The sequence below is a fragment of the Mycolicibacterium palauense genome (assembly GCF_002592005.1).
GTDB lineage: Bacteria > Actinomycetota > Actinomycetes > Mycobacteriales > Mycobacteriaceae > Mycobacterium > Mycobacterium palauense.
Window position 1 is genome coordinate 1 of the sequence record NZ_NVQF01000051.1, and the last position, 42,952, is coordinate 42,952.

The window sequence follows — 42,952 nt, forward strand, 5'->3', positions numbered from 1 at the left end:
CAGCGTCAGAGGTGAATAAGGGAAAGCCGCTGGCCGCCGCCGAATACGACCCGACGAGCGGCACGTACGTTGGACCTGACGGGCAGGTCTACACCCAAACCAACCTGGCCCGCAGTGCCACAGAGGAGCAAACATGGCAGACGATGCTGCTGCCCCCGAAGGGGAACTGACCGAGTCGACCGGACAGGATTCGACTCACTCCCCCGAAGGGTCAACGGAATCGCCTAAGAAGACCGACACCACCGACACCACCGAAGGCGAAGAACAGGCCAGCGACAAGGTCACCGACGAGGTCACCGACGAGGTCACCGCTGACGCCGGCGAGTCCGGTGCGGAGTCGGCGTCGCCCGAGGCTGTCGAGGCGGCGTCTGCTGAGGCGGCGTCTGCTGAGGCGGAGTCCCCGGGCGAGGCCGCAGGCACCGCCGATGGCGAGGGGACCGGCCAGGAATCCTCGGGGGACGGTGACGAGGGCGAAGCATCCGCCGAGGCCACCGAAACCGCTGAGGCCACCGAGGCTGCCCCGCGTTCCCCGGTCCGGATGGCGCTGGCCGTCGGCCTGATCGTGGTGCTCGCGCTGGGCGGACTGGCCGGATGGGTGGGCTGGCGGGCGTATCAGTCCTACCAGGCCGAACAGCAGCGGGCACTGTTCCTTCAGGTGGGGCGCCAGGCCGCGATCAACCTGACGACCATCGACTTCGAGCACGCCGACGAGGACGTCAACCGCATCCTGGATTCGGCCACCGACGCCTTCTACGACGATTTCTCCAATCGCAAGGACCCTTTCATCGAGGTCGTCAAGCAGGCGCAGTCCAAGTCGACCGGTGAGGTGACCGCCGCGGGGCTGGTGGAGCCTCAGCAGGGCGACCAGGCCGAGGTGCTCATCGCTGTCACCGTGCACACCTCCAACGCGGGCGCTCCCGAGCAGCCGCCGCGCGCGTGGCGGATGCGGATCTCGGTGAAGCAGGTCGGCGATGACGTCAAGGTCTCCAACGTCGAGTTCGTGCCGTGATGAGCCCGAAACCGAACGAGGAATCCCAGCAGCCCGACACCGACAGCGAACAGGAAGTACCCGCAGTGCCGGCGGAGACCGACGAAACCAAGACCGACCAGACCGAGACCGATCAGACCGAGACCGATCAGACCACCGACGCCGAGGCGGCCGAGCAGAGCACGGACGCCGGCGCGGAAACCCCCAAAGCCGAAGGCGAGACCACCGAAGCCGAAGGCGAGACCACCGAAGCCGAAGGCGAGACCGCTGAGGCCGAAGGCGAGACCGCTGAGGCCGAAGGCGAGACCGCTGAGGCCGAAGGCGAGACCACCGAGGACGGCGAAGGCGGCGAGACCGCCGGGGAGGGCGCCGAGGAGAAGGCCAAGTCTGCGCGCCGCACCGGGCTGTTCGGCAAGGTGGTGGCCTTCGCGCTGCTGCCGGCGCTGGCCCTGCTACTCGGCGGAGCGGCGGCATACCTGAAATGGGAGGACGTCACGGCCCGCGGCGCACAGACGGCCCGCGAGGAGACCGTGCAGGTCGCCAAGGACAGCACCATCAAGATGCTGTCCTACAAGCCCGAAACCGTGGAGCAGGACCTCAACGCCGCCCGCGACCTCCTGACCGGGGACTTCCGCAACGACTACACGCAGCTGGTCCAGGACGTGGTGATCCCCGGCGCCAAGGAGCAGCAGATCTCGGCCGTCGCAACGGTACCCGCGGTGGCGTCGATGTCGGCCGACGCCGACCACGCCGAGGTGCTGGTGTTCGTCAACCAGACGGTCGTCATCGGCGGAGGGGCGCCCACCGCGACCGCATCCAGCGTCAAGGTCAGCCTCGACAAGGTGGGTGACCGCTGGCTGGTCTCGGGTTTCGACCCGATCTGAGCCGATGTTTGGCGAACCGCAATGGCTTGAGGTCGATGCCCCGGCCGCCAAGTTGCGCGCCCTGACCTGGGGACCCCCGGACGCGCCGATGGCGTTGTGCCTGCACGGTTTCCCGGACACCGCCTACGGGTGGCGCAAGCTGGCGCCATACCTCATCGAGGCCGGGTACCGGGTGGTCGCGCCGTTCATGCGTGGCTACGTGCCCTCGGCGCTGCCCGCCGACGGCAGCTACCACGTGGGCGCGTTGATGGACGACGCGCTGCGGGTGCGCGAGGCCGCCGGCCCGTCGGACCGTGACCTGCTGATCGGTCACGACTGGGGTGCGATCGCGGCCGCGGGCATCGCCGCGATGCCGGCCAACCCGTTCCGGTCGACGACGGTGATGTCGGTGCCGCTGTCGGCCGCTCTTCGGGTCGGGGGCAAGGACGCCGAACGGGGCCGGCTGATGGCGCGGATCCCGGCGCAGGTGCTCCGCAGCTGGTACATCCTCTACTTCCAGTTGCCCTACCTACCCGAGCGTTCCGCGCGCTGGATCGTGCCGCTGTTGTGGCGCCGATGGTCGCCGGGGTACCCGGCCGCCGAGGACATCCGCCACGTCGACGCGGCGATCGGCGCACCCGAACGATGGCGGGCCGCCCTGGGCCCCTACCGCGCCCTGGTGCGCCCCACCCGCACGCCCGAGCGCTACGCGGCGCTGCAGGAGTACTGGACCTCGGCGGCCCGGCCCGCCGGCCCGCTGCTCTACCTGCACGGCGAGGCCGACGGCTGCATGACCGCCGACTTCACCCACTGGGTCGAGAAGGTGCTACCGGACGGCAGTCGCACCGCGATCGTCGAACACGCCGGGCATTTCCTGCAGCTCGAGCAGCCGCAGAGGGTCGCCGAACTGGTCGTGGACTTCGCCGGCCGGGAGCGGTGATCGGGGCCGGCGCCAACAGATTGGCCGCCGTCGACGCCCAGACCTTCTGGATGTCGGCGAAGATCCCCAACGACCAGTTTCTGCTCTACGCGTTCGCCGGCCGGCCGGCCGATCCGAGCGAGCTGCTCGCGGGCCTGCGCAGCCGTGCCGAGCGCTGCCCGGAGCTGTGCCTGCGGATCGCCGACGACTGCGCGCTGCGCTACCCGGCGTGGGTCACGGCGCCGGTGCGCGCCGGGCAGTTCGTCTCCCACGTCGGGGCGGCCCGGGAGTGGACCGACTGCCTGGATGCCGTTGCGGCACTGGCCGACGACCAGGTCGACGCCCGCGCCGCGGCCTGGCGGCTGCACCTGTTCGCGCCGGTGACCGGGGCGCCCGGCGCCGACGGTCCGGTGACGGTGGCGGTGCTGCAGATCGCCCACGCGCTCGCCGACGGCACCCGCACCGCCGACCTGGCCGGCTGGTTGTTCGGCCGCGACGCGCCGGTGGCCGCGGTGCCCGGGGCCCGGCGGGGCAGCCTGCTGGTGCGCGGGATCGCCGCCGCACGCGCGCACCGGGCGCTGCAGCGCGATATCGGGGCCGGAGTGCTGCCGTCGCCCCCGCCGCCCAGGCCGGTGCTGGCCACCAACGCCCGCCCGGCCGGGACACGGCGGATCCGCACCCTGGTGCGTCAGCGCAGCGCCCTCGCCGCGACGGGCACCGTCACCGTGGCCGCCCTGGTTGCCATCGGCGCGGCACTCGGCCGTTACCTGCGCTCCCGCGGTGCGGACCCCACGTTGCTGGCGGCCGAGGTGCCGATGCGCAAGCCGGGAAACAGGCTGGCACACAACCACTTCGGCAACGTCGGTGTCGCTCTGCGCCCGGATCTGGCGGCGGCCGCGGCGGCCACGGCGATCACCGCCGAGCTGGCCGCCGCCCGAGCCCGCGCCGAGCACCCGGCCGCCGTCGCCGCCCGGCGTTCGTTCGCCGCCGTCCCGGCGCCACTGCTGCGCTGGGGGGTGCGCCAGTTCGACGCGTCGGCGCGCTCACCGGTGGTCACCGGACACACCGTGGTCTCCAGCGTGTTCCGTGGCGCGGCCGATCTGCGGCTCGACGGGATGCCGGTGCTGTTGACCGCCGGCTATCCGGCGCTCTCGCCGATGATGGGCCTGACCCACGGGGTGCACGGGATCGGCGACACCGTGGCGGTCAGCGTGCACGCCGCCGACTCCGCGATCGACATCGACGAGTACGTCGCCCTGCTCGACCGCGAGCTGCCGCGGTGACCGAATACCGCACACATTGGCCGCGCGTGACAGATGCCCTAAGTTCTGTTGCATGACTGCATACGACTCGGCGCTCGATTTCGGTCTGCTGCTGCTGCGCGTGGTCCTCGGATTGACGATGGCCGCGCACGGCTACAACAAGTTCTTCGGCGGGGGCCGCATCCCCGGCACCGCGGGCTGGTTCGACAGCATCGGCATGAAACCCGGGATGTTCCACGCCCGGGTCGCGGCCTCCACCGAGATGGCCGCGGGCCTCGGGCTGGCCGTCGGCCTGCTGACGCCCGTCCCGGCGGCCGGGTTCGTCGCGCTGATGCTCGTGGCCGCCTGGACCGTGCACCGCGCCAACGGGTTCTTCATCGTCAAGGAGGGCTGGGAGTACAACCTGGTGCTGGCGGCGGCCGCGGTCGCGCTGGCGGCCACCGGGGCCGGGCGCTACAGCCTGGACTACGCGTTGTTCAGCGGCACCGGCTTCTACGACCTGCTGCACGGCTGGTGGGGATTCGTCATCGCGGTGGCGCTGGGCCTGGCCGGTGGCGTCGGTCAGCTGGTGATCTTCTTCCGGCCGCCGGCCAAAGCCTGACGCACCGGCCCTGACGCACCGATCTGACGGGACGGGCCGAACCCGCCCGAACCTCCGCGCGGAACCGCAACCGCAGAACTAGAACACGTTCTAGTGTGTTCGCCATGGGGTTTCTCAAACAGCAGGTACCCGTGATCGACTTCGAGGAATGGAGTAAGGGCACCCGCGCCCAGAAGATCGTTCCGATGGCCCGGCACTGGGCCGAGGTCGGCTTCGGCACCCCGGTGGCGCTGCACCTGTTCTATGTCCTGAAGATCGGGCTCTACGTTCTGGGCGCCTGGCTGGTCGCGCTGAGCACCACCGGGATCGACGGCTTCACCGACGTGGGCTCCTGGTACGCCGAGCCCATCGTGTTCGAGAAGGTCGTGCTCTACACCATGCTGTTCGAGGTGGTCGGGTTCGGCTGCGGATTCGGCCCGCTGAACAACCGGTTCTTCCCGCCCATGGGGTCGATCCTGTACTGGCTGCGTCCGGGCACCATCCGGCTGCCGCCGTGGCCCGGCCGGATACCGCTGACCAGGGGAACCGTGCGCACCCCGGTGGACGCCGCGCTCTACGCCGCGCTGCTGGTGCTGCTGGTGGTCGCGTTGTCCTCCGACGGCACCGGGCCGATCCCGGCGTTGGGCACCGAGGTCGGGGTGCTGCCGGCCTGGCAGATCTGGGCGATCCTGGGTGTGCTGGCGGTGCTCGGTCTGCGCGACAAGGTGATCTTCCTGGCCGCCCGCGGGGAGGTCTACGCCTCGTTCGCCGTGGCCTTCCTGTTCACCGGCGCCGACATCGTCGTCGCCGCGAAGCTGGTGTGCCTGGCGATCTGGCTGGGTGCGGCCACCTCCAAGCTCAACAAGCACTTCCCGTTCGTCATCTCGACGATGATGAGCAACAACCCGATCCTGCGGCCGCGGTTCCTCAAGCGCCGGTTCTTCGAGCACTTCCCCGACGATCTGCGGCCCGGACGGTGGTCGCGGGTCCTGGCGCACTTCTCCACGGCGGTGGAGGGGCTGGTGCCGCTGGTGTTGTTCTTCACCCACGGCGGCTGGCCGACGGCGGTGGCGGCGGGAATCATGCTGATCTTCCACTTCGGCATCCTGTCGGCCATCCCGATGGGAGTGCCCCTGGAGTGGAACGTGTTCATGATGTTCTCGGTGCTGGCGCTGTTCGTCGGGCACGCCGGTGTCGGCCTGTCCGATCTGCAGACGCCGCTGCCGATCCTGCTGTTCGTCGTGCTGGCCGCCACCGTCGCCCTGGGAAACCTGTTCCCGCGCAAGGTGTCCTTCCTGCCCGGTATGCGCTACTACGCCGGCAACTGGGACACCTCGCTGTGGTGTGTCACGCCGTCGGCCGACCGGAAGATCGCCGAGGGTGTCGTTGCGATCGCCAGCATGCCCGCGGCCCAGCTGGAGCGCTTCTACGGCAGCGAGGAGGCCGCCCAGATCCCGCTCTACATGGGGTATGCGTTCCGCTCCTTCAACACCCACGGCCGGGCGCTGTTCACGCTGGCGCACCGGGCGATGGCGGGCCACGACGAGGACGACTACACCCTGACCGACGGGGAGCGCATCGTGTCCACCGCGATCGGCTGGAACTTCGGTGACGGTCACATGTCCAACGAGCAGCTCATCGAGGCACTTCAGCAGCGGTGCCACTTCGAGCCGGGCGAGGTGCGGGTGGTGATCCTCGATGCGCAGCCCATCCACCGGCAGCGGCAGCGCTACCGGCTCGTCGACGCGGCCACCGGCGAGTTCGAGAGCGGGTATGTCCTGGTGGCCGACATGGTCACCCGCCAGCCCTGGGACGACACCGTGCCCGTCCACGTCGAGCACAGTGCCGCAATGGATCCCGGCGCACGGCCGCGCCCCAACCCGTGAGGCCGGTGCGCACCGACGCGGGGCTCCCTCCTCCGGGGCGAGCGCTCACTGAGGTACGCCGACGGGCCCGCCGGCCGTACCTGGTTGCGCGCTCGCGCGGGGGTCAGCGGCCGGGAGAGGCTTTCAGCGCCTCGGCGACCGGGGTGTCGCCGTCGTTGAACTCGATGGTGCGCCCGATGGTGCCGTCGTCGGAGAGTGCCGCGGCGATCACCAGCGCCACGTTCTCCCGCGACACCTCGCCCTTGGCGCCCCCGGGGGAGCCCGCCGCGCCGGCGATGTCGATCCGACCGGTCGCCGGCTCCAGGGTCAGCCGGCTGGGGCCCAGCACCGTCCACTGCAGATCGCTGGCACGTAGGTGCTCGTCGGCGGCGGCCTTGGCCTCGGCGTAGTGGAAGAACGAGTCGGACGGGTCCACCCCGTGCCGTGGGCCGGCGCCGAAGTAGGACACCATGACGAACCGCGGCACCCGGGCCCGGCCGGCGGCGTCGATGACGCGGATCGCGGCGTCGCGGTCGACGGCGTAGGTGCGTGCCGGGTTGCCGCCGCCCGCGCCGGCGGAGAACACCACGGCGTCGTGACCCCCGACGATCTCGGCCAGCGCCGCGGTGTCGAGGGTCTCGATGTCGGCGACGACGGGGCATGCGCCGGTCGCGGCGACCTCGTCGGCGTGGTCGGGGTTGCGGAACACGGAGGTGACCGTCACGCCGCGGTCGGACAGAATGCGGGACAGGGACAGTGCGACCTTGCCGTGCCCGCCGATGAGGACGATCGTGGAGGGGGACATCGGTTCCAGGGTAGGCCTGCGGGGTGGGCCCGTCGGAGGCCGTGCTAAGAACAACTGATCAACCAACTGATTAGTTGAGAGGAGAGGTCGATGGCTGAAGCCGTGATTGTCGAGGCGGTGCGGTCACCCGTCGGAAAGCGCAACGGCGGACTGTCGGGGGTGCATCCGGCCGAGCTGTCGGCCCAGGTGCTCAACGCCCTGGTCGGACGGGCCGGGGTGGACCCCGGGCTGGTCGACGACGTCATCTGGGGATGCGTCATGCAGGCCGGTGAGCAGGCCCTCGACATCGCCCGCACCGCGCTGCTCACCGCCGACTGGCCCGAGACCGTGCCCGGGGTGACCGTGGACCGCCAGTGCGGCTCCAGCCAGCAGTCGGTGAACTTCGCCGCGGCCGGCGTGATCGCCGGGCACTACGACGTCGTGGTGGCCGGCGGTGTCGAGTCGATGTCGCGCACACCGATGGGCTCCTCGCTGGCCAACGGCGGCAACCCGTATCCGCCGGCGTTCAAGGCCCGCTACGACAGGACCCCCAACCAGGGCATCGGCGCGGAGATGATGGCCACCAAGTGGGAGCTGTCGCGCACCGCACTCGACGAGTTCTCCCTGGCCTCACACGAGAAGGCCGCCGCCGCACAGGATTCCGGCGCCTTCGAGGATCAGATCGCGGCCATCACCGACCAGGACGGCAACCCCGTGCTCAAGGACGAGGGCATCCGTCGCGGTGGCACGGTGGAGTCCATGGCCGGGCTCAAGCCGGCGTTCAAGGAGGACGGCGTGATCCACGCCGGCAACTCCTCGCAGATCTCCGACGGCTCGGCGGCGCTGCTGTTCATGTCGGCGGAGAAGGCGAACTCGTTGGGACTCAAGCCGATCGCCCGCGTGCACACCGCCACGCTGGCCGGTGCCGATCCGGTGATGATGCTTTCGGCCCCCATTCCGGCCACCCAGAAGGCCCTGGCCAAGTCCGGTCTGAGCCTCGACGACATCGGGGTGTTCGAGGTCAACGAGGCCTTCGCCCCCGTGCCGATGGCCTGGCTCAAGGAGATCGGCGCCGACGAGAAGAAGCTCAACCCCAACGGCGGGGCCATCGCGCTGGGTCACCCGCTCGGCGGTTCCGGGGCCCGGATCATGACCACGCTGCTTTATCACATGCGTGACAAGGGGATTCAGTACGGTCTGCAGACCATGTGCGAGGGCGGTGGCCAGGCCAACGCGACCATCCTCGAACTGCTGTGACGACGGCCGACCCGTCGGCCGGGCCCGCCGCTCTCACCGAGCGGCGGGCCAACGTCCTGATCATCACGATCAACCGGCCCGAGGCCCGCAACGCGGTCAACGCCGCGGTGTCCACGGCGCTGGGTGACGCGCTGCAGCAGGCGCAGGACGACCCCGAGGTGCGTGCCGTGGTACTCACCGGGGCCGGCGACCGGTCCTTTTGTGCCGGTGCCGATCTCAAGGCCATCGCCCGGCGCGAGAACCTCTTCCACCCGGAGCACCCGGAGTGGGGGTTCGCCGGCTATGTGCGCCACTTCATCGACAAGCCGACGATCGCGGCGGTCAACGGCACGGCGCTGGGCGGCGGCACCGAACTGGCACTGGCCAGCGATCTCGTCGTCGCCGAGGAACGTGCCCAGTTCGGGCTGCCGGAGGTCAAGCGCGGGCTGCTCGCCGCGGCCGGCGGGGTGTTCCGCATCGTCGACCAGCTGCCCCGCAAGGTCGGTCTGGAGCTGATGCTCACCGGCGAACCGATGACCGCGGCCGACGCGCTGCGTTGGGGGCTGATCAACCGGGTGGTCGCCGACGGCACGGTCCTCGGCGAGGCCCTGGAGCTGGCCGAGGTCATCACCGCCAACGCCCCGCTGGCGGTGCAGGCCAGCAAGCGGGTCGCCTACGGGGCCGACGGCGGCGTGGTGCCCGGCGACGATCCGGGCTGGGACCGCACCAACCGGGAGATCGTGGCGCTGCTGCGTTCCGAGGACGCCAAGGAGGGGCCGCGGGCCTTCGCCGAGAAGCGTCAGCCGGTCTGGCGGGCGCGGTAGGCGGGCACGGTAGGCCCCGTCTACCCGGTGGCCGCTTCGGTCGGGGTGGCCTGCGGGGCCTCGGCCTCGCCGGGGGTGGTCGCGGTGACCGGCGGCGTCGAGGTCTCCTCGGGAGCAGCCTCGGCGGGAGCGGTCTCGGTGGTCTCCGAGGTGGTCTCCGAGGTGGTCTCGGTCGGCGACGTGGTCGTCGTCGCGTCGCCCGGCAGCGCGTCGGCGGGGTTGAGCACCGTGTCGATCATGTAGATCTTGGCGCCGCGGGCGGTGATGCCGCCGCACACGACCTTGGCCACGTCGTCGACCTTGATGTCGCCGCCCTTGCCGGTGACGGTGAGCTGAGCGCCCTGCTGCGAGGTCAGCTTGCCGTGGATGTCGTCGGGGCCCAGATAGCCCAGCGCCATGTGGTAGTACAGCACGTCGGTCAGCTCGGCGGCGTTGCTCTTCAGTGCCGCCAGCTCGGCGGGCTCCAGCTTGGCGAACGCGGCGTCAGTGGGGGCGAACACGTTGTAGGGGCCGCCGTCGAGCACGCCGACCAGGTTCACCTCCGGGTTGAGCTGCCCGGACAGCGCGGCGCTGAAGGTGCTCAGATCGGGGTTGCTGGCGATGGCCGCCGACGCGGTCTGCTGGGCCATCCCCTTGAAGGAACCCGCCCCCGAGGGCACCTGCTCCTTGTAGGCGTCACAGCCGGGGCCCTGCGGATCGGGCACATCGGCCACCGGGACCGGCAGGGGGGTCGGATCGTCGGCGTAGGCGTTGATCGCCGTGGGAATGGAGAGGGCGATCGCGGCCACCGCCGCGGCGGCCCCTAGGGTCTTCGTGCGGATCGTCACATCGGCTCCTCTCGCCTCGTTCTCGTCGGGCCGTCGTCGGCCGTCACCCGCAAAATGCGTCATCCGGTCGGCGAGACGCCGCACGTCGAACGGGTCAAGCCATCGCAAATCGTACGGGGGAGCTGCTCCGGCTTTCAAAAACCCCTGATCAGGGCGTCCCCGTGCGCGACGATTCCGGGTGATTCGCGCGGTGCCGCGCCGCAACGTGCCCCGGCGGCTCTACGATGACGGCCATGCCTGAGCCACTGCTGCTATCCGTGCAGGGGCGCGGCCCCCAACTGCATCCCGACGCGTGGGTGGCGCCCAATGCCAGTCTCATCGGTCCCATCAGCCTCGGCGCCAAGGCCAGTGTGTGGTACTCGGCGACACTGCGGGCCGAGGCCGAGCCCATCGAGATCGGCGCCGGATCCAACATCCAGGACGGCTGCACCGTGCACTGCGACCCGGGCTTCCCCGTCGCCGTCGGGACCGACGTCACCGTCGGGCACAACGCGGTGCTGCACGGGTGCACCATCGGCGACGGCGTCCTCATCGGGATGGGCGCCGTGGTGCTCAACGGCGCACGCATCGGGGCGGGCTCGCTGGTCGCGGCCGGTGCGGTGGTGCCGCAGGGGATGGACGTGCCGCCGCGCTCCCTGGTCGCCGGGGTCCCGGGCCGGATCCGTCGCGAGCTCCTCGACGACGAGGTCACCGGGAACCGGCACAACGCCGTCGTGTACCAGCACCTCATCGACGTCCACCGCAACGCTGTGTCGTAGAGCACATTTGGCGACCGCACCCGAGCCAAATCCCGCCCCCGCGGGTAACCCCCTACGGTGAAACCGAAGCGCATCCTGGTCACCGGGGCCACCGGCTATGTCGGCTCGAGGCTGGTCACGGCCCTGCTGGCCCGCGGACACGACGTCGTCGTCACGAGCCGCAACCCGGAGAAACTCGCCCGATTCGGCTGGTTCGACGCGGTGCGTCCCGTCGCACTGGACGTCAACGACCCGGACTCGGCGCCCGCGGCGTTCGCCACGGCCGGCCGCATCGACGTCGTGTACTACCTGGTGCACGGGATCGGTGAGCCGGGCTTCCGGGACCGCGACAACGCCGCGGCGGCCGACCTGGCGGCCGCGGCCCGCGACGCCGGGGTGGCGCGCATCGTCTACCTCGGCGGATTCGTGCCCGCCGAGCCGGACCTCTCCGAGCACCTGGCCGGTCGGGCCGAGGTCGCCGGGGCGCTGCGCGTCGAGGGCGGCCCCGAGGTGGTCTGGCTGGGCGCGGCGATGATCATCGGCGCGGGCTCGACGTCGTTCGAGATGCTGCGCTACGTCGGGGACCGGTTTCCGCTGGTACCCAAGCCGCGCTGGGCCGCCAACGCGATGGACCCCATCTCCATCCGCGACGTCCTCTACTACCTGGTCGCCGCCGCGGACCCCGACGCCGTGCCGGCCGGCTCCTACGACATCACCGGGCCCGAAACCACCACCTACGGCGACCTGCTGACCCGCTACGCGCGCCTGGCGGGGCGGTGGCAGACCGGCCTGCCCGTCCGCGGCGTCGACACCTCGGTGTTCTCCCGGCTCAGCGCCGTGATGCTGCCCGTGCCCGGCGGGCTCGCCGCCGACCTGGTGTCCTCCCTGGACCACCCGATGCGGGCCTCCGACCGCCGGCTGCGCGATCTGGTGCCCGATCCGCCCGGCGGCCTCACCACCCTCGACGAGGCGATCACGGCCTCGTTGTGCGACGAGCGTCCGGCCCCGGTGCACCTGCTCACCGATGCGCACCACCTCGCCGACACCGATGCGACGTGGGCCGGCGGGGACGTGCTGCGGATCCAGCGGGTGGCCGACTCGCTGGTGCCCGCGGCGGCCGGCCCGGCGTTGCGGATGTTCTCCCTGCTGCCCAAGCCGGTCGCCGGGGTGGTGCGCACCGGCCTGGACGCCGCCGTGTCGCTGTTGCCGAGGGTGCACGGCCCGTGACCGAGCCGACCGGCCTGCGCGACGAGGTCGTCGCGGTGCTCACCAACGTCGCGGCCCATCGCCCGGAGCCGCGCCCGGTGGTGCGCCGCCGCCGGGTGACGGTGGCGGTCGTCCTGGTGCTGGGGGCGGTTCTGCTCGGGGTGTCGCTCACCCGCTCACCGGGCGATCCCAGCTTCTACTGGCTCACCTTCGCCCTGGCCGCGGTGTGGGCCCTCGGCGCGTTCGTCTCGGGCCCGCTGCACCTGGGCAGCATCGACTGGCGGGGCCGGCGCCTGCGGCCCGTGGTCTCCGGTGCCCTGATCGGACTGGCGCTGGGGCTGGTGTTCGTGGTGGGTGGGCTGATCGTGCGGGAGATCGACCCGCTGGTCGAGCCCGTCACCCGGGTCCTGGTGTTCGCCACCCAGGGCAGCCTGCCGTTGGTGGTGGTGATCACCCTGGTCAACGGTGTCGCCGAGGAGTTGTTCTTCCGTGGGGCCCTCTACAGCGCGCTGCAGGACCATCACCCGGCGCTGATCTCGACGCTGCTGTACGTCGTGACGACCACCGCCACCGGCAACCCGATGCTGGGGTTCGCCGCGATCATCCTCGGCACGGTGTGCGCCCTGGAGCGCCGGGCCACCGGCGGCGTGCTGGCACCGGTGCTGACCCACCTGGTGTGGGGGCTGATCATGGTGCTGGTGCTGCCGCCGGTGTTCGGCGTCTAGGGTGCCCCGACGCGTGCGGCTACCGCAGTGGATGGGCGATCTCGTCGCGCGGCATCCGCGCGGCCAGTACCGCGATCCCCGCCAGCGCCACCGGAACCACGCCGGCGACGGTGAAGATCGCCTGGATGGACACCACCTTGGACAACGGCCCGGCGATCGCCATCGACACCGGCAGGAACACCAGTGAGACAAAGAAATCCAGGCTGGAGATGCGCCCCAGCATGGCCGGCGGCACCCGGCGCTGCAGCAGCGTTCCCCAGATGACCGAAGCGGCGCCGTCGGTCACGCCGACGGCGAAGCCGGCGACGAGCATCAGCACGAACGAGTGCGTCCAGCCGATCACCACCAGGGGCAGCGCGCCGGCGCCCCACATCACCAGCATCACCGTCAGGTAGCGGCGCGGCAGCCGTCCCGACGACACCGCCAGTGCGCCGATCGCTCCGCCGAAACCGAAGGCCGCCAGCACGAACCCGAAGACCCGGGCGCCGTGGTCGAAGCGCGCCGCGGTGAGGAAGGACAACAGCACCTCCATCGGCCCCAGCAGCACCAGCACGAACAGGCTGGCGAACAGCAGCGTCCACAGCAGCCACGGCGTACGCACCATGAACAGGAAACCGTCGCGCAGGTCGGCCAACGGATGCGGCCGGTGCGGGGGTGCGTCGTCGGCGGGACCGCGGACTCCGCGGGTGGCCACCAGCAGGACCAGCGCCACGGCGAAGAGCCCGGCCACCGTCACCGTCCCCAGCGTCGGGATGGTGAGGCCGACGAGCATGCCGGCAGCGGCCGGGCCGGTGGCCCGTTGCAGCACCGGGCGCATCACACCCTCGACTCCGTTGGCGGCCAACAGATGTCCGGCGGGCAGGATACGCGGAAGGTAGGCGCTGTAGGCCGGGAAGAAGAACGCCGCGGCGATCCCCAGCACGGTCGCGGCCACCGCCACGTGCCAGACCTGCAGGCGGTCGGTCAGCCCCAGCAGGGCCACCGACGCGACGGCCGCGACGTTCACCGCCTCCACCGCCAGGATGATGCCCCGCTGCCCGAGCCGGTCGGCGGTGATGCCGCCCACCAGGACGAACGCCACCAGGCCGACACTCAGGCAGGTCGCCACCAGCGACAGCGCCGCGGGGTCGTTGTTCAGACTGATCACCTGCAGGGCCATCGTGACCGTCCACATGCCCTCGGCGAAGACGGAGACGGCCACCGCGGTGATCAGCAGCCGGTACTCGCGGAACCGGAACGGGGCGAGCACGCGCCAGCCGGCGGCGCGGTCGTCCTCCGCGTCCGGCTGCCCGTCGAGATGCGTGTGCATACCCACGATGGTCGCCGGGCTGGCACGTTGGCGTCCAACGATTTTCAGCCGCGTCGCCGGGCGGTGTGGGCGGGCGGGCTCAGGTGTCGCCGAAGGTGGGGGTGCGTCGCTCCTGGAACGCCCGAATGCCCTCGCGGAAGTCGTTGGCCGACAACAGGTCGGTCTGCCCCTCGGTCTCGCGCGCCAACGCGGCCTCGAACTCGGTGAGGGTGGCCGCGTTGACGGCACGCTTGGTGTTGGTCAGCGAGCGCACCGGTCCCGCGGTGAGGCCGCCGAGCACGGCGGCGACCTCGGCGTCGAAGCGCTCGGCCGGATACACCGCGCTCACCAGGCCCCAGTCCAGGGCCTCGGCGGCCGAGACACGTTCGGCCAGCAGTGCCATCCGCATGGCGCGGGCACGGCCGACCGCCGCGGCCACCAGGGCCGAGGCCCCGCCGTCGGGCATCAGGCCGATCTTGGTGAACGCCAACATGAAGAACGCCTTGTCCGAGGCCAGCACCAGATCGCAGGCCAGCGCCAGCGACACCCCGACGCCGGCGGCCGGGCCGTGCACGGCGGCCACCACCGGCCGCGGCAGGGCGACGATCGCCCGCACCGCGCGGTTGGCCGCGTGCAGGGTGTCGACCGGATCGGCGGCCCCGCCCGCGGCGCCGGCCCCGATGCCGGCCCCGGAACTGAAGCCGCGGCCGGCGCCGCCGAGTCGCACCACCCGCACCCGCGGATCCGTGGCCGCGCGCTCCAGCACGTCGGCCAGGCCCGTCAGCATCGGGGCGGTCAGCGAGTTCAGGCTCTCCGGTCGGTTCAGGGTCACCGTGAGCAGCCCGTCGGACAGGTCGACCAGCAGCCCGTCGGTCAGCCCTGCGGGCGAGGCATCGCCGCCGGTCGAGTCGGGGGTCTCCGATGTGCTCATGGCAGACACCATAGAAAAGCCCGCACCGCGCTAACCGACCCCACCCTCCGGTTGGTTGGCGCGAGTTGAGAGGATTTGATCACATCGCAGGCTCACAGGAGAGGTAGGCAACCATGCCCGGACCGCTGCAGGGACTACGCGTCGTCGAGTTGGCCGGTATCGGCCCGGGTCCGCACGCGGCGATGATCCTGGGTGACCTCGGCGCCGACGTCGTGCGCGTGGAGCGCCCGGCCAAGAGCGCCAACCCGGTCCGGGACGCGATGCTGCGCAACCGCCGTTCGGTGGCCGCCGACCTCAAGTCCGAGGAGGGCCGCGACCTGGTGCTCCGGCTGATCGCCAAGGCCGACGTGCTGATCGAGGGGTTCCGCCCCGGGGTGACCGAACGCCTGGGGCTGGGGCCCGAGGACTGCGCCAGGGTCAACGAGCGGCTCATCTACGGGCGCATGACCGGCTGGGGTCAGGACGGGCCGCGGGCGCTGCAGGCCGGCCACGACATCAACTACATCTCGCTGAACGGCGTGCTGCACGCGATCGGGCGCAAGGGGGAGCGGCCGGTACCCCCGCTGAACCTGGCCGGCGACTTCGGCGGCGGCTCGATGTTCCTCCTGGTGGGCATCCTCTCCGCGCTCTACGAGCGGCAGACCTCCGGGCGGGGTCAGGTCGTCGACGCGGCGATGGTCGACGGGTCCAGCGTGCTGATGCAGATGATGTGGGCGTTTCGGGCCAGCGGTATGTGGTCGGACGAGCGCGGGGTCAACATGCTCGACACCGGCGCCCCCTACTACGACACCTACGAGTGCGCCGACGGCCGCTACGTGGCGGTGGGCCCCATCGAGCCGCAGTTCTACGCCGCCATGCTGGACGGGCTCGGCCTGGATCCCGCCGAGCTGCCCGACCAGAACGACAGGGCCGCCTGGCCCGAACTCAAGCGGGTGTTCGCCGACGCGTTCGCCGAGCACGACCGGGACCACTGGGCGCGGGTGTTCGCCACCTCCGATGCCTGCGTGACGCCGGTGCTCGCGTTCGGCGAGGTGCTCGACGAGCCGCACATCGCCGAGCGCGACACCTTCTACGACGCGGGCACCGACGGCCTGCAGCCGCGCCCGGCGCCGCGGTTCTCCCGGAGCGCGCCCGACACCCCGACACCCCCGCGGGTGCCCGGTTCCGACACCGAGGCGGTCCTGCGGGACTGGGCATAGCCGGGGTACACCCCACCGGTATAGTTCCCGACCAACCAGTAGGTAGAGCGAGAGGATAATCGGCACGTGGAGATCAAGGACGCGGTAGCGGTCGTCACCGGCGGTGCATCGGGCCTGGGCCTGGCGACCACCAAACGGCTGCTCGACCGGGGCGCGTCGGTCGTGGTGATCGACCTCAAGGGCAAGGACGTCGTCGACGAACTGGGTGCTCGCGCCAAGTTCGCCGAGGCCAACGTCACCGATCCGGAGTCGGTCGCGGCCGCACTCGACCTCGCCGAGGAGATGGGGCCGCTGCGCATCAACGTCAACTGCGCCGGTATCGGCAACGCCATCAAGACGCTGTCGAAGAACGGCGCGTTCCCGCTCGACGAGTTCAACAAGGTGGTCCAGGTCAACCTGATCGGCACGTTCAACGTGTTGCGCCTGGCCGCCGAGCGGATCGCCAAGACCGACGCGCTCGACGACGGAAAGGGCTCCGCGGAGCGCGGCGTCATCGTCAACACCGCCTCGGTGGCCGCCTTCGACGGTCAGATCGGCCAGGCCGCCTACTCGGCCTCCAAGGGCGGCGTGGTGGGCATGACCCTGCCGATCGCCCGGGATCTGTCCCGGGACCTGATCCGTGTCTGCACCATCGCCCCGGGCCTGTTCAAGACCCCGCTGCTGGGCTCCCTGCCCGAGGAGGCGCAGAAGTCCCTGGGCCAGCAGGTGCCCCACCCCGCGCGCCTGGGCGATCCCGATGAGTACGGTGCACTTGCGGTGCACATCGTCGAGAACCCGATGCTCAACGGCGAAGTGATCCGCTTGGACGGCGCGATCCGGATGGCGCCCCGGTAGAGGCGGGCGAGAAAGGCTGTAACCAATGGCATTGAGCACCAAGTTCACCGAGGTCTTCGGGGTCGAGCATCCGATCGCCCAGGGCGGCATGCAGTGGGTCGGGCGCGCGGAGTTGGTGGCCGCGGTCGCCAACGCCGGCGGTCTGGGATTCATCACCGCGCTGACCCAGCCCACCCCGGCGGATCTGGCCAACGAGATCGCCAAGACCCGGGATCTGACCGACAAGCCGTTCGGGGTGAACCTGACCATCCTGCCGACGATCAACCCGCCGCCCTACGACGAGTACCGCCAGGTGATCGTCGACGCCGGCATCAAGATCGTCGAGACCGCCGGCTCCAACCCGGCACCGCACCTGCCGATGTTCCACGACAACGGCATCAAGGTGCTGCACAAGTGCACCTCGGTGCGCCATGCCGTGAAGGCCCAGAGCCTGGGGGTCGACGGCATCAGCATCGACGGCTTCGAGTGCGCCGGTCACCCCGGGGAGGACGACATCCCGGGCCTGGTGCTCATCCCGGCCGCCGCGACCAAGATCGAGATCCCGATGATCGCCTCCGGCGGGTTCGCCGACGGGCGGGGCCTGGCGGCGGCCCTGGCGCTGGGCGCCGACGGCATCAACATGGGCACGCGGTTCATGTGCACCGTCGAGTCCTGTATCCACCAGAACGTCAAGGAGGCGATCGTCGCCGGTGACGAGCGCGGCACCGAGCTGATCTTCCGCAGCCTGCACAACACCGCCCGGGTGGCCTCCAACGTGGTCTCGCGGGAGGTGGTCGACATTCTGGCCAAGGGCGGCCAGTTCGAGGATGTCAAGGATCTTGTCGCCGGGGTGCGTGGCCGCAAGGTGTTCGACGAGGGCGACATCGACGCCGGCATCTGGACCGTGGGTACCGCGATGGGGCTCATCGACGACATCCCCACCGTCGGCGATCTCATCTCCCGGATCGTCGGCGACGCCGAGGAGGTCATCACCGGCCGGCTCGCCGACATGGTCGTCGAGGCTGGGGTCGAGGGCGCCGAATCGGTGGCCTGACCGCCCGCGCGACGAACGGTCGGACAGCAAGAAGGCCCGCCGGATGGCGGGCCTTCTTCGTGCAGATGTGGCTTGTGCAGATGTGGCTAGTAGGTGGCCGCGCGATCAGGCGACCGGACAACGAACGACGGGGTAAGACGACGGGCGACGGCCGGCGAAACGCGGCGAACCCGATGGTGGGAACCCGACCGGCGCCAAGCCGGGGCATGGGCCCGAGAGCGGTCGGACCCGGGTTCCTCAGCGCACGTCGCGCACGCTTCTCGCCATGGGCGTCTCACCGTGGGCGCGCGACCCTCACGGGGTGCGCGCCCGGCCGGCGATACCGGCCGGCTCAGCTGGCGAGCAGGCCGTCTTCGAGCTGCTCCGAGGTGTCACCCTCCACGAGTACGTCCCCGTGGTAGAGCGCGTCGAAGTCAACCTTGATGACATCAGCGTTGGTGTCGTCGATCCACATGGGACTGAGCCTATGAGTCGCGATTAAGGATTCTTTGAGTCACGATTCGGAAAATGGTGGCAATATTACTGCCGGGTAGAGTTACCGGTGGGTCGGCACCATCCGCGGTGGTCAGCCACCCGGCGCGGTCAGATGAAACGGGTTCGTTCCGTTGAGGAAGACCCAGGTCGCGACCGCCGCCGCGATGGCGATGACGAACAACGTCACCGACACCGGTCGCGGCCAGTCGGCGCGGGCCCACAGCCTCTGGTCGAGCGAATGGGCGCCCGCACCGGTGAACATCAGCGCCACCGCGCCCAGCGCGAGCACGAACGGCAGGTTGAACGGGTCCGACCAGACCGCCGAGCCCGACACCATCACCGCCCAGGCGTCGAACATCGCGGCGGCCACCGCACAGGCGGCCAGCGGTGTGAGCAGGCCCAGCAGCAGGCCGATCCCACCCACCGTCTCGGTCACGGTCACCATCGCGGTCGCGACGGTCGGCAGTCGCCATCCGCCGGCCTCCATCGACGCGGCCGTGCTCTCGAAGGCCAGTGCCTTGCGCATCCCGGCCTGCAGAATGGTCGCCCCGACGCCGACGCGCAGGGCCAGCAGGCCGAAGCCGGCGCCGGAGGTGGTGTCACCCAACACGGGATTCCTCGTGGGTTGGGACCCGGGGTCCATGACGGACATCGCCTCAGCCTAGGGGTGGGCCCGCAGCGCTGCGCGGCAAGCGTCACGGCGGCAGGGGCGCGGCGGGGGCGACAGGGGTGCGGTGAGGTAGGCCTTGACCCCGCTAACTTAGCGCCGATAAGTTGGCGCCGGGTCGTGGGTTGAGGGGGTCGGATCACTCGTGCTGCACCGGATCGCGATGCTCGCCATCGGTGCGCCCCGGCGGGTGCTCGCGGCGGCCGCGCTGGTGGCCGTCGCCGCGGCGGTGTTCGGCATTCCCGTGGCCAAGAGCCTCTCGGCGGGCGGCTATCTGGACCCCACCGCCAGCTCCGCGCACGCCACCCGTCTGCTCACCGAGAAGTTCGGCCGCGCCGAGATGCAGCTGATCATCACCGTGACCGCGCCGGGCGGCGCCGGCGGACCCGCGGCCCGCAGCGCCGGCACCGACATCGTCACGGCGCTCGAAGACTCGCCGGAGGTCGTCGACGTGGCGTCGCCGTGGACCTCGCCGCCGCAGGCGGCGGCCGAGCTGCGCAGCGCCGACGGTCGGACCGCGATGATCGTCGCCGGTATCGCCGGCGGGGAGAACGACGCCCAGAAACACGCCGAGACCCTCCAGCACACCATCGACACCGAGGTGCTGCCCCGCCATCCCGACGCCCGGGTGCTGCTGGGCGGGTCGGCGATGGTGTACGCGCAGATCAACCAGCAGAACGAACGTGATCTGCTGCTGATGGAATCCATCGCCATCCCGCTGAGCTTCCTGGTGCTGGTGTGGGTGTTCGGCGGGCTGGTTGCCGCCGCGCTGCCGATCGTCGTCGGGGCGCTGGCCATCGTCGGCGCGATGTCGGTGCTGCGGTTCGTCACCCTGTTCACCGACGTCTCGATCTTCGCGTTGAACCTGTCGACGGCGATGGGGCTGGCCCTGGCGATCGACTACACGCTGCTGATCGTCAGCCGGTACCGCGACGAGGTCGCCGGTGGCGCCGAGCGCGGCGACGCCCTGGTCCGCACCATGACCACCGCGGGGCGCACCGTCATCTTCTCGGCCGTGACGGTGGCGCTGTCGATGTCGGCGATGGTGCTGTTCCCGATGTACTTCCTCAAATCGTTCGCCTACGCCGGGATCGCGACCGTCGCGTTCGCCGCCCTGGCCGCCATCATCGTGGCCCCCGCGGCGATCGCGCTCTTCGGTGCGCGCCTCGACGCCCTCGACCTGCGACGGCTGGGCCGCCGCGCGCTGCACCGTCCCGAGCCGACACCCAAGCCGGTCGAGCAGCTGTTCTGGTACCGCTCCACGCGGTGGGTGATGCGCCACGCGGTTCCGGTCGGTCTCGCCGGGGTGACGCTGCTGCTGGTGCTCGGTGCCCCGTTCCTCGGGGTCAAGTGGGGTTTCCCCGACGATCGGGTGCTCCCGGAGAGCGCCTCGTCGCGCCAGGTCGGCGACGAGTTGCGCACCGACTTCGCCTCCAATACCGACGCCGAGATCACCGCGGTGGTCCCGGACGCGACCGGGCTGTCCCCGGCCGATCTGGAGAGCTACGCCGCCGATGTCTCGCGGGTCGCCGATGTCGGCGCCGTCACCGCGCCGACGGGCACCTTCGTGGCGGGGCGGCGGGTCGGCCCGCCGGCGGCGGCCACCGGATTCCGGGACGGCAGCGCGTTTCTCACCGTCGAAAGCACCGCACCGTTGTTCTCCGACGCCTCGGACGAACAGCTGCGCGCCGTCCGGCAGGTACCGGGCCCGGGGGGCCGCGCCGTCGAGCTGACCGGCACCGCCGAGGCCAACCGGCAGAGCGTGGAGGCCATCACCTCGCGGCTGCCGCTGGTGCTGGGACTGATCGCCGGGATCACCTTCGTGCTGCTCTACCTGCTCACCGGCAGCGTGATCCTGCCGCTGAAGGCCCTGGTGCTCAACATGCTTTCGCTGTCCGCCGCCTTCGGTGCGCTGGTGTGGATCTTCCAGGACGGGCATCTGGGTGCGCTGGGAACCACACCGACGGGCACGCTGGTGGCCACCATCCCGGTGTTGTTGTTCTGTATCGCGTTCGGCCTGTCGATGGACTACGAGGTGTTCCTGCTGGCGCGGATCCGGGAGTTCTGGCTCGACAGCGACCGCACCCGGGCCGCCAACGACGAGAGCGTGGCCCTCGGCCTGGCCCGCACCGGCCGGGTGATCACCGCCGCCGCCCTGATCATGTCGATCTCGTTCGCCGCGCTGATCGCCGCGCAGGTCTCCTTCATGCGGATGTTCGGCCTCGGCCTGACTCTGGCCGTGCTCGTCGACGCGACGTTGGTGCGGATGATGCTGGTGCCGGCGTTCATGCGCCTGTTCGGCCGGTGGAACTGGTGGGCGCCCGCGCCGCTGGCCCGGCTGCACGACCGCATCGGCATCAGCGAGTCCGGCCCGCAGGTGACCGGGCCCGCGCCGCGCCACGCCGCGCCCGAACCGGTGCCCCCCGACCAGGTGCCCGGGGCGGGGCCGTGACCGCGGAGGGCGGTCCCCGCCGTCGCCGCGCCGCGCGGGGCCACGGTGACGAGCTGCGCGACGAGATCCTGCGCGCGGCCACCGATCTGCTGCTGGAGAGCGGCAACGCCACGGCGATGTCGATCAGGTCCGTGGCCGAGCGGGTCGGGGTGACCCCGCCGTCGATCTATCTGCACTTCGCGGACAAGGACGCACTGCTGGACGCGGTGTGTTCGAGTTACTTCGAGGCCCTGCACGAACACATCCGCGGCGCCGCCGTCGGCCAGCCGACCACGCTCGACGTCCTGCGCGCCCAGGGGCGGGCCTACGTCCGCTTCGCCCTGGACAATCCCGGGCTGTACCGGATCGCCGCGATGGGCGAGGGCCGGCCGGGCAGCGACGTCGACGAGGCGCTGGCCAACGCGGCGTTCGTGCACATGCGCCAGGCGGTGGCGACCCTGATGGACGAAGGGGTTTACGCCCCGGGAGACCCCACCGTGGTTACCCTGGAACTCTGGGCGGCGGCACACGGGGTGGCCGCGCTGTTGATCTCGAAGCCCTACCTGCCCTTCGGCGACGTCGAGTCGTTCACCGACCGGGTGCTGCGCGCGGCGTGCGTGGGCCAGATCGTGACCGGCTCGGCGGCCTCCGATGCGACGCCGTCGCAGCTGCTGGGTTGGTTGTCCGACCGGAAAGGAATGCCGTCTTGACCGCACCCGCCATGGATCATCCGTTCTTCGCCCGCCTGTGGATCACGATGTCCGCGCACGAGACCGAGGCCATGACCCGGCTGCGCCGGGAGAACCTCGCCGGGCTGACCGGCCGCGTGCTGGAGGTGGGCGCCGGGACCGGAACCAATTTCGCCTTCTACCCCGACACGGTGACCGAGGTGGTCGCCGTGGAGCCGGAACGCCGCCTCGCCGAGCACGCCCGGACCGCGGCCTCCACCGCCCCGGTCGCGGTCGAGGTGCACGAGCACCCCGCCGAGGCGATGGAGGAGGCGGGACCGTTCGACGCGGTGGTGTGCTCACTGGTGCTGTGCTCGATCGACGACGCCGAAACCGTTCTGCGCCAGCTCTATTCCATGCTGCGTCCGGGCGGGGAGCTGCGCTTCCTGGAACATGTGGCCAGCTCCGGGTTCCGGGGCCGGCTGCAGCAGACCGCCGATGCGACGTTCTGGCCCCGGCTGTTCGGCAACTGCCACACCCACCGCGACACCGAGCACGCGATCAAGAATGCGGGTTTCGAGATGGTCACCGACCGCCACCAGTGGACGCTGCCGCGGTGGGCGCCGCTGCCGGTCTCGGAGTTCGCGCTGGGGCGCGCGGTCAGGCCCGTTTAGCCCTGGCCTGCCTGAGCAGTTCGGGCAGCTGCGGCAGTAGCGCCGGCAGCGCGCTGCTGGCGCTCTGCCGCACGCACAGGGTCACCCGGTCGGACAGCGGGGTGGGTTCGGGATTGACCTCGACCACCGGGACGCCGCGGGACAGCGCCAGCTCCGGCAGCCCGGCCGCCGGGTAGACGATCGCCGAGGTGCCCACCACGATCATCAGGTCGGCCGACACCACCGCCTCGACCGAGGCGTCCCAGGGCCCGTCGGGCAGCTGCTCACCGAACCACACGATGTCCGGGCGGATCAGCCCCCCGCAACCGCACTGCGGCGGGTCGACCTCCAGGCTGGGTTCGGGCATGGCGGCCAGCGGTCCGGTGTAGCCGGAATCGCAGGCGTCGCAGCGGAACTCGAACAGGCTGCCGTGCAGGTGGTGAACCTTGGTGCTGCCGGCGCGCTCGTGCAGGTCATCGACGTTCTGGGTGACGACGGTGACGTCGGCGTAGTCCTGCCAGGCGGCCACCGCCCGGTGCCCGTCGTTGGGCGCGACCTCACGCACCAGATGGTGGCGCCACAGATACCAGGCCCAGACCCGTTCGGGGTTGCTGTGCCAGCCCTGCGTGGAGGACAGCTCGTAGGGGTCGAAGCGGGCCCACAGCCCGTTCTTGTCGTCCCGGAACGTGGGCACGCCGCTCTCCGCGGAGATGCCCGCCCCACTGAGTACAGCGATACGCATCACACCAAAATAGCTGCCCTGGGGGATACTGGATCGTGTGGAACTGGGGGAGTGGGTAAGTCTTGACGCGCGAGCAGCAAGGCCGCTGTTCGAGCAACTGAGGACACAGATCATCACCGGGGTGCGGGAGGGCCGGCTGCCCCCGGGAGCGCGACTGCCGACGGTGCGGGAACTGGCCGCTCAACTGGGGCTGGCCGTCAACACCGTCGCGCGGGCCTACCGGGAATTGGAGACGGCCGGGATCCTGGAGACCCGGGGGCGGTTCGGCAGCTTCGTGGCGCGCGCCGACCCGGCCGACGCGGCGATGGCCGCCGCCGCCAATGCGTTCGCCGAGTCGGCCCGCGCCCTGGGGATCGAGAAGTCCGAGGCGCTGCGCTATCTCGACGTCGCGTTCGGCTGACCGTTCCGGATCATTGCCGGGGAGCCCGCCGGCCCGGCTGACCGGCCGGGACGCCCGGGGAGCGCTCGCCCCACCAGGTGAGAACGTCCAGCGCGACGGCCACCTCCACGCTGGAGTGGGCCAGCGGGCGCGGGAGCAGTTCGTCGGCGCGGGCCAGCCGGCGCAGCAGGGTGTTGCGGTGGGTATAGAGCCGCGCCGCCGCGCGCGAGGCATTGCACTGTTCGGCGATGAAAGTTCTTACGCTGTCCCGCAGTTCGGTCCCGGCGGACTCGAACTCGCCCAGCGTGTACTTCACGAAGGCGGTCGCCCGGTCGGCGTCGGCGGTGACCAGGGCGACCAGTTGCACGTCGGTGAAGTAGGCCAGATGCTGCGGCGACTGCAGCCGCGCCATCATCTGCTGGGTGGTCACGGCGTCGAAATGGCTGCGTCGGAAACCCTCGACCCCGGCGGCCGCCGGCCCGACGGCGACCCGGACGTCGGGGGTCTCGCGCAGCGCCGAGCTCAGGGCGGCGCCGTCGATGGTGCCGCCGGAGACCCACACCCACCGGGTGGCGGTGCTGGCCAGGATGCTCAGCAGCGCCGCATTGCCGGCGGCCGCGCGCAGTGCGGCCACGGCACGGTCCAGGTGCGCCAGGCCCGCCTGGGGGTCGTCGCTCCAGATCGCCGCGGCGGTGTGGCTGCCGGTCAAGGCGTAACCGAGATGGGTCTCGGCGCGCTGCCGCGGAATCGGCTCCCCTTCGAGCAGCAGCGCCACCGTCGCGCGCCGCTCGGCGTGGGTGCCGCGGGTCAGCTCGTCGCGTTCCTGATCGATCTGGGCCGCGATGGCCGCCAGGGTGGCGTCGATGAACGCGCTGATCGACTGGGAGCACACGTCGAGCATGACCCGCAGGTCCTCGGCGTCGGAGGTGAGGTCGAAGGCGATCTCCATCAGCCGCCGCCACGCCACCCCCTCGCCGACGCGGTAGGCGTCCAACGCGGCCGCGTCGAGCCCGCGCCGCACCAGCTCGCGGGCCACGTTCATCGGGTCCGCGCCCGTGTTCGGCGGCACCGGCGCGCCGGGATCGCGGACGTTGGCCGTCGCCCAGAAGATCAGGTTCGCGGCGTTGCTGCGGCTGACCGCGGCGGCCAGTTCCGGATCCGCGGCGATTCCCGGGTTGGCCGCCAGCACCGCGCGGTCCAGTTCGGCCAGCCATTCCGGGCGAGCGTGGATCGCGACCTCGGCGCAGCGCCGGATCAGGTCCCGGATCCGGTCGGGAGGGCGATTCCACGACATCCGATCACGCTAGCCCGATGGTGCAGATTGCACTACGACACCCGTCGAAACGGGTCGTTTCGACCTTGGGGCGTGGTCGGTCGGACGCGACGATGGGGAGACATTCTCATCGTCAGGAGTCAACTCATGGTCACCACCCCCGAGTACGTCACCCCCGAGCACGTCGATGTGCTCATCGTCGGCGCCGGCATCTCGGGCATCGGGGCCGCCTACTATCTGCAGACCCGGCGGCCGGGCACGTCGCTGGCGATCCTGGAGGCGCGCGGCGCCATCGGCGGGACGTGGGACCTGTTCCGCTACCCGGGGATCCGGTCGGATTCGGATCTGCACACGTTCGGCTACGAGTTCAAGCCGTGGCGCGACGAGGACGCCATCGCCTCGGCAGACAAGATCCTGGACTACCTGAACGAGACCGTCCGGGAGAACCGCATCGACCGCCACATCCGGTTCCAGCACAAGGTCCGCAGTGCCTCGTGGTCGTCGGAGCAGGCCCGCTGGACCGTGGAGGTCGAGCGTACCGACACCGGTGAGCTTCTCCAGATCAGCGCCGGCTGGATCTTCTGCGGCGGCGGGTACTACCGCTACGACCGCGGCTACACCCCGCACTTCGAGGGGCGCGAGCGTTTCACCGGCCAGATCGTGCACCCGCAGCACTGGCCGGCCGATCTGGACTACGCGGGCAAGAAGGTGGTCATCATCGGCAGTGGCGCCACCGCGGTGACCCTGGTGCCCGCCATGGCCGAGACCGCGAGCCACGTCACGATGCTGCAGCGTTCACCCACCTATGTGATGCCGGTACCGCTGCAGGACTCGTTCGCCAACCTCGCCCAGAAGGTGCTCGGCCCCGAGCGCGGCTACGCGCTGGCCCGCCGGAAGAACATCGCCAAACAGCAACTGGTGTACCGGTTCTGCCAGCGCTACCCGCAGGCGGCGCGGCGGTTGATCCGCGGGATCAACGCCAGGCGGCTGCCGGCGGGCTACCCGGTGGACGAACACTTCAACCCGCACTACAACCCGTGGGACCAGCGGCTGTGCGCCGTCCCCGACGGTGATCTGTTCACCGCGATCAGCGACGGCCGTGCCTCGGTGGTCACCGACCGTATCGCCACCTTCACCGAGACCGGGATTGCGCTGGAGTCGGGCCGCGAGCTCGACGCCGACGTCATCGTCACGGCCACCGGCCTGAACATCCAGCTGTTCGGCGGGATGACGTTCAGCGTGGACGGGACGGTGATCAACCCGGCCGAGACCCTGGTCTACAAGGGCATGATGCTTTCGGGGGTGCCCAATTTCGTCTATGCGTTCGGGTACACCAACTCCTCGTGGACGCTGAAGATCGGGCTGCTGTGTGAGCACTTCTGCCGGCTCCTGGAGCACATGGAGGAACGCGGGGCCACGGTGGCGTGCCCCGAGCCCGGGAACCCGGACATGCCGACGAGGCCGTTCCTGGACTTCGGTGCCGGCTATGTGCAGCGGATGACCGACCAGCTGCCCCGCCAGGGCGCCGGCGCGCCCTGGCTGACGTCGATGGGGTACCACAACGACGTCCGGCTGTTGCGCAGCGATTCGGTGGCGGACCCCTGCCTGAAGCTGGGTACCGCCGAGCAGGCGGCCGCCGCGGTGGGCTGAGGCCCCCGAGCGGCCCGGCCGGTCAGCCGAATTCGACCAGCGTGTAGCAGCCGCGAACCCGGTCGAACAGCCGCGACCGGTACATCAGCGTGACCAGGGCGCCGAACACCGCGCCCCGCCCGGCGGGCAGCGGCAGGTCGTGCACCGCGCGGATCCCGGGCACTGTGTCGACCAGGGCGGCCATGTCGTCGACGGTCGCGCCGAACGGCATCGGGGGTACCCGGTAGCGCCGCGAGGAGCGCAGCCACCCGCGCTGCGCCAGACCGGTGAACCAGGGTGGGGCCACGTCGAAGAGCATCTGCCCGCCCGGGAAGCGTCGGGCGCACTCGGCGATCAGGCCGAGCGCCTGCTCGGGCTGCAGGTACATCAGCAGGCCCTCGGCGGTGATGAACACGCCCTTGGCGGTGTCCACCCGGTCCATCCAGCTGTAGTCTAGGGCCGACTGGGCGCACATCTCGATGCGCTCCGAGTCCGGCAGCAGCTGTGCACGAAGGTCGATCACGGGTGGCAGATCGACGGTGAACCAACGGAATCGGGGATCGGGCACCTGCGCCTCCAGCCGCCAGAAGCTGGTCTGCAGGCCCTCGGCGAGCGCCACCACGGTCCCATCGGGATGACCGTCGAGGAACCGCAGGGTCTGCCGGTCGAACGCCTTGGCCCGGATGGGCATGTCCTGGCGGGTCGCCCCGAACCGGGCGAAGTCGTAGTCGATCGCGTCGACGAGCCGCACGGCCATCGGGTCGTCGATGATCGAGTCGGCCCTGCGTGCCTCCACCGAGCGCGCGTGGAGCGTCAGCAGGGCCGTCTCGGAGACCCCGGTCAGCTGGGCCTTCTGTTTGGCGGCGGGTGTGGTGACGTGTGTGGCGGCGCTCTTCGCGGCGGCACCGTCGTCCGGGGAGGTCATCGCCACACAACACTACCGGTCAGGGGGTGTCGCGCCGCCGGCGTGCGGGCCCGCACGGTTCAGCCGGTGTGCGGGGCCCGCACGGTTCAGCCGGTGTGCGGGGCCCGCACGGTTCAGCCGGTGTGCGGGGCCCGCACGGTTCAGCCGGTGTGCGGGGCCCGCACGGTTCAGCCGAACTCCAGCAGCGTCATGCTCGGGCGGGCGCGGCGCAGCGGACCGACGCGGTCCAGCGGCCGCAACGCCAGCAGCCTGAAGACGCCCCGGCCGGGCAGGTGCGCGACATCGTGGGCGCGGCGTACTCCCGGGATCCGGTCGGGCAGACCCGCGGCATCGTCGGAGCTGATCCCGAACGGCATCGGCGGTGTCTGATACCGCTCGGTGAGCCGCCAACCCTTCAGGGTGCGGGCACTGAGCCAGGGCGGGATGGAATCGAACATCAGCCGTCCCCCGGGGAAGCGTTCGGCGCAGTCGGCGATCAGCGCGAGCACATCGGCGGGGTCGAGGTACATGAACAGGCCCTCGGCGGTGATGAACACCCCGTCGTCGGCGTCGACGGCATCCATCCACGTGCGGTCCAGCGCAGACTGGGGCAGGCGCACGATCCGGTCGTCGGCGGGGAGCAGGCGGTCGCGCAGAGCCATCACCGGCGGCAGATCCACCGAGTACCAGCGGAGCTCGTCGGCGACGCCGGCCGCCCGCAGGCGCCAGAAGCTGGTCTGCAGGCCCTCGGCCAGCGCGACCACGGCCGCGCGCGGTCGGGCGCGCAAGTACTCGGCGGTGGCCAAGTCGAATGCCCTGGCGCGCAGCGCATGCGACTGGTTGGGTTTGCCGAATTTGAGGTAGTCGTAGCTGATCGCGCGGTAGAGCTCGACCGCGTACGGGTCGTGCAGGCTGCCGTCGGGTCGCGCGGCCTCGGTCGCACGGTTGTGCAGCGTCCACAGTGTGGTGGCCGAAACGCCCTCGAGCGCGTTGCCGTCGATGACCGTCACCGCACCGATGGTAGAAGGTGCGGGTGCGAATCGGTGGGCTCGACCGGTGGGCCGGTTCTGCGCAGTAGGCTGCGAACATGACCCGCCAGGTTTTCGACGACAAGCTGTTGGCCCTCATCGGCGGCAACTCGCTGGGCGTGCTCGCCACCATCAAGAGTGACGGGCGTCCACAACTGTCGAACGTGTCGTACTACTTCGACCCGCGCGACCTGACGATCCAGGTGTCCATCACCGAGCCCCGCGCCAAGACCCGCAACCTGCGGCGCGACCCGCGGGCGTCGATCCTGGTGGGCTCCGACGACGGCTGGGCCTACGCGGTGGCCGAGGGCAACGCGGTGCTGACGCCGCCGGCGGCCGACCCGCAGGACGAGACGGTGGCGGCGCTGGTGGCGCTCTACCGCAACATCGCCGGCGAGCACCCGGACTGGGACGAGTACCGCCGCGCGATGGTGACCGACCGGCGGGTGGTGCTGACCCTGCCGATCACCCACGTCTACGGTCTGCCCCCGGGTATCCGCTGATCCGGTTCCTCAACCGGGGCAAGTGAATACGCGGGCCGAGCGCGCCGAGGCGGCGACGCCCGCCCCGAGACCCGCAGGGTAGAGTCCGCTGCGATGGACTTCGATGTCGTCCTGTCCTCCGGGCGGGTGCGTGCCAGGCGCTGGGGCGAGCCCGGTGCGCCGCTGTTGCTGTGTGTGCACGGTCTGTCGGCGAACCTGTCGGCCTTCGACTATCTGGCCGGCCGTTTGGCCGCCGAGCTGCCCGAACGCCAGGTGGTCGCCTTCGATCTGCGCGGCTGCGGCCGCAGCGAGGTGACACCCGCGGGGACGTACGGCCTGGACGCCCACGTCGCCGACGTGCTGGAGCTCGCCTCGGCGCTGGGTGCGGACACCTTCGATCTGGCCGGCTGGTCCCTGGGCGCGCTGATCTCCATGACGGTGGCGCTGCGTGCGGGCGACCGGGTGCGCAGCATCGCGCTGATCGATCACGCGGGACCCTCGCAGGCCTCGGCCCTGGAACCGATCCGGGCCGGGCTGGCGCGTCTGGACCTGCACGCCGAGACCCCCGAGGAATATCTGGACCACATGCGTGCCGCCGGGGTCGTCGACCGCTGGTCGCCGTTCTGGGACACCTTCTACACCTACGACCTCGAGGCGGCCCCGGGCGGCGGCTGGTGGCCGCGCACCTGCCGCGCCGCCGCCGAGGAGGACTTCCATCAGCGCTGGCCCCGGGACTGGAGTGAGCACTGGCGCGCCCTGACGATGCCGGCGGTGCTGGTGCGCGCCACCGCGGCCGACCACGACCAGCGGGTGGTGCCCGACCGTGCGGTGCGGGCGCTGCACGAGGTCAACCCCGGCGTGCGGGTGGTCGAGACGCCGGCCGGCAATCACTTCACCTGCATGACGGATCCGGTGACGGCCGCGGCGCTGCGTTCGGTGTTGTGACGCCGCCGCCCGGACCCCGGCACAGCAGCCGGGCACCGGCGAGTGCGGCCAGCATCACCGCGACGCAGTAGATCCCCGCGTCCTTGAGCCCCCACTTCACCGAGGCCAGCGTGGCCGCGGCGGCCAGGCACAGCAGTGCGCCGGTGACCACGCTGCGCGCTCCGGTCGGTGCGGTCGCACCGTCCCAGCCGGGCAGCGGACTGTTCTCCAGCGGCCGCAACCCCACGAACAGCAGCCCCACCGCCACCACCATGATGGCCAGCTGGAGCACGCTGATCCCCAGCAGATGAGGCGCACCGGGATACCGCGGCAGGCCCAGGTGGTCGAACGCCAGATGCATCATCAGCAGCGCCGGCATGTGCCACAGGTACAGCGTCATCGCCCCGGAGTTGCCGATCGCCGTGAGCCACCACACCCGCGGGCGGTGCGCCCACCGGTCGATCGCGGGAGCCGCGGCAATAGCGAACGCGCACATCATGATCGCGTGGCCGGCCAGCAGCAGCGAGGGTGGTGTCATGTTGGCCAGGCGTTGGCCCTCGATGCCGACCAGGCTGAGCTCGTAGGGTCCGAACGCCACCAGCGCGAGGTTGACCGCGAGCATCGCCACGCCGATCCGGACGGCGGCCGCACCGCAGAGCAGCCGCCGCCGGTAGGCCACCCCGAACATGCCCGGGATCAGCCACACCGTCGTGTTCAGATAGCCCAGCGCGCCGGCGTGGCCGATGTGCACGCGCACCGCGTCGACGATCAGCACGCCCAGGTACACGCCGGCCACCGCGGTGGTCAGGCGGGCCACCGTGTCGATGCGGTGGAGCAGCGGCATCGCGGCCAGCACCAGCACGTAGGCACCCAGGAACCACAGCAACTGAATCGACACCCCGGCCACCGGTTCGTAGACGTGCTCGGGGAGCACCCGGTGCAGTACGGCCAGCACCGCCGCCCAGAACGCCAGGTAGTAGAACACCGGCCGGAACAGCCGCGTGCACTTCTTCATCAGCCAGGCGCCCCAGTTGCCGCCGGGGCTCCAGGTGGCGACGCCGGCGGCCACACCGGCGAAGAAGAACAGCGGCATGATCTGGAAAACCCAGGTCAGTGCCTGGAACCAGACCGACGTGGTGAGCAGGTTCTCCCAGATGAACACGCCGTCTTCGATGATGCTGGTGGCCATCACGGTGTGTCCCAGCACCACCCCGAGCAGGGCGCCGATCCGGATGACGTCGATCGCGCGGTCCCGGTCCGGCGGTGTCTGCGCGGCGACCTCGGCCGGAGTGGGGAACGACGCCGACCGCAGGGGGACGCTCGGGGTGGATGTCATGGCGCCGAATCTATGCCCCGGGTGGCCCGCCGCGAATGAGTAGAACTAACCAATCCGCGCGGAGGAACCGACCATGCCTTCGCGGCGCTCCTGCACCAGTACCGCGGCCAGGCACAGGGCGGCCAGCACGCCGATGGCCACCGCGAAGGCCTCGCCGGCGGTCTGCAGGCCCCACAGCCGCGCCGCCACGCCCTCGCCGATCACCGGCACCGAGATCGCCACATACGCGACGACGAAGTAGGTCGAGCTGACCTCGGCGCGCCGTTCGGGTGGGGTGCGTTCGGACACCGCGGCCAGCCCGCGCCCGAAGGTGGCGCCCTGGCCGATGCCGGCCACCACGGCCGCCGCGATGAACCCGATCAGCGACCCGACGTGCAGCGACAGCGCTAGCATGAACATCCCGAGCACCAGGATCGCGCTGCCCAGCGCGATGGCCCGCGGCGGGGCCAGCCGCACGGCCAGCACCTGGGTGACCGCGGAGGCGGTGAAGATCGACGCGACGATGACCCCGGCGAGGGCGTGGTTGTCGATGCCGATGACCTCGGACAGGAACGACGGCGCGACCGCGGTGAACATCCCCATGACGGCGAACGCGGCGAACGCCGCGGTGGCGGCCACGGCGAACACCGAACGGGTCTGCGGCGGCAGCGACAACCGCTGCAGGCTGATGCCGCCCTGCCGCCGGGAGGTCTCCCCGCAGGCCAGCACCGCCGCGACCGCCAGCAGCACCAGCCCGATGTGTACGGCGAAGCTCAGCTGCAGCGGTGCCGGCGCGTACTGCACCAGCAGCCCCGCCAGCAGCGGGCCGAGCCCCAGGCCGCCGATGTTGGCCACGGTCGCCACCGCCGCGGCCCGGTCGCGCCAGCGGTCGGGGGCGGATTCGATGATCGCGGCCGTCGCGGTGCCGGTGAACACACCCGCCGACAGGCCGGACAGGATGCGTCCGAGCAGCAGCGCGCCCACCGAGTCGGCGAACAGGAAGACCACCGCGCTGGCGACCGCGGCGCCGGCACCGGCCACCAGCATCGGGCGCCGGCCGATCGCGTCGGACCAGCGGCCGAACAGCAGCAGTGCCGCCAGCACCCCGGCGGCATAGGTGGCGTAGATGACCGTCGTGGTCAGCACGGCGAACTGCATCCGCTCGGCGTACAGGGCGTACATCGGGGTCGGCAGGGTGGTGCCCAGCATGATCGCCGCGAAGGCGTAGGCCAGCAGCGCCGTGGCGTAGCGCCGGCGGCCTCCGGTCGCCGTTCCTGTCACCGTTTCAGTCGCCGTTCCTGTCGCCGTTCCTGTCGCCGTTTCAGTCGCCGTTCCTGTCGCCGTTCCTGTCGCCGTTTCAGTCACTCCGGCCTCAACGCCGGCACCCGCGAATGGCTTCCCGGCCCACGCGCGAACGCGCATCCCGGTACACCGCCGTCGGCGTGTCGCGTACCGGGATGCGCGCTCGCGCTCCGCGGGGGCCTGGAGCGCCGCCCTAGTGCGCGACCGCCTTCTCGGCGCCCACGCCGGTCAGCGACCGGACCTCCATCTCGGCGCTCTTCACCGGGTCGCCGCGGTCCGGCGAGGTGAGCGTGCCCACGATGCCGAGGGCGAAGGCCAGCGGGATCGACACGATGCCCGGGTTGGCCAGCGGGAACCAGGCGAAGTCCGCCCCGGGGATCATCGCCGTCTCATTGCCCGAGACGGCGGGGGAGAAGACGATCAGCACCAGGGTGGAGATCAGCCCGCCGTACATGCTCCACAGCGCCCCGCGGGTGTTGAACCGCCGCCAGTACAGCGAGAACAGGATGGTCGGCAGGTTGGCCGCCGCGGCGACGGCGAAGGCCAGCGCCACCAGGAAGGCGACGTTCTGCCCGTTGGCCAGGATGCCCAGCCCGATCGCGCAGATCCCGAGCACCACGGCGGTGATCCGGGAGACGCGCACCTGCTCGTCCTCGGTCACCTTGTGCCCCTTCATCACGCTGGCGTAGATGTCGTGGGCGAACGAGGCGGACGCGGTGATGGTCAGCCCGGCGACCACCGCGAGGATGGTCGCGAACGCCACCGCCGAGATGATGCCGAGCAGGACGACGCCGCCGAGCTGGAAGGCCAGCAGCGGTGCCGCGGAGTTCACCCCGCCGGCCGCACCCAGGATGCGGTCCGGGCCGACCAGCGCGGCCGCGCCGTAGCCGAGCACCAGCGTGAACAGGTAGAAGGCGCCGATCAGCGCGATCGCCCAGACCACCGAACGGCGGGCCTCCTTGGCGGTGGGCACCGTGTAGAAGCGCATCAGCACGTGCGGCAGGCCCGCGGTGCCGAGCACCAGGGCGACGGCCAGCGAGATGAAGTTGATCTGTGAGGTCAGCGAGCCGCCGTACTTCGCGCCGGGGGCCAGCACGTCGCGGTTGGCGACCGCCTCGTTGGCCGACCCGGAGATCGCCGACTGCGCCGAACCGAGGATCTCGGAGAAGTTCAGCCCGAACTTGCCCAGCACCATCACGGTCATGAACGCCGCGCCGGCGATCAGCAGGACGGCCTTGATGATCTGCACCCAGGTGGTGCCCTTCATGCCGCCCACCAGGACGTAGACGATCATCAGGATGCCGACGACGGCGATCACCAGCGACTGCCCACCGCGGGAGTTCACGTTGAGCAGCAGCGCGACCAGACCGCCCGCGCCGGCCATCTGCGCCAGCAGATAGAACAGCGACACCGTCAGCGTCGAGGTCGCCGCGGCCAGCCGCACCGGCTTCTGCTTGAGGCGGAAGCTCAGCACGTCGGCCATGGTGAATTTGCCGGTGTTGCGGAGCAATTCGGCGACCAACAGCAGTGCGACCAGCCAGGCGACCAGGAACCCGATCGAGTACAGGAAGCCGTCGTAGCCGTAGACCGCGATGGCGCCCGCGATGCCGAGGAAGCTGGCGGCCGAGAGGTAGTCGCCGGCGATCGCGATGCCGTTCTGCGGGCCGGAGAAGCCGCGACCGCCGGTGAAGAACTCCGCGGCGGTGTTGTTGTTGCGGCTGGCCCGGATCACCACGAACAGCGTGACGACGACGAACAGGGTGAAGATGCCGATGTTGGCGATCGGGTTGCCCACGCCGTCGGACGCGGCGAGCAGGTGGGTGGTCACTGGTCGGTTCCTTCCAGCTCGATACGGATCGCGGTCGCGCGCGGGTCGAGCACGCGGTTGGCGAACCGGACGTAGAGCCCGGTGATGACGAACGTCGACACGAACTGGCCGAGCCCGATCAACAGACCGACGTTGACGTTGCCGAACACCCGGGTGGCCATGAAGTCATGGGCGAAGGCGCCGAGCAGGACGTAGATGCCGTACCAGATCAGGAAGAAGGCCGTCATCGGGAACACGAAGCGGCGCAGCCGGTTCCGCAGATCCTGGAACTCCGGGCTGGCCTGGGTGGCGAGAAACTCCTCGGCCGTGGGGGCCGGTGGACTATCGGTGGTGGGCACCGCGGGACTCCTGACGTCGTGTGTGGTGGAGGTCGTGGCGTCAGAGTATTGAGATTCAGGTCACACACCTAGGGGTTGGCGGGGGCCCCGCGCCGAAACCGGCGACCTCTGCGGCGAGCGGTCCGTCGGCGGCGACGAGCGGTCAGCGCCGCCGGCCGCCCAGCGGGTCCGCCCCGCCCGGATCCACCGCCGGTTCGGCCGCAACTTCAGTGGCCAATTCACTGCCGGCGGGCAGCCGTTCGACACCCATCCCGAGTCGCTCCGGAACGTGCATCCGCGCGAAGATCCGGGCCACGTCCGGGGGCCGCTGGGCGGCGGTCAGCCGGCTGACGGCGATCATCGTCAGGAACGCCAGCGGGACGGTCACGGCGGCCGGGTAGCCGACCAGCGCCGAGGCCCAGCCGCCCAGCAGGTCCTCGTCGATGCCACCGGTCAGTGCCAGCGCCGTCGCCGCCCCGGACAGGCCGCCGCCGACCACCAGACCGCAGATGGCCCCGGCGCTGGTCAGGCCGCGCCACCAGATGCCCAGCACCAGCAGGGGACACAGCGTGGAGGCGGCTACGGCGAAGACCATGCCCACACTGCGGGACAGTTCCAGCGACGATGCGGCCAGCGCCAGCGGGATCGGGACCAGCCCGCCGATCAGCGCGGCCAGCCGGAAATCGCGGACCCGCCCGCGCAGCACGTCGGTGGACAGCGCGCCGGCGATGCTGACCAGCAGCCCCGACGAGGTGGCCAGGAACGCCGCGATCGCCCCGGCGGCCACCAGCGCGGCCAGCCCGGCCCCGGCGACCCCGCCGATCGCCGAGCTCGGCAGCAGTAGCACCGCGGCGTCGGCGGTCCCGGTGATCAGCAGCTGGGGCACGTAGAGCCGGGCGAACACCCCGAGCAGGGTGGGGAACAGGTAGAACAGCGACAACAGCGCGATCACCGCCAGCGCGGTGCGCCGGGCGGCCCGGCCGTCGGGGTTGGTGTAGAAGCGCACCAGCACGTGCGGCAGGCCCATCGTGCCCAGGAAGGTCGCGACGATGATCGAGAGGACCTGGAACAGCGGGTGCGGTCCGCCCAGCCCGCCGCCCGAGGAGATCCACTCCGCCCCGGTGTTGGGCGCCCCGGCCACCACCGGGGTCTCCGCGCCGTCGGCCAGCCGCAGCGTGGTGCCCGCACCCAGCGTGTAGCGCCCGGGTGCGGGCAGCGCGGACCCGCGCAGGGCCGTGCCGTCGACCTCCCCGGTGACGGTGATGCCGTCGGTGCGGGCCACCTGCACGACGACGTCGGTCTCCACGGTCACCGTCGTGGCGTGGTGGACGACCGGGGGCAGCGGCCCGCCGAGATCGTGCGGCTGGGTGAAGAACAGCGCCGTCAACGCCAGCGCCGGGACGGCGATCGCGGTCAGCTTGAGCCAGTACTGGAACGCCTGCACGAACGTGATCGAGCGCATCCCCCCGCCGATCACGTTGGCGACCACGATGACGCCCACCGCCAACGGGCCGACCCACACCGGCACGCCCAGAAGGATCTTCAGGGTGAGCCCGGCGCCCTGGTACTGCGGCACCAGATAGAGCACGCAGATCACCACCACCAGCAGCATCGCCGCGGTGCGCAGCCGGGCCGAGCCGAGGCGGAACTCGGCGAAGTCGGGCACCGTGTAGGCGCCGGAGCGGCGCAGCGGCGCCGAGACGAACAGCAGCAGGCCCAGATAGCCGGCGGTGAAGCCGACCGGGTACCACAGCGCGTCGGCGCCGTACTTGGCGACCAGGCCCGCGACGCCGAGAAACGAGGCCGCCGAAAGGTATTCACCCGAGATCGCGGCGGCGTTCCAGCGCGGGCCGACCGTGCGCGAGGCGACCAGGAAGTCCGATGTCGTCCGCGACAGCCGTCCACCGTAGGCGCCGACCAGGACGGTGGCCAGCGCGGCGGCCAGCAGGGCCGCGGCGGTGAGCGCGTCCGGCCCGGTCACGGCTCGTCCGCCCGGTCGTCGACGATGCCGACGAAGTCGCGTTCGCTCTGTTCGGCCAGCCGGACGAACAACCGGCCGATCCCGTAGAACAACGGGTACAGCAATACCCCGAGGATCAGCCAGTTGGCCCGGATCCCGAACACCGTTATTTCCTCGAAGGCCGGTACGGCGTTGCCCAGCAACGGGATCGCGACGATGACCGACAACACCACCGCGGCCAGCCGTAGTGCCAGGCCGAGTTGGGCCCGGACCAGTCCGCGAACCAGCGCGTCGCCGACCTCGGTCTGTTCCTGTACCTCGACGTGGGTGCGCACCATGCGGGCACCGCGGCGGTGCGCCAGCACGATGCGCTGGCGCGGCGCCGGCCCCTGCTGGCTAGTGTTCATCGCCACCGGGCCGGTAGCTGCGCATCGGGTCCCGGATCAGTCGATCCCGTAGTTCGCGGGTCTGCCGGCGGCTGACCGGCAGCTCCACCGCGGGGGAGGCGCCGTTGGCGCGGATCTGCACGAACACCCCGCTGTCGGTGGTGCGGACCCCGGTCACCAGTTGCAGCGCAACCAGATACGAGCGGTGCACGCGCTGGAACCCCTGGTTGCGCCAGCGCGTCTCCAGCGTCGACAGCGGGATGCGGACCAGGTGCGAGCCCGTCGAGGAGTGCAGCCGGGCGTAGTCGCCGTCGGCCTCCACCCAGCCGATACTGTCGCGGCGGACCAGCTGCGTCAGCCCGGCCAGTTCCACCGGGATCACCTCGTCGGACTCCTCGGTCGGTGCGGGCTCGGCGGCGCGGGCGTTCACCACCCGGCGCACCGCCTCGTCGAGACGTTCGCGCCGCAGCGGTTTGAGCAGATAGTCGGTGGCCCCCACCTCGAAGGCGGCCACCGCCTTGTCCTCGTGGGCGGTGACGAACACCACCGCGGGCGGGTTCGAGAAATTGCCCAGCACCGAGGCCAGCTCCAGGCCCGAGAGCCCCGGCATGTTGATGTCGAGGAACAGTGCGTCGATCCGGCGTTCGGCCAGTTCACGCAGCGCGGCGTTGGCGTCGGCGGCGCCGTAGACGTTGCCCACCAACGGATGTCCGCTCAACAGGTAGATCAGTTCATCCAGTGCCGGGGCCTCGTCGTCGACGGCGAGCACGGCCAGTGGGCGGGTCACCTGCCATCCACCTCCGTCGCGCCGCTAGACCCGGACCCCGGCACGGAACTTCGGCACGCGCATGATCACCTTGGTCCCGGCTCCGAGTGCTGTCTCGACCACCAGACCGTAGTCATTTCCGAACGCCGCCCGCAGCCGATGGTCGACATTGGTCAGTCCGACGTGGGCGGTCTGGTCCGTGCTGTCGGTGTCCAGGGCGTCGGCGTGGGCCGAGCGCAGCGCCTCGGGGTCCATCCCGACGCCGTCGTCCTCGACGGTGATGACGCAGTCGGCGCCCTCGTCACGCGCGATCAGCGTGATCGTGCCGCCCGGCCGGCCGGCCAGCCCGTGCCGGACCGCGTTCTCCACCAGCGGCTGCAGCGCCAGGAACGGCACCACCACGCCCAGGACCTCGGGGGCGACCTGCAGTTTCACGTCGAGCGCGGAGCCGAACCGGGCGCGCTCCAGGGTCAGGTAGCGGTCGATGTTGCGCAGCTCGTCGGACAGCAGCGTGTAGGGGCCGGCCGCGCGGAACGAGTAGCGGGTGAAGTCGGCGAAGTCCAGGATCAGGTCGCGGGCGCGGTCGGGGTCGGTGCGGACGAACGAGGCGATGGTGTTCAGCGCGTTGTAGACGAAGTGCGGGCTGATCTGGGCCCGCAGCGCCAGCACCTCGGCGCGGTCCAGCCGCGCCCGCGAGGCGTCGAGTTCGGCCAGCTCGAGCTGGCTGGTGGCGTAGCGGGCGACCTCGCCGACGGCCCCGAGCATGCCGGGCCCGGGAGTGCCGTGCGAAACCGTCACCAGCACACCGGTGACGTCGCTGTCCTCGGGCAGCAGCGGTTGGGCGACCACGGCCGGCAGCCGGTCGGCGGCCAGCACCCGGCGCTGCCCGGAGATGGCCGCCTGGGCGGCACCGCGGCAGCGCTGCAGCAGATCGGCGCTCCACATCGGATCGTCGTCGGGGGTGCGGGCCAGCAGCCCGGCTTCGTCGTCGTAGAGGGCCACCCCGCCGGCTCCGGTCAGGTCCCGCAGGTAGGGCACCGCGGCCTGGGCGGAGTCGGCGTCGAGGCCCCTGCGCAGTGCGCGGGCCGCCAGCGAGGCGGTGTGCAGGGCCGCGTGCACGGCGCGTTCGGTTGGCGTCGTCACCACCTGCCGGGTGCGGATGACCACCACCGCGGTGATCGCGGCGACGATGACGAGCAACCCCGCCGCGAGTGCGACTGCGACCTCGCCGGACATGATCTGAATGTAGTGGGCTCGATTCGACGCCCCGGCCCGATCTCGGATTGCCGCTGGCAAGCGAACGCGGCCCGCCTGCCCTCCGATGTCCTCGACGCTCAGGCGGCCGTGCTTCGCGGGCCGATCCCGAACTTCTGCCGATGCGAGGCGATGTACTGCTCGAAGGTGAGTGCGCGATGCCCAGTCACCTGTTCGACGGTGTCGGTGAATCGGTCGTACCGGCCGGCGCGGTGCAGCCGCGCCATCGTGGCGATGTGCTGTTCCACGTGTGGCGGGATGCCCGCCGGCGCCAGGACCTCCTCGCGCCAGGCCGGATAGGGCATGTCGACTCCGGCGACGGGGGTGTCCGACACGCGTGAGTAGCTCCGCGCCAGGCCGTCGACGTCGAGGACCTCCGGACCGGTCAGCTCGTAGACCTTGCGGTGATGGGCCGCCGGGTCGGCGAGCAGGGCCGTCACCACCTGGGCGACATCGCTGGCGGCGATCGGAGAGGTCCGGCCCGTGCCGAAGGGCAGGATCAGTTCGCCGCGTTCGCGGACATTGCCCGCGTTGAGCGACGTGAACAGCGGGTTGTCCATGAAGACGGTGGGCCGCACATGCGTCACCGGCAGGCCCGACCAGTCCATGACCTGCTCGGCCAGCCAGTGCAGCCTCTGCTGGGTTGATTCGCCGGCGCTGGTCAACGACATCTCCGAGACCGTCATCTGCGACATGTTGACGACGGTCTCGAGGCTGCCGTGGTCCCGGCCGGCGGCGCTGACGAGCGTTGCGGCCTGCAGGTAGGACGACGAGACGCCCATGTTGAAGAACACGCGTCTCACACCCCGCATCGCGGAGACCACGTCGTGCGGATCGGTGAGGTCCCCGACCACGACCTGGGCGCCGAGTGCCCGGAGAGCGTCGGCATGCTCCTCGCGGTGAACCAGCGCGCGCACGGTCGCGCCCCGTTGGGTGAGCAGTTGCACGACGGAGTCGCTGACGCCGCCGATTCTCGCGCCGGCGCCGGTCACCAGGTATTCGGTCTCGTCCGCCATGATTCCGGTCCTCTTCCTATCTGGGTATAGTTGACTATACTTATCTCGTCGGTGTCAACCGGCGCGCTGGCCGATCGATTCCCCGGCGCCCGTCGGGGTGGGGCCCGGGTTCCGTCGGTGCGCAGGCGACCCGTTGCCCGAACCGGCGCGACCTCGTCCGTGCCGGCGCCGCGCAGCCGGTCGGCCACCTCCGATCCCCCGGCGCCGGGTCGTCCTAGACTGGTCCGATGTCCACCTTGCAGCTGGTCCAGGATCCGGAAGCCGACGCGCTGCTGGCGTCGAGTCCGCTGGCGCTGCTGATCGGCATGCTGCTCGATCAGCAAGTGCCGATGGAGACCGCGTTCGCCGGCCCCAAGAAGATCGCCGACCGCATGGGCGGCCTCGATGCCCACGACATCGCCGCGGCCGATCCGGAGAAGTTCGCCGCGCTGTGTTCGGAAACCCCTGCGGTACACAGGTTTCCGGGCTCCATGGCGAAGCGGATCCAGGCGCTGGCCCAGGTGCTCGTCGACGAGTGCGGCGGCGACGCGGCGGCGCTGTGGACCGCGGGCGACCCGGACGGGCGCGAGGTGCTGGCCCGGCTCAAGCGCCTGCCCGGGTTCGGCGACCAGAAGGCCCGGATCTTTCTGGCGCTGCTGGGCAAGCAGTACGGGTTCGACGCGCCGGGATGGCAGGACGCGGCCGGCGACTACGGCAAACCCGGGGCGTTCATGTCGGTCGCCGATGTCCGTGACCAGGCCTCGCTGGACAAGGTGCGCAGTTACAAGAAGCAGATGAAGGCCGCGCAGAAGCAGAAGTCCGGCGGCTGACTCCACCCGGCGCCCCACCCCACCCACCCGTGTGCCCGTGGCATCGGTTCGGTACTGAGTGCGAAGAACCGCCCGGGAAGTCGATCTCAGTACCGGATCAATGGCTGGGTCCCGGCGTGTCGCGGCCGTTGATGGCGGGTCGATCACGGCACGGTCGTCCGTGCACGTCAGGACGGGGTGCGCCGGCGGGGGCGCTCCGGCGGCCCGATCACCGCGACCGCACGAGCCCGTAACGGTTGAATAAATGCCACACGTGTCACTTGAGTCCCACCAGTAACGCGCTAACTTCCTCTCATACCGCTATCGAGGGATTGGGAGAGCCATGTCACGGATCAGAAGTGCGTTCACCGGGACGGCAGTGCTGGTGGGCGCATCGGCGGCATTGTTGACCGGTGGGATCGCCAAGGCGGACCCGCTGCCGCCCGCGCCGGCTCCGCCCGCGCCCACGGTTCCCGGCCCGCTTCAGCCGGGCCTCAACATGATTCAGCAGATGATGGTGGACCCGGCCAAGACGCTGCAGGCCGCCGCGTCAACGCTGACCGGCATTCCCGCACCGGCGCCGGCCAGCACCATGCCGGCCGCGCTCGCGCCGCAGCCGCTGGCCAGTGCCACGCTCAACGCCCCCGAGGTGGCGCCGCCCCTGCCGGGTGGGGCTCCGTCGGTCACCGGACCGCTGGCCTCGGCGAGCCTGCCGACGGTGCCGGGTCTGCCGCAGCAGTTGATGTTGCCGATGGACCTGACCAGCCTGCTTCCGGGTGGTCTGCCGGGTGGCGTGCCGGCGCCGAACCTGGGCCCCGCGCCCGCACCCGCACCGATGCCGGCCGCCGCGCCTGCCGGGGCCCCGCTGACGTCGCTGTTCCCGACCTCGGCTCTTCCCTGATCGTCCGCGCCGATCGTCGGCCCTGGTTGTTCCCGCCTGATCGTTCAGCGTTGATCGATCTCCGCCCTGATCGTCTCCACGCTCCGGATTGGATGCTTCATGCCACGCAAACGCCCGCTGTTGGTCACCGCCGCGCTGGCGGTCGGCTCGTCGGCCGCGCTGCTGCTGAGCAGCAGCCTGTGCACCACGGCGGCCGCTGATCCGGCCGCCCCGGCGCCCGCACCCATCGACGGGTTGCAGGCGCCGGGCCTGCCGGCGATCCAGAGCCTGAGCCCGGCGATCCAGCAGGCGGCATCCGACCCGAACAACGCGGCCTCGATGCTGATGGCGGCCGCGGCGGCGTTCGCCGGCAACTCGGCGGCGTCACCGGATTCGAAGAACCTCGCGGCGGCGGTGAACCAGTTCGTCACCTCGGATCCGGCCGCGGCGTCGCTGATCGCGCAGAGCCTGCCGGGCACCGGCATCCCGCTGCCCGCAGGCGCCAGCGTGCCGGGACCCGCACCCGCGGACCCGCCGGCGGCCGCCACGCCGATCCCCGACAGCGTGCACATCCCGGCGACCGGGGTGACCCCCGGCATGGAGGCCCACCTGCCGCCCGGCATCGATCCGGAATTCGCGGTCGGTCCGGTGCCCGAGGCGGGCCCGCACGGTCCGGCGCCCGCCGCACCCGGTGCCGCCCCGGCGTCCGTACCCGCGCCCGTACCCGCGCCCGGGCCCGCGCCCGGGCCCGGGTACGGGCGCGGGTACGGACGCCGGGGCGGCAC

General features: G+C 71.1%; 42 protein-coding genes and 1 pseudogene. 24 read left to right on the forward strand and 19 right to left on the reverse strand.

Annotated features, from left to right (window positions below; genetic code table 11):
- Window positions 1-133 precede the first annotated feature (133 nt).
- The 6 genes from CSR00_RS18840 to CSR00_RS18865 all read left to right on the forward strand — a co-directional run bounded on the left by CSR00_RS18840 (window position 134) and on the right by CSR00_RS18865 (window position 6,498).
- On the forward strand, window positions 134-1,009 hold the full coding sequence (locus CSR00_RS18840; protein WP_099023953.1) for an Rv1363c family protein: 876 nt from the start codon (window positions 134-136) through the stop codon (window positions 1,007-1,009).
- Window positions 1,009-1,872 carry an Rv1363c family protein gene (locus CSR00_RS18845; protein WP_328514736.1) on the forward strand — a complete coding sequence of 288 codons (864 nt, stop codon included), beginning with the start codon at window positions 1,009-1,011 and terminating at the stop codon, window positions 1,870-1,872. Before CSR00_RS18840 ends, CSR00_RS18845 begins: the two co-directional genes overlap by 1 nt.
- 4 nt (window positions 1,873-1,876) lie before the next feature.
- Entirely contained in the window at window positions 1,877-2,791 is a 915-nt protein-coding gene (locus tag CSR00_RS18850) for an alpha/beta fold hydrolase (RefSeq protein ID WP_099023954.1), read from the forward strand.
- A gap of 50 nt (window positions 2,792-2,841) precedes the next feature.
- Window positions 2,842-4,053 carry a WS/DGAT/MGAT family O-acyltransferase gene (locus CSR00_RS18855; protein ID WP_099023989.1) on the forward strand — a complete coding sequence of 404 codons (1,212 nt, stop codon included), beginning with the start codon at window positions 2,842-2,844 and terminating at the stop codon, window positions 4,051-4,053.
- A 52-nt stretch (window positions 4,054-4,105) separates the two neighbouring features.
- The gene (locus CSR00_RS18860) at window positions 4,106-4,633 is read left to right on the forward strand and encodes a DoxX family protein (RefSeq protein WP_099023955.1); all 528 of its coding nucleotides are present in this window, start codon (window positions 4,106-4,108) and stop codon (window positions 4,631-4,633) included.
- Window positions 4,634-4,737: 104 nt separating this feature from the next.
- Window positions 4,738-6,498: a DUF3556 domain-containing protein gene (locus CSR00_RS18865; RefSeq protein ID WP_099023990.1), complete on the forward strand. Its 1,761-nt coding sequence runs from the start codon at window positions 4,738-4,740 to the stop codon at window positions 6,496-6,498.
- A 103-nt stretch (window positions 6,499-6,601) separates the two neighbouring features.
- Here CSR00_RS18865 and CSR00_RS18870 read toward each other — a convergent pair whose 3' ends face one another.
- Window positions 6,602-7,282: an SDR family oxidoreductase gene (locus CSR00_RS18870; protein WP_099023956.1), complete on the reverse strand. Its 681-nt coding sequence runs from the start codon at window positions 7,280-7,282 to the stop codon at window positions 6,602-6,604.
- 90 nt (window positions 7,283-7,372) lie between these two features.
- On the opposite strand from CSR00_RS18870, the gene CSR00_RS18875 reads away from it, so the two are divergent.
- Both CSR00_RS18875 and CSR00_RS18880 read left to right on the forward strand, forming a co-directional pair.
- Entirely contained in the window at window positions 7,373-8,518 is a 1,146-nt protein-coding gene (locus CSR00_RS18875) for a thiolase family protein (protein ID WP_099023957.1), read from the forward strand.
- Entirely contained in the window at window positions 8,515-9,321 is an 807-nt protein-coding gene (locus CSR00_RS18880) for a crotonase/enoyl-CoA hydratase family protein (protein ID WP_099023958.1), read from the forward strand. The genes CSR00_RS18875 and CSR00_RS18880 overlap by 4 nt, the downstream gene beginning before the upstream one ends.
- Before the next feature lie 20 nt (window positions 9,322-9,341).
- Here the strand turns inward: CSR00_RS18880 and CSR00_RS18885 are convergent, their stop codons facing one another.
- Window positions 9,342-10,148: a fasciclin domain-containing protein gene (locus CSR00_RS18885; protein WP_099023959.1), complete on the reverse strand. Its 807-nt coding sequence runs from the start codon at window positions 10,146-10,148 to the stop codon at window positions 9,342-9,344.
- Window positions 10,149-10,381: 233 nt separating this feature from the next.
- Between CSR00_RS18885 and CSR00_RS18890 the strand changes: the two genes are divergently transcribed.
- From CSR00_RS18890 to CSR00_RS18900, 3 genes are read left to right on the forward strand one after another with little or no spacing between them, the layout of a single operon-like run.
- Complete coding sequence (locus CSR00_RS18890) at window positions 10,382-10,906, forward strand: gamma carbonic anhydrase family protein (protein WP_099023960.1); 525 nt, start codon at window positions 10,382-10,384, stop codon at window positions 10,904-10,906.
- A gap of 57 nt (window positions 10,907-10,963) precedes the next feature.
- Entirely contained in the window at window positions 10,964-12,112 is a 1,149-nt protein-coding gene (locus CSR00_RS18895; RefSeq protein WP_099023961.1) for an NAD(P)H-binding protein, read from the forward strand.
- Complete coding sequence (locus CSR00_RS18900) at window positions 12,109-12,816, forward strand: CPBP family intramembrane glutamic endopeptidase (protein WP_176562143.1); 708 nt, start codon at window positions 12,109-12,111, stop codon at window positions 12,814-12,816. The genes CSR00_RS18895 and CSR00_RS18900 overlap by 4 nt, the downstream gene beginning before the upstream one ends.
- Before the next feature lie 19 nt (window positions 12,817-12,835).
- On the opposite strand, the gene tet(V) is transcribed toward CSR00_RS18900, so the two are convergent.
- The gene (tet(V), locus tag CSR00_RS18905; RefSeq protein WP_099023962.1) at window positions 12,836-14,125 is read right to left on the reverse strand and encodes a tetracycline efflux MFS transporter Tet(V); all 1,290 of its coding nucleotides are present in this window, start codon (window positions 14,123-14,125) and stop codon (window positions 12,836-12,838) included.
- A gap of 79 nt (window positions 14,126-14,204) precedes the next feature.
- Window positions 14,205-15,035: an enoyl-CoA hydratase gene (locus CSR00_RS18910; RefSeq protein WP_099023963.1), complete on the reverse strand. Its 831-nt coding sequence runs from the start codon at window positions 15,033-15,035 to the stop codon at window positions 14,205-14,207.
- A 113-nt stretch (window positions 15,036-15,148) separates the two neighbouring features.
- Between CSR00_RS18910 and CSR00_RS18915 the strand changes: the two genes are divergently transcribed.
- From CSR00_RS18915 to CSR00_RS18925, 3 genes are all read left to right on the forward strand, one after another.
- Complete coding sequence (locus CSR00_RS18915) at window positions 15,149-16,234, forward strand: CaiB/BaiF CoA transferase family protein (protein WP_099023964.1); 1,086 nt, start codon at window positions 15,149-15,151, stop codon at window positions 16,232-16,234.
- Window positions 16,235-16,300: 66 nt separating this feature from the next.
- The gene (locus tag CSR00_RS18920) at window positions 16,301-17,068 is read left to right on the forward strand and encodes a 3-hydroxyacyl-CoA dehydrogenase (protein WP_099023965.1); all 768 of its coding nucleotides are present in this window, start codon (window positions 16,301-16,303) and stop codon (window positions 17,066-17,068) included.
- A 25-nt stretch (window positions 17,069-17,093) separates the two neighbouring features.
- Entirely contained in the window at window positions 17,094-18,101 is a 1,008-nt protein-coding gene (locus CSR00_RS18925; protein ID WP_099023966.1) for an NAD(P)H-dependent flavin oxidoreductase, read from the forward strand.
- A gap of 331 nt (window positions 18,102-18,432) precedes the next feature.
- On the opposite strand, the gene CSR00_RS31575 is transcribed toward CSR00_RS18925, so the two are convergent.
- Window positions 18,433-18,555: a hypothetical protein gene (locus CSR00_RS31575; protein WP_099023967.1), complete on the reverse strand. Its 123-nt coding sequence runs from the start codon at window positions 18,553-18,555 to the stop codon at window positions 18,433-18,435.
- A 111-nt stretch (window positions 18,556-18,666) separates the two neighbouring features.
- Complete coding sequence (locus CSR00_RS18935) at window positions 18,667-19,227, reverse strand: DoxX family protein (protein ID WP_245906249.1); 561 nt, start codon at window positions 19,225-19,227, stop codon at window positions 18,667-18,669.
- Window positions 19,228-19,387: 160 nt separating this feature from the next.
- Between CSR00_RS18935 and CSR00_RS18940 the strand changes: the two genes are divergently transcribed.
- Genes CSR00_RS18940 through CSR00_RS18950 form a run of 3 tightly spaced genes read left to right on the forward strand, consistent with a single transcriptional unit; the run spans window position 19,388 to window position 23,015 of the window.
- Complete coding sequence (locus CSR00_RS18940; protein WP_099023969.1) at window positions 19,388-21,694, forward strand: MMPL family transporter; 2,307 nt, start codon at window positions 19,388-19,390, stop codon at window positions 21,692-21,694.
- Complete coding sequence (locus tag CSR00_RS18945; protein WP_099023970.1) at window positions 21,691-22,383, forward strand: TetR/AcrR family transcriptional regulator; 693 nt, start codon at window positions 21,691-21,693, stop codon at window positions 22,381-22,383. The genes CSR00_RS18940 and CSR00_RS18945 overlap by 4 nt, the downstream gene beginning before the upstream one ends.
- Window positions 22,380-23,015 (forward strand): class I SAM-dependent methyltransferase, encoded by a 636-nt coding sequence (locus CSR00_RS18950; protein WP_245906251.1) that lies wholly within the window; start codon window positions 22,380-22,382, stop codon window positions 23,013-23,015. Before CSR00_RS18945 ends, CSR00_RS18950 begins: the two co-directional genes overlap by 4 nt.
- Here the strand turns inward: CSR00_RS18950 and CSR00_RS18955 are convergent.
- The gene (locus CSR00_RS18955; RefSeq protein WP_099023972.1) at window positions 23,002-23,736 is read right to left on the reverse strand and encodes an SIR2 family NAD-dependent protein deacylase; all 735 of its coding nucleotides are present in this window, start codon (window positions 23,734-23,736) and stop codon (window positions 23,002-23,004) included. The two genes, CSR00_RS18950 and CSR00_RS18955, sit on opposite strands and share 14 nt — an antisense overlap.
- 37 nt (window positions 23,737-23,773) lie before the next feature.
- Between CSR00_RS18955 and CSR00_RS18960 the strand changes: the two genes are divergently transcribed.
- Window positions 23,774-24,136, forward strand: a complete 363-nt coding sequence (locus CSR00_RS18960) for an Rv1152 family transcriptional regulator (protein ID WP_099023973.1) — start codon at window positions 23,774-23,776, stop codon at window positions 24,134-24,136.
- A gap of 10 nt (window positions 24,137-24,146) precedes the next feature.
- Here CSR00_RS18960 and CSR00_RS18965 read toward each other — a convergent pair whose 3' ends face one another.
- A complete protein-coding gene (locus tag CSR00_RS18965; protein WP_099023974.1) occupies window positions 24,147-25,409 on the reverse strand; it encodes a PucR family transcriptional regulator in 1,263 nt (420 codons plus the stop codon).
- Window positions 25,410-25,535: 126 nt separating this feature from the next.
- On the opposite strand from CSR00_RS18965, the gene CSR00_RS18970 reads away from it, so the two are divergent.
- A complete protein-coding gene (locus tag CSR00_RS18970) occupies window positions 25,536-27,038 on the forward strand; it encodes a flavin-containing monooxygenase (protein WP_099023975.1) in 1,503 nt (500 codons plus the stop codon).
- 22 nt (window positions 27,039-27,060) lie between these two features.
- On the opposite strand, the gene CSR00_RS18975 is transcribed toward CSR00_RS18970, so the two are convergent.
- Both CSR00_RS18975 and CSR00_RS18980 read right to left on the reverse strand, forming a co-directional pair.
- Window positions 27,061-27,942, reverse strand: coding sequence for a class I SAM-dependent methyltransferase (locus tag CSR00_RS18975; RefSeq protein ID WP_099023976.1), 882 nt, complete (start codon window positions 27,940-27,942; stop codon window positions 27,061-27,063).
- Between the two features lie 167 nt (window positions 27,943-28,109).
- A complete protein-coding gene (locus CSR00_RS18980; RefSeq protein ID WP_099023977.1) occupies window positions 28,110-28,931 on the reverse strand; it encodes a class I SAM-dependent methyltransferase in 822 nt (273 codons plus the stop codon).
- A gap of 77 nt (window positions 28,932-29,008) precedes the next feature.
- Here CSR00_RS18980 and CSR00_RS18985 point away from each other — a divergent pair, with 77 nt between their 5' ends.
- Both CSR00_RS18985 and CSR00_RS18990 read left to right on the forward strand, forming a co-directional pair.
- Window positions 29,009-29,452 (forward strand): PPOX class F420-dependent oxidoreductase, encoded by a 444-nt coding sequence (locus tag CSR00_RS18985; protein WP_099023978.1) that lies wholly within the window; start codon window positions 29,009-29,011, stop codon window positions 29,450-29,452.
- Window positions 29,453-29,545: 93 nt separating this feature from the next.
- Complete coding sequence (locus CSR00_RS18990) at window positions 29,546-30,376, forward strand: alpha/beta fold hydrolase (protein WP_099023979.1); 831 nt, start codon at window positions 29,546-29,548, stop codon at window positions 30,374-30,376.
- On the opposite strand, the gene CSR00_RS18995 is transcribed toward CSR00_RS18990, so the two are convergent.
- The 9 genes from CSR00_RS18995 to CSR00_RS19040 form a co-directional block, all read right to left on the reverse strand.
- On the reverse strand, window positions 30,324-31,691 hold the full coding sequence (locus CSR00_RS18995) for an acyltransferase family protein (RefSeq protein ID WP_099023980.1): 1,368 nt from the start codon (window positions 31,689-31,691) through the stop codon (window positions 30,324-30,326). The genes CSR00_RS18990 and CSR00_RS18995 overlap by 53 nt on opposite strands.
- Window positions 31,692-31,736: 45 nt before the next feature.
- Window positions 31,737-32,951, reverse strand: a complete 1,215-nt coding sequence (locus CSR00_RS19000; RefSeq protein ID WP_281259736.1) for an MFS transporter — start codon at window positions 32,949-32,951, stop codon at window positions 31,737-31,739.
- Between the two features lie 214 nt (window positions 32,952-33,165).
- Entirely contained in the window at window positions 33,166-34,800 is a 1,635-nt protein-coding gene (locus CSR00_RS19010) for a monocarboxylic acid transporter (protein ID WP_099023981.1), read from the reverse strand.
- Complete coding sequence (locus CSR00_RS19015; protein WP_099023982.1) at window positions 34,797-35,138, reverse strand: DUF485 domain-containing protein; 342 nt, start codon at window positions 35,136-35,138, stop codon at window positions 34,797-34,799. Before CSR00_RS19015 ends, CSR00_RS19010 begins: the two co-directional genes overlap by 4 nt.
- Before the next feature lie 142 nt (window positions 35,139-35,280).
- Window positions 35,281-37,098, reverse strand: a complete 1,818-nt coding sequence (locus CSR00_RS19020) for a sodium/solute symporter (protein WP_099023983.1) — start codon at window positions 37,096-37,098, stop codon at window positions 35,281-35,283.
- Complete coding sequence (locus CSR00_RS19025; protein ID WP_099023993.1) at window positions 37,095-37,484, reverse strand: DoxX family protein; 390 nt, start codon at window positions 37,482-37,484, stop codon at window positions 37,095-37,097. The genes CSR00_RS19020 and CSR00_RS19025 overlap by 4 nt, the downstream gene beginning before the upstream one ends.
- The gene (locus tag CSR00_RS19030; protein WP_099023984.1) at window positions 37,474-38,250 is read right to left on the reverse strand and encodes a LytR/AlgR family response regulator transcription factor; all 777 of its coding nucleotides are present in this window, start codon (window positions 38,248-38,250) and stop codon (window positions 37,474-37,476) included. Before CSR00_RS19030 ends, CSR00_RS19025 begins: the two co-directional genes overlap by 11 nt.
- A gap of 24 nt (window positions 38,251-38,274) precedes the next feature.
- Complete coding sequence (locus tag CSR00_RS19035; protein WP_099023985.1) at window positions 38,275-39,465, reverse strand: sensor histidine kinase; 1,191 nt, start codon at window positions 39,463-39,465, stop codon at window positions 38,275-38,277.
- A gap of 98 nt (window positions 39,466-39,563) precedes the next feature.
- Window positions 39,564-40,499 carry an NAD(P)H-binding protein gene (locus CSR00_RS19040; RefSeq protein ID WP_099023986.1) on the reverse strand — a complete coding sequence of 312 codons (936 nt, stop codon included), beginning with the start codon at window positions 40,497-40,499 and terminating at the stop codon, window positions 39,564-39,566.
- A gap of 227 nt (window positions 40,500-40,726) precedes the next feature.
- On the opposite strand from CSR00_RS19040, the gene CSR00_RS19045 reads away from it, so the two are divergent.
- From CSR00_RS19045 to CSR00_RS19055, 3 genes and pseudogenes are all read left to right on the forward strand, one after another.
- The gene (locus tag CSR00_RS19045) at window positions 40,727-41,308 is read left to right on the forward strand and encodes an HhH-GPD-type base excision DNA repair protein (RefSeq protein ID WP_099023987.1); all 582 of its coding nucleotides are present in this window, start codon (window positions 40,727-40,729) and stop codon (window positions 41,306-41,308) included.
- A 322-nt stretch (window positions 41,309-41,630) separates the two neighbouring features.
- Window positions 41,631-42,188 carry a hypothetical protein gene (locus CSR00_RS19050; RefSeq protein WP_176562144.1) on the forward strand — a complete coding sequence of 186 codons (558 nt, stop codon included), beginning with the start codon at window positions 41,631-41,633 and terminating at the stop codon, window positions 42,186-42,188.
- A 99-nt stretch (window positions 42,189-42,287) separates the two neighbouring features.
- Window positions 42,288-42,952: pseudogene (locus CSR00_RS19055) on the forward strand (hypothetical protein); the annotation flags it as partial.

Excerpts from the sequence above, each read along its gene's own strand:
- CSR00_RS18840 (WP_099023953.1), top strand. The coding sequence starts at position 134 with ATGGCAGACGATGCTGCTGCCCCCGAAGGGGAACTGACCGAGTCGACC.
- CSR00_RS18845 (WP_328514736.1), top strand. The coding sequence starts at position 1,009 with ATGAGCCCGAAACCGAACGAGGAATCCCAGCAGCCCGACACCGACAGC.
- CSR00_RS18850 (WP_099023954.1), top strand. The coding sequence starts at position 1,877 with ATGTTTGGCGAACCGCAATGGCTTGAGGTCGATGCCCCGGCCGCCAAG.
- CSR00_RS18855 (WP_099023989.1), top strand. The coding sequence starts at position 2,842 with ATGTCGGCGAAGATCCCCAACGACCAGTTTCTGCTCTACGCGTTCGCC.
- CSR00_RS18860 (WP_099023955.1), top strand. The coding sequence starts at position 4,106 with ATGACTGCATACGACTCGGCGCTCGATTTCGGTCTGCTGCTGCTGCGC.
- CSR00_RS18865 (WP_099023990.1), top strand. The coding sequence starts at position 4,738 with ATGGGGTTTCTCAAACAGCAGGTACCCGTGATCGACTTCGAGGAATGG.
- CSR00_RS18870 (WP_099023956.1), bottom strand. The coding sequence starts at position 7,282 with ATGTCCCCCTCCACGATCGTCCTCATCGGCGGGCACGGCAAGGTCGCA.
- CSR00_RS18875 (WP_099023957.1), top strand. The coding sequence starts at position 7,373 with ATGGCTGAAGCCGTGATTGTCGAGGCGGTGCGGTCACCCGTCGGAAAG.
- CSR00_RS18890 (WP_099023960.1), top strand. The coding sequence starts at position 10,382 with ATGCCTGAGCCACTGCTGCTATCCGTGCAGGGGCGCGGCCCCCAACTG.
- CSR00_RS18910 (WP_099023963.1), bottom strand. The coding sequence starts at position 15,035 with ATGAGCACATCGGAGACCCCCGACTCGACCGGCGGCGATGCCTCGCCC.
- CSR00_RS18915 (WP_099023964.1), top strand. The coding sequence starts at position 15,149 with ATGCCCGGACCGCTGCAGGGACTACGCGTCGTCGAGTTGGCCGGTATC.
- CSR00_RS18925 (WP_099023966.1), top strand. The coding sequence starts at position 17,094 with ATGGCATTGAGCACCAAGTTCACCGAGGTCTTCGGGGTCGAGCATCCG.
- CSR00_RS31575 (WP_099023967.1), bottom strand. The coding sequence starts at position 18,555 with ATGTGGATCGACGACACCAACGCTGATGTCATCAAGGTTGACTTCGAC.
- CSR00_RS18935 (WP_245906249.1), bottom strand. The coding sequence starts at position 19,227 with ATGTCCGTCATGGACCCCGGGTCCCAACCCACGAGGAATCCCGTGTTG.
- CSR00_RS18955 (WP_099023972.1), bottom strand. The coding sequence starts at position 23,736 with ATGCGTATCGCTGTACTCAGTGGGGCGGGCATCTCCGCGGAGAGCGGC.
- CSR00_RS18965 (WP_099023974.1), bottom strand. The coding sequence starts at position 25,409 with ATGTCGTGGAATCGCCCTCCCGACCGGATCCGGGACCTGATCCGGCGC.
- CSR00_RS18970 (WP_099023975.1), top strand. The coding sequence starts at position 25,536 with ATGGTCACCACCCCCGAGTACGTCACCCCCGAGCACGTCGATGTGCTC.
- CSR00_RS18975 (WP_099023976.1), bottom strand. The coding sequence starts at position 27,942 with ATGACCTCCCCGGACGACGGTGCCGCCGCGAAGAGCGCCGCCACACAC.
- CSR00_RS18985 (WP_099023978.1), top strand. The coding sequence starts at position 29,009 with ATGACCCGCCAGGTTTTCGACGACAAGCTGTTGGCCCTCATCGGCGGC.
- CSR00_RS18990 (WP_099023979.1), top strand. The coding sequence starts at position 29,546 with ATGGACTTCGATGTCGTCCTGTCCTCCGGGCGGGTGCGTGCCAGGCGC.
- CSR00_RS18995 (WP_099023980.1), bottom strand. The coding sequence starts at position 31,691 with ATGACATCCACCCCGAGCGTCCCCCTGCGGTCGGCGTCGTTCCCCACT.
- CSR00_RS19025 (WP_099023993.1), bottom strand. The coding sequence starts at position 37,484 with ATGAACACTAGCCAGCAGGGGCCGGCGCCGCGCCAGCGCATCGTGCTG.
- CSR00_RS19035 (WP_099023985.1), bottom strand. The coding sequence starts at position 39,465 with ATGTCCGGCGAGGTCGCAGTCGCACTCGCGGCGGGGTTGCTCGTCATC.
- CSR00_RS19040 (WP_099023986.1), bottom strand. The coding sequence starts at position 40,499 with ATGGCGGACGAGACCGAATACCTGGTGACCGGCGCCGGCGCGAGAATC.
- CSR00_RS19045 (WP_099023987.1), top strand. The coding sequence starts at position 40,727 with ATGTCCACCTTGCAGCTGGTCCAGGATCCGGAAGCCGACGCGCTGCTG.
- CSR00_RS19050 (WP_176562144.1), top strand. The coding sequence starts at position 41,631 with ATGTCACGGATCAGAAGTGCGTTCACCGGGACGGCAGTGCTGGTGGGC.